The organism is Acerihabitans arboris (assembly GCF_010131535.1).
In the GTDB taxonomy this organism is placed as follows: Bacteria; Pseudomonadota; Gammaproteobacteria; order Enterobacterales; family Enterobacteriaceae; genus Acerihabitans; species Acerihabitans arboris.
The window spans coordinates 172491-230161 of record NZ_WUBS01000009.1 but is presented as its reverse complement, the minus strand read 5'-3'; the positions used below and the strand labels follow the sequence as shown (position 1 = coordinate 230161).

The 57671-nt window shown below is 58.0% G+C and carries 51 protein-coding genes and 1 pseudogene (1 of these 52 only partly in view); 20 read left to right on the top strand and 32 right to left on the bottom strand.

Going from position 1 to position 57671, the window contains the following annotated elements; all coding sequences use genetic code 11:
• From GRH90_RS14290 to GRH90_RS14275, 4 genes and pseudogenes are all read right to left on the bottom strand, one after another.
• A protein-coding gene (locus GRH90_RS14290) for a hypothetical protein (protein ID WP_162366623.1) crosses the window boundary here: on the bottom strand, positions 1-459 show its 5' portion. 24 nt of this gene lie to the left of the window's left edge; the window shows 459 of its 483 coding nt (coding positions 1-459); it begins with the start codon at positions 457-459; its stop codon lies beyond the left edge, outside the window.
• 269 nt (positions 460-728) lie between these two features.
• Positions 729-1358 (bottom strand): annotated as a pseudogene (locus GRH90_RS14285) (beta-L-arabinofuranosidase domain-containing protein); the annotation flags it as partial.
• Positions 1359-1421: 63 nt separating this feature from the next.
• Positions 1422-2888, bottom strand: coding sequence for a succinylglutamate-semialdehyde dehydrogenase (gene astD / locus GRH90_RS14280; protein ID WP_162366621.1), 1467 nt, complete (start codon positions 2886-2888; stop codon positions 1422-1424).
• A gap of 249 nt (positions 2889-3137) precedes the next feature.
• Positions 3138-3758: a hypothetical protein gene (locus GRH90_RS14275; protein WP_162366620.1), complete on the bottom strand. Its 621-nt coding sequence runs from the start codon at positions 3756-3758 to the stop codon at positions 3138-3140.
• 435 nt (positions 3759-4193) lie between these two features.
• Here GRH90_RS14275 and GRH90_RS14270 point away from each other — a divergent pair, with 435 nt between their 5' ends.
• The gene (locus GRH90_RS14270; protein WP_162366619.1) at positions 4194-6026 is read left to right on the top strand and encodes a glycoside hydrolase family 15 protein; all 1833 of its coding nucleotides are present in this window, start codon (positions 4194-4196) and stop codon (positions 6024-6026) included.
• A 27-nt stretch (positions 6027-6053) separates the two neighbouring features.
• Here GRH90_RS14270 and lsrG read toward each other — a convergent pair whose 3' ends face one another.
• From lsrG to lsrA, 6 genes are read right to left on the bottom strand one after another with little or no spacing between them, the layout of a single operon-like run.
• Entirely contained in the window at positions 6054-6353 is a 300-nt protein-coding gene (gene lsrG, locus GRH90_RS14265; RefSeq protein ID WP_162366655.1) for a (4S)-4-hydroxy-5-phosphonooxypentane-2,3-dione isomerase, read from the bottom strand.
• Positions 6353-7246 carry a 3-hydroxy-5-phosphonooxypentane-2,4-dione thiolase gene (gene lsrF, locus GRH90_RS14260; RefSeq protein WP_162366618.1) on the bottom strand — a complete coding sequence of 298 codons (894 nt, stop codon included), beginning with the start codon at positions 7244-7246 and terminating at the stop codon, positions 6353-6355. The genes lsrG and lsrF overlap by 1 nt, the downstream gene beginning before the upstream one ends.
• 23 nt (positions 7247-7269) lie before the next feature.
• The gene (gene lsrB, locus GRH90_RS14255) at positions 7270-8295 is read right to left on the bottom strand and encodes an autoinducer 2 ABC transporter substrate-binding protein LsrB (RefSeq protein ID WP_178113153.1); all 1026 of its coding nucleotides are present in this window, start codon (positions 8293-8295) and stop codon (positions 7270-7272) included.
• Positions 8296-8325: 30 nt separating this feature from the next.
• On the bottom strand, positions 8326-9315 hold the full coding sequence (gene lsrD / locus GRH90_RS14250; protein WP_376766081.1) for an autoinducer 2 ABC transporter permease LsrD: 990 nt from the start codon (positions 9313-9315) through the stop codon (positions 8326-8328).
• A 14-nt stretch (positions 9316-9329) separates the two neighbouring features.
• The gene (gene lsrC / locus GRH90_RS14245) at positions 9330-10400 is read right to left on the bottom strand and encodes an autoinducer 2 ABC transporter permease LsrC (RefSeq protein WP_162366616.1); all 1071 of its coding nucleotides are present in this window, start codon (positions 10398-10400) and stop codon (positions 9330-9332) included.
• Positions 10393-11931: an autoinducer 2 ABC transporter ATP-binding protein LsrA gene (lsrA, locus tag GRH90_RS14240; RefSeq protein WP_246236063.1), complete on the bottom strand. Its 1539-nt coding sequence runs from the start codon at positions 11929-11931 to the stop codon at positions 10393-10395. Before lsrA ends, lsrC begins: the two co-directional genes overlap by 8 nt.
• Before the next feature lie 222 nt (positions 11932-12153).
• Here lsrA and lsrR point away from each other — a divergent pair, with 222 nt between their 5' ends.
• The 9 genes from lsrR (at position 12154) to GRH90_RS14195 (ending at position 20946) form a co-directional block, all read left to right on the top strand.
• Positions 12154-13119: a transcriptional regulator LsrR gene (gene lsrR, locus GRH90_RS14235; RefSeq protein WP_162366614.1), complete on the top strand. Its 966-nt coding sequence runs from the start codon at positions 12154-12156 to the stop codon at positions 13117-13119.
• Positions 13120-13170: 51 nt separating this feature from the next.
• The gene (gene lsrK, locus GRH90_RS14230) at positions 13171-14778 is read left to right on the top strand and encodes an autoinducer-2 kinase (protein ID WP_162366613.1); all 1608 of its coding nucleotides are present in this window, start codon (positions 13171-13173) and stop codon (positions 14776-14778) included.
• Positions 14779-15007: 229 nt separating this feature from the next.
• Complete coding sequence (locus GRH90_RS14225) at positions 15008-15751, top strand: Rpn family recombination-promoting nuclease/putative transposase (protein ID WP_281352760.1); 744 nt, start codon at positions 15008-15010, stop codon at positions 15749-15751.
• 1093 nt (positions 15752-16844) lie between these two features.
• Positions 16845-17762, top strand: a complete 918-nt coding sequence (gene panE, locus GRH90_RS14220) for a 2-dehydropantoate 2-reductase (protein ID WP_162366611.1) — start codon at positions 16845-16847, stop codon at positions 17760-17762.
• A gap of 27 nt (positions 17763-17789) precedes the next feature.
• A complete protein-coding gene (locus tag GRH90_RS14215) occupies positions 17790-18347 on the top strand; it encodes a MarR family winged helix-turn-helix transcriptional regulator (RefSeq protein WP_162366610.1) in 558 nt (185 codons plus the stop codon).
• Between the two features lie 42 nt (positions 18348-18389).
• Positions 18390-18959, top strand: coding sequence for a cytochrome b (locus tag GRH90_RS14210; protein ID WP_162366609.1), 570 nt, complete (start codon positions 18390-18392; stop codon positions 18957-18959).
• 40 nt (positions 18960-18999) lie between these two features.
• On the top strand, positions 19000-19545 hold the full coding sequence (locus tag GRH90_RS14205; protein WP_162366608.1) for a tetratricopeptide repeat protein: 546 nt from the start codon (positions 19000-19002) through the stop codon (positions 19543-19545).
• Positions 19546-19633: 88 nt separating this feature from the next.
• Complete coding sequence (locus GRH90_RS14200; protein WP_162366607.1) at positions 19634-20158, top strand: RNA polymerase sigma factor; 525 nt, start codon at positions 19634-19636, stop codon at positions 20156-20158.
• Entirely contained in the window at positions 20155-20946 is a 792-nt protein-coding gene (locus tag GRH90_RS14195) for an anti-sigma factor (protein ID WP_162366606.1), read from the top strand. The genes GRH90_RS14200 and GRH90_RS14195 overlap by 4 nt, the downstream gene beginning before the upstream one ends.
• Positions 20947-21005: 59 nt before the next feature.
• Here GRH90_RS14195 and GRH90_RS14190 read toward each other — a convergent pair whose 3' ends face one another.
• Together GRH90_RS14190 and gntU are read right to left on the bottom strand one after the other, a co-directional pair.
• On the bottom strand, positions 21006-21677 hold the full coding sequence (locus GRH90_RS14190; protein WP_162366605.1) for a TetR/AcrR family transcriptional regulator: 672 nt from the start codon (positions 21675-21677) through the stop codon (positions 21006-21008).
• A 496-nt stretch (positions 21678-22173) separates the two neighbouring features.
• Positions 22174-23511, bottom strand: coding sequence for a gluconate transporter (gntU, locus tag GRH90_RS14185; RefSeq protein ID WP_162366604.1), 1338 nt, complete (start codon positions 23509-23511; stop codon positions 22174-22176).
• Positions 23512-24441: 930 nt separating this feature from the next.
• On the opposite strand from gntU, the gene GRH90_RS14180 reads away from it, so the two are divergent.
• Together GRH90_RS14180 and GRH90_RS14175 are read left to right on the top strand one after the other, a co-directional pair.
• A complete protein-coding gene (locus GRH90_RS14180; RefSeq protein ID WP_162366603.1) occupies positions 24442-25371 on the top strand; it encodes a glycosyltransferase family 9 protein in 930 nt (309 codons plus the stop codon).
• On the top strand, positions 25361-25714 hold the full coding sequence (locus GRH90_RS14175) for a DUF1493 family protein (RefSeq protein WP_162366602.1): 354 nt from the start codon (positions 25361-25363) through the stop codon (positions 25712-25714). The genes GRH90_RS14180 and GRH90_RS14175 overlap by 11 nt, the downstream gene beginning before the upstream one ends.
• A 1-nt stretch (position 25715) precedes the next feature.
• On the opposite strand, the gene GRH90_RS14170 is transcribed toward GRH90_RS14175, so the two are convergent.
• The 3 genes from GRH90_RS14170 to cbpA all read right to left on the bottom strand — a co-directional run bounded on the left by GRH90_RS14170 (position 25716) and on the right by cbpA (position 28191).
• A complete protein-coding gene (locus tag GRH90_RS14170) occupies positions 25716-26738 on the bottom strand; it encodes a glycosyltransferase family 9 protein (protein ID WP_162366601.1) in 1023 nt (340 codons plus the stop codon).
• Positions 26739-26943: 205 nt separating this feature from the next.
• Complete coding sequence (locus tag GRH90_RS14165; RefSeq protein ID WP_162366600.1) at positions 26944-27246, bottom strand: chaperone modulator CbpM; 303 nt, start codon at positions 27244-27246, stop codon at positions 26944-26946.
• 6 nt (positions 27247-27252) lie between these two features.
• The gene (cbpA, locus tag GRH90_RS14160) at positions 27253-28191 is read right to left on the bottom strand and encodes a curved DNA-binding protein (protein WP_162366599.1); all 939 of its coding nucleotides are present in this window, start codon (positions 28189-28191) and stop codon (positions 27253-27255) included.
• Between the two features lie 341 nt (positions 28192-28532).
• On the opposite strand from cbpA, the gene GRH90_RS14155 reads away from it, so the two are divergent.
• Positions 28533-29963 carry a sugar porter family MFS transporter gene (locus GRH90_RS14155; protein ID WP_162366598.1) on the top strand — a complete coding sequence of 477 codons (1431 nt, stop codon included), beginning with the start codon at positions 28533-28535 and terminating at the stop codon, positions 29961-29963.
• A 140-nt stretch (positions 29964-30103) separates the two neighbouring features.
• Here the strand turns inward: GRH90_RS14155 and GRH90_RS14150 are convergent, their stop codons facing one another.
• From GRH90_RS14150 to GRH90_RS14125, 6 genes are all read right to left on the bottom strand, one after another.
• Positions 30104-31762 carry a S10 family peptidase gene (locus GRH90_RS14150; RefSeq protein ID WP_162366597.1) on the bottom strand — a complete coding sequence of 553 codons (1659 nt, stop codon included), beginning with the start codon at positions 31760-31762 and terminating at the stop codon, positions 30104-30106.
• Positions 31763-31880: 118 nt separating this feature from the next.
• Complete coding sequence (locus GRH90_RS14145; protein WP_218586247.1) at positions 31881-32804, bottom strand: carbohydrate ABC transporter permease; 924 nt, start codon at positions 32802-32804, stop codon at positions 31881-31883.
• 3 nt (positions 32805-32807) lie between these two features.
• Positions 32808-34040: an ABC transporter substrate-binding protein gene (locus GRH90_RS14140; RefSeq protein WP_218586246.1), complete on the bottom strand. Its 1233-nt coding sequence runs from the start codon at positions 34038-34040 to the stop codon at positions 32808-32810.
• A 127-nt stretch (positions 34041-34167) separates the two neighbouring features.
• Positions 34168-34968 carry a carbohydrate ABC transporter permease gene (locus tag GRH90_RS14135; protein WP_162366595.1) on the bottom strand — a complete coding sequence of 267 codons (801 nt, stop codon included), beginning with the start codon at positions 34966-34968 and terminating at the stop codon, positions 34168-34170.
• Between the two features lie 19 nt (positions 34969-34987).
• Positions 34988-36112, bottom strand: coding sequence for an ABC transporter ATP-binding protein (locus GRH90_RS14130; protein WP_162366594.1), 1125 nt, complete (start codon positions 36110-36112; stop codon positions 34988-34990).
• Between the two features lie 149 nt (positions 36113-36261).
• A complete protein-coding gene (locus GRH90_RS14125) occupies positions 36262-37062 on the bottom strand; it encodes an SDR family NAD(P)-dependent oxidoreductase (RefSeq protein WP_162366593.1) in 801 nt (266 codons plus the stop codon).
• Between the two features lie 156 nt (positions 37063-37218).
• Between GRH90_RS14125 and GRH90_RS14120 the strand changes: the two genes are divergently transcribed.
• The 3 genes from GRH90_RS14120 to GRH90_RS14110 are packed head-to-tail and all read left to right on the top strand — an operon-like array spanning position 37219 to position 40473.
• The gene (locus GRH90_RS14120) at positions 37219-38070 is read left to right on the top strand and encodes a DeoR/GlpR family DNA-binding transcription regulator (RefSeq protein WP_162366592.1); all 852 of its coding nucleotides are present in this window, start codon (positions 37219-37221) and stop codon (positions 38068-38070) included.
• 49 nt (positions 38071-38119) lie between these two features.
• On the top strand, positions 38120-38920 hold the full coding sequence (locus tag GRH90_RS14115) for a BtpA/SgcQ family protein (RefSeq protein ID WP_162366591.1): 801 nt from the start codon (positions 38120-38122) through the stop codon (positions 38918-38920).
• A 38-nt stretch (positions 38921-38958) separates the two neighbouring features.
• Positions 38959-40473, top strand: coding sequence for an FGGY-family carbohydrate kinase (locus tag GRH90_RS14110; protein ID WP_162366590.1), 1515 nt, complete (start codon positions 38959-38961; stop codon positions 40471-40473).
• A 118-nt stretch (positions 40474-40591) separates the two neighbouring features.
• On the opposite strand, the gene GRH90_RS14105 is transcribed toward GRH90_RS14110, so the two are convergent.
• From GRH90_RS14105 to dalD, 5 genes are all read right to left on the bottom strand, one after another.
• The gene (locus GRH90_RS14105) at positions 40592-41530 is read right to left on the bottom strand and encodes an ABC transporter permease (protein ID WP_162366652.1); all 939 of its coding nucleotides are present in this window, start codon (positions 41528-41530) and stop codon (positions 40592-40594) included.
• Between the two features lie 55 nt (positions 41531-41585).
• On the bottom strand, positions 41586-43085 hold the full coding sequence (locus tag GRH90_RS14100; RefSeq protein ID WP_162366589.1) for a sugar ABC transporter ATP-binding protein: 1500 nt from the start codon (positions 43083-43085) through the stop codon (positions 41586-41588).
• A 46-nt stretch (positions 43086-43131) separates the two neighbouring features.
• Positions 43132-44091, bottom strand: a complete 960-nt coding sequence (locus GRH90_RS14095) for a substrate-binding domain-containing protein (RefSeq protein ID WP_162366588.1) — start codon at positions 44089-44091, stop codon at positions 43132-43134.
• A 115-nt stretch (positions 44092-44206) separates the two neighbouring features.
• Positions 44207-45676: a xylulokinase gene (gene xylB, locus GRH90_RS14090; RefSeq protein ID WP_162366587.1), complete on the bottom strand. Its 1470-nt coding sequence runs from the start codon at positions 45674-45676 to the stop codon at positions 44207-44209.
• 31 nt (positions 45677-45707) lie between these two features.
• Entirely contained in the window at positions 45708-47108 is a 1401-nt protein-coding gene (gene dalD / locus GRH90_RS14085) for a D-arabinitol 4-dehydrogenase (protein WP_162366586.1), read from the bottom strand.
• Between the two features lie 186 nt (positions 47109-47294).
• Here dalD and GRH90_RS14080 point away from each other — a divergent pair, with 186 nt between their 5' ends.
• Positions 47295-48254, top strand: coding sequence for a sugar-binding transcriptional regulator (locus tag GRH90_RS14080; RefSeq protein ID WP_162366585.1), 960 nt, complete (start codon positions 47295-47297; stop codon positions 48252-48254).
• On the opposite strand, the gene GRH90_RS14075 is transcribed toward GRH90_RS14080, so the two are convergent.
• Entirely contained in the window at positions 48224-49555 is a 1332-nt protein-coding gene (locus tag GRH90_RS14075) for a hypothetical protein (RefSeq protein ID WP_162366584.1), read from the bottom strand. The two genes, GRH90_RS14080 and GRH90_RS14075, sit on opposite strands and share 31 nt — an antisense overlap.
• Positions 49556-49691: 136 nt before the next feature.
• Between GRH90_RS14075 and GRH90_RS14070 the strand changes: the two genes are divergently transcribed.
• On the top strand, positions 49692-50207 hold the full coding sequence (locus GRH90_RS14070; RefSeq protein ID WP_162366583.1) for an aminotransferase class I/II-fold pyridoxal phosphate-dependent enzyme: 516 nt from the start codon (positions 49692-49694) through the stop codon (positions 50205-50207).
• Here GRH90_RS14070 and GRH90_RS14065 read toward each other — a convergent pair.
• Positions 50173-50382: a hypothetical protein gene (locus tag GRH90_RS14065; RefSeq protein ID WP_162366582.1), complete on the bottom strand. Its 210-nt coding sequence runs from the start codon at positions 50380-50382 to the stop codon at positions 50173-50175. The genes GRH90_RS14070 and GRH90_RS14065 overlap by 35 nt on opposite strands.
• Before the next feature lie 352 nt (positions 50383-50734).
• Between GRH90_RS14065 and GRH90_RS14060 the strand changes: the two genes are divergently transcribed.
• Together GRH90_RS14060 and GRH90_RS14055 are read left to right on the top strand one after the other, a co-directional pair.
• Entirely contained in the window at positions 50735-52105 is a 1371-nt protein-coding gene (locus GRH90_RS14060) for a pyridoxal-phosphate dependent enzyme (RefSeq protein ID WP_162366581.1), read from the top strand.
• Between the two features lie 13 nt (positions 52106-52118).
• Positions 52119-53270 (top strand): trans-sulfuration enzyme family protein, encoded by a 1152-nt coding sequence (locus tag GRH90_RS14055; RefSeq protein WP_162366580.1) that lies wholly within the window; start codon positions 52119-52121, stop codon positions 53268-53270.
• Between the two features lie 130 nt (positions 53271-53400).
• Here GRH90_RS14055 and GRH90_RS14050 read toward each other — a convergent pair whose 3' ends face one another.
• From GRH90_RS14050 to GRH90_RS14035, 4 genes are all read right to left on the bottom strand, one after another.
• Positions 53401-54438, bottom strand: a complete 1038-nt coding sequence (locus GRH90_RS14050; RefSeq protein WP_162366579.1) for an isopenicillin N synthase family dioxygenase — start codon at positions 54436-54438, stop codon at positions 53401-53403.
• Between the two features lie 286 nt (positions 54439-54724).
• Positions 54725-56023, bottom strand: coding sequence for a TRAP transporter large permease (locus GRH90_RS14045; RefSeq protein WP_162366578.1), 1299 nt, complete (start codon positions 56021-56023; stop codon positions 54725-54727).
• An 18-nt stretch (positions 56024-56041) separates the two neighbouring features.
• Positions 56042-56551 (bottom strand): TRAP transporter small permease, encoded by a 510-nt coding sequence (locus tag GRH90_RS14040; protein WP_162366577.1) that lies wholly within the window; start codon positions 56549-56551, stop codon positions 56042-56044.
• 63 nt (positions 56552-56614) lie between these two features.
• Entirely contained in the window at positions 56615-57592 is a 978-nt protein-coding gene (locus tag GRH90_RS14035) for a TRAP transporter substrate-binding protein (protein ID WP_162366576.1), read from the bottom strand.
• Positions 57593-57671: the final 79 nt, after the last annotated feature.

Below are 57671 nucleotides of genomic sequence, written 5' to 3'. Positions count from 1 at the left end.
CAGCTTTTTATGCTGCCGCAGGTAGTCGGCCGGCGGCGGTGAAATGACAACCGGGGCGATTTGTTTTTCGATAAAGGCGCAGAACTCCCGGTCGCCGGCAAAATGTTTTTCGGGCAGCGCACCGGTAAAATCCAATTCCACCGAGCAGGTCCTGCCCGCGAATTGGCTAAACTCCTCCTGCCAGATGCAGGTCATCATGGCGGTGGCGGTATGGGCAAGGTAAGTAGCGATCCCGTCATCCATTCCCGCGTCCAGGTAGGCCTGCTTGGTGGACTGGTAATATTCCATCCCCGTGACGTCGCCCGGAGCGGCGCAGACCGCCGCCGATCCCGGTAACCTATCCTTTGGCCCCGGGGGCGTTGCCGCATCCGCCGCCGGGGCGCGCGGCGACGGCGCGCAGGCGCCGAGAAACGCGCAAAGCGCCGCCACCGCCAAGCCTTTATTGATATTGATATCCATATCCCTACCTTATACTGAGCCGGGGTTTGCCTTCGCGGACAATGAACCCATTAATCCCGCAATCATATCAGCGATTATCGCCCTGGTCAGCGGCTAAAATACGCATATCCGTGAGCGGCCTGTCCAGTAGTTACTTTCCCGGCGGATCGTCCGGGCGTGTAGCGAGCCGGTGGAAGCGGGGCGCTATCTCCACGCCGGCGTCAGTCCCGGCCGGTTGCCGGTTCCGCCTCATCGACCCAGACACGCATTTCCCCTTCCCCGCGGTTCGCGCCGTTGTCGGCCTGCTCCAGGCAATAAACCAGCGGCCCGCGCTGTAGCGCCAACTTGCCACGGTTATGACGCACCAGCGGATTACTGCGCACGCGCCGTACCGGCATCGGCAGGATTAGCCGGATGCCATCCCCGGATAACCATTGGCGGCAAACATAGAGATAACCCTGGCGCGCATCCAGGGTCAACGGCTCGCCGTTCAGGGTGACCACATGGGCGGGACACCAGGCCGGGAGCCGCAGCGCCACTGTCGCCTTCACCGGCGCTTCGCAACAGACCTCCAGATCGATAACCTCATCCCGGGGATAATTGCCGTCCTGGCGCAGCGTCAGGGTGTGTTCGCCGATCGCTACCTGAACCTCGCTGCCGATATACAGGTTAACAAACAGCGTATCGTCGGTTCCGGTATAAATATAATGACCCAGGGATCCCAGGATGCGCGCGATGTTCGGCGGGCAGCAGGCGCAGCCGAACCACTGCTGGCGCACCGTTTTGACATGATCGTAGATATGGTTGCATTTGATGGCGGCGGGATTGACCTCCAGCGGGTTGACATAAAAAAAGTGCTTGCCGTCCAGGGCCATGCCCGCCAGGACGGTATTATACAGCGCGCGTTCCATGACGTCGGCAGATCGGTTTCACTCCGCTGGAATATAAAAACGCTACTGCAAGGAACATGTCAGCTCCGATATTTAACCGGGAAATGACAGTCCCGGCGCCAGCTGATCCGGCAAGGTCAGGCGTTCGCTCTCCAGCGACGCCATCGGCCAGGCACAATAATCCGCCGCGTAAAAAGCGCTGGGCCGGTGGTTGCCGGAAGCGCCTATGCCGCCGAAAGGCGCGCTGCTGGCGGCGCCGGTCAGCGGTTTATTCCAGTTAACGATACCGGCGCGGGCTTCAAGCAACAACTGGTCGAAATGATGGCGATGGGGGGAAATCAGTCCCATGGCCAGCCCGAAACGGGTGTGGTTGGCAATATGGATGGCCTGGTCAAAATCGTCATAACGGATAACGCTTAACAAAGGACCGAAATATTCCTCATCCGGCGCGTCAGGCACGGCGGTGATATCGATAATTCCCGGCGTCAGCAGGCTGCTGTCCGCCCGCGGTTGACGCAAGGCCAGCAAGGCTTTGCCTCCCGCGGCCAACAGTTGCTCCTGCGCCACGATGAGACCGGCGGCGGCCTGCAGGCTTATCACGCCGCCCATAAACGGCGGCGGCTGGCTATCCCAGGCCCCGATGCGCAAGGCGGCGCTTACCGCCACCAGGCGGCGCAGCAGCGCGTCCCCCGCCGCCCCGCGCCTGACCAGCAGCCGCCGGGCGCAGGTACAGCGCTGGCCGGCGGAGATAAAGGCCGAATGGATAATAATGTTTACCGCCGCATCCACGTCGTCCGCCTGTTCGACAATCAGGGCGTTATTGCCGCCCATTTCCAGCGCCAGCATTTTCTCGGGCCGGCCGGCCAGTTGCCGGTGCAGCTGATAACCGGTATTGGCGCTGCCGGTAAACAACAGCCCGTCGGTTTCATTGGATTGCGCCAGCGCCATGCCGGTCTGCCGGCCGCCCTGCACCAGGTTAATCACGCCGGCGGGCAATCCGGCCTCTTGCCACAGGCGCAGGGTCAGTTCCGCGGTCATCGGCGTCAGTTCGCTGGGTTTAAATACCAGGGTATTACCCGCCAGCAGCGCTGGGACCATATGGCCGTTGGGCAAATGTCCCGGAAAGTTATACGGACCGAACACCGCCAGCACGCCGTGCGGCCGATGGCGCAAACTGGCCTGGCCGTCGCCCATGGTAGCTGAGCTGTCGCCGGTACGGGCCTGGTAAGCCGTCAGGGAAACGGCGACCTTATTGATCATGGCCTGAACTTCGGTCTGGCTTTCCCACAGGGGCTTGCTGGTCTCGCGGGCAATAACGGTCGCCAGTTCTGTTTTATGCTGTTCAAGCACGCCGGCAAACGCCCGCAACAGCTCTACGCGCCCGGCCAAAGGAAGCCTGGCCCAGGAGGGAAACGCGGCGCGGGCGGCCCGGCATGCCTCCTCGACCTGTAGCGCGTTCGCCTCGTTACCCTGCCATAATAGCGCTCCGCCGACCGGGCAAACTTTGGTAAAATGATCGCCCTTGCCGCTGCGCCAGCTACCGTTAATAAAGTGGGTCATGATTCTGTCTCCGTGGCAACAATGACGCCCGGTGCCGTTACACCGGGCCGTAAACAACGTATCTGATGCGTTGCCGCTACTATTCCATAAAACCGGCGGCAACAACGGGATAACCCCCACTCATTTTATTAATATCGCTATAAGAAAAATTAATAACAAGCCCGTCGATAAAGTGCAACCGGCCGGAGTTCGCGATCCGCATAACACCTCTCACCAGGATGGGGATCGCACAAGGAGGGGATGGCGCCGCTAGAAAAACACGCACCGCTTATGGCTGGAGTCAGTATTGGCAACCTTTGTTAATATCTTAACATTCCTGTTAATATATTGACGTTTCCGCGGCCAAATCACCCCGCTGGCCAGGATATTCCGATACGCCGCGTTATTGCTGATTTTTTCATTATCCAGCAACAAGCTATGCCCCACATAGAGATCTTCCGGCAAATCGGTTATATTGGTGCCCTGTATATTAAGATAATCACCGACGCAGAGATTATGTGGTAACTTTTTTATCGGCGTATTTTCAAGATCCAATCCGCCCTCAATCTCCAGGTTGTCCGGCAGTTCGCTGATTTGCGAGTTTTCCAGGAAGAGGCTACCCCCCACGTGGAGGTCATTTGGCAACCGCTTGATAGGCGTATTCTTTAAATCCAGGTCATCAAATACCTGCAGGCCAGCGGGGAGCGATTCAATATCGCAATATCTCATTATAAGCGAGTTAACAATTATCAGCTTTTGCGGAATATGCCTGATTCCCGTATGGGTTAAATTCAGGGCTCCAAAAATTATCGTATTTCCATCAGGCTTCTTAATGAACTCGATATTACTGTCAAAAAGAAACTCGTAGAAGCTGGGGCCGAATTTACACATGCTTCTTCTCCTGCACCGGCAAATGTCTGGTGTTATCGCGTTGGAATAGCCATGCATTAAAACATATTTATTATCGGGTAGAAAGCGCTCTGCCATCGAGATGATGTGATATAGGCCGATTGTGATATACCGGTGATTAACAACGCCGAATTTTTTGCATAAAATCAAATGCAGCCATAACATTGGCAGATAATTTCATATCAGAATTGAACAGTATGTTTATTCCCCACCATCAGTTTTCACCTTCCCAGCATCTTTATTGCGCACGGGCTAAAGCTTCACGTTGATACCCCATATTATCCCATAGACAATAATGGATAATTCCCTTCTGGCGCGACGGCGGGACAATCGATTCATCCGGCCAATTCCTGCGCTATAGTTAAGATTACAATGAATAAACATAGCGGCATAGCGCCTATTCAGGAAATCAGGAACATGGCTGACTTACCTAAGACCGACGCGATGCGACGCATTGGGGAACATGGCATTATCGGCGATTTGCAGACCTGCGCATTGGTCGCCCTTGACGCCAGCATCGACTATTTCTGCTGGCCCGATCTCGACAGTCCGTCGGTGTTCAGCGCTCTGCTGGACACCGACGCGGCGGGCATTTTCAGTCTGTCGCCGGACTGGCCGGACGCGCGCCGGCAGCAGTTGTACCTGCCGGACAGCAATATCCTGCAAACCCGTTGGCTGGACGATAACGGGCTGGCGGAGGTGACCGATTTCATGCCGATTTGCGACGACGGGGATCGGATGCCGCGTATTATCCGCCGTCTGGAAGTCCTGCAGGGCGAGGCCAGCTTTACGCTGCGCTGCGCGCCGGTGCATGATTATGCCCGCGCCGCTACCCGCGCCCGCCTTAAGCGGGGGATGGTGGATTTTACCGCTCCCGGCCAGCCCACCCTGCGCCTGGCGGCCAGCATTCCCTTGCATACCGCCTCGGGCAGCGCCGCCGTGGCCCGCTTTGTGCTGAAAGCCGGCGAACAGGCGGAATTTATTTTCGGCAGCGCCCGTGATCCACGGTTAGACCTGGACAATACCCAGGCTTGTTACGAGGCCACGCTGCGCTATTGGCGCCGCTGGTGCGCCACCAGCAGTTATAAGGGCCGCTGGCGTGAAATGGTTAGCCGCTCGGCGCTGGCGCTTAAGCTGCTGACTTCCTGGAAACACGGTTCCATCGCCGCCGCCGCCACCTTCGGCCTGCCTGAGCATCTGGGCGGCGAGCGCAACTGGGACTATCGCGCCTCCTGGATCCGCGACGCCTCGTTCACCGTCTACGCCCTGATGCGCCTGGGTTATGTCGAGGAAGCGGGCGCCTTTACCAAATGGGTCGGGCGTTGCATGGAAAACAGCCAGTTCGAGCCGGACAAGCTGCAGGTTATGTATCGGCTGGACAGCGGGACCGAGCTACCCGAGGAAAGCCTGCCGAACCTGTCCGGTTACGCCGGCTCAGCGCCGGTGCGCATCGGTAACGAAGCCTACCGGCAGCTCCAGCTGGATATCTATGGGGAACTGATGGATGCCATCTACCTGGCGAATAAATACGGCGAGGCGATTTCACACCGTGGCTGGCAGCATATCGTCAAGATGATCGACCATGTTTGCGAGTGCTGGAACCAGACCGACGCCGGAATCTGGGAAATGCGCGGTAAACCTCAGCACTTCCTGCACTCTCGGCTGATGTGCTGGGTGGCAATCGATCGCGCGCTGCGCCTGGGGATGAAACGTTCGCTCCCCATGCCCTACGATCGCTGGGATCGGGCGCGCACCGATATTCGCGAGGATATCTGGACCCATTTCTGGAACCCGGAGTTGGGCCATTTTACGTCCACGCGCCACGGCCGCGACCTGGATGCGTCCATGCTGTTGATGCCGCTGTTTCGTTTTGTCGGCGCCACCGACCCCGACTGGATCGCCACCCTTGACGCCATCAAGGCTAACCTGGTCCAGGACGGGCTGGTAAGGCGCTATAATCATGAAAATACCCCCGCCGATACGTTGTCCGGCAGTGAGGGCGCCTTTGCCGCGTGCTCATTCTGGTATGTGGAGTGCCTGGCGCGCGCGGGCCGGCTGGAGGAAGCGCATTTCGAATTCGAAAAACTGCTCAGCTATGCCAATCCGCTCGGCCTGTTTGCCGAAGAGTTCGACCAGCGGGGCTACCCGCTGGGCAACACGCCGCAGGCGCTGACCCACCTGGCATTGATCAGCGCCGCGTATTTCCTCGATCGCAAGCTCAGCGGCACGGAACCGCTGTGGCAACCCTGACGGCCCTTGCCGCTCATGACATGAAGATCATGTCGGCTCGGGCAGCAGGCCGATAAAGGCGGTCTTCTTGCGCGGTCCGGTCATCAGGGGTTCCAGCTGCTCGACGCAGCGCAGGTAGTGGGCGGTTTTTTTATGCGCCGCCACCGCCTGTTCATCGCGATAGGCCTCGTAAATGTAAAACCGGCTGGCCACCTGTTCGTCCCGCAGCACGTCAAAACGTAAATTACCCGGCTCCTGTACCGAACCGAGGTGATTTTGCCGGAAAACCGCCAGGAATTCATCGACCTTGTCGGGTTTTACATTGATCTCCACCAGCGTCACGTGCATCACTGTCCTCCTTGCGCCGCGTGTTGTTCGCTCTGGAACAGCTCGTAGGCGCGTTCCGCGTTTTCGCCCCGATGCACTACCGCCTGCACCGCTTTAAGCATGGCCACCGGCGCGGCGGACTGGAAAATATTACGCCCCATGTCCACCCCGGAAGCACCCTGGTCGATGGCGCGATAGCACATCTCCAGCGCGTCGCGCTCGGGCAGCTTTTTACCGCCGGCAATCACGATGGGTACCGGGCAACCGGCCGCCACGCGTTCAAAACCAGTATCGGTATAGTAGGTTTTGATTACCTGCGCGCCGATCTCGGCGGCGATGCGCGTCGCCAGCGAAAAATAGCGCTGGTCCCGCGCCATATCCTTGCCCACTCCGGTGACCGCCATGGTCGGCATGCCATAGCGCGTGCCCTGGTCCACCAGCTGGATAATATTTTTTATCGACTGATGCTCGTATTCGCTGCCAATATAAACCTGCGCCGCCATCGCCGCCACGTTCAGGCGCAGCGCATCCTCGATGGACACCGCCACCGCTTCGTTCGACAGTTCGCCGAGGATGGAGTTGGCGCCGGACGCCCTCAGCACCACCGGTTTGTTAACCGCCGGCGGCACCACGCTACGCAGGATGCCGCGGGTGCACATCAGCACGTCGGTATGGGCGAACAGCGGCGCAATATGCAGATCGATACGCTCCAGGCCGGTGGTCGGCCCCTGGAAATAGCCGTGATCAAACGCCAGCATCACCGTGCGGCCGGACCCGGGATTAAAAATCCGCGCCAGCCGCGACTGCATGCCCCAGTCTAGCGCTCCGCTGCCCTTGAGGAAAAACGGCGTATTACGCTGTTCAACGCCAACGCCGAAATCCTTACCGTCCTTGATATCGTCCAAATCTGCCATAATCACTCCTCCTCCACAGGCGGTTAAAAGTCATATTTGTCTATATTGTCCTTATTGAACTGCACGCGTTCCGGCAGCAGGACGATGCCGTTGTTCTTGGCTTCATATTGATATCCCTGCACGCTATTGGCGGAGACTTCCACCTCGCCCACCTGCGGTATGGCCAGCTTATCGCCGACATTCATGTCGCCTTTGCGCAGCATTTCATGGGCCACGTACACCGCAATCTTGCCCTGCTGTACCACATCCCACAGGCCGAAGGTCTTTACCGTGCCGCGCTGAACATAAGGACGCATGACGTTAGGCGTGCTGAAGCCGACGATAGCCACGCCCTTGCGTCCAAGATTTTCCGCCGCCTGGGCGGCAGCGGGCAGCGCGTTGGCGTCCGGCGCGATAATCGCATCCAGATCCGGGTAGGCTTTCAGGATGCCTTCGGCGGTTTGCAGGGATTTGGTGGCGTCGTTATAACCAAACTGGGTAGTGACGATAGTCCAGCCCGGATGGTCGGCGCTGATTTTGGCCTTCGCTTCTTTCACCCATTGATTTTGATCGGTCACGGTCGGGCTGGAGTAGAAAAACGCCACCTTGGCCTGCTCCTTGGCGACCTGTTTGGCCGCCATGTCCACCAGCAGCGCGCCGAGCTGTTTGGGCGTGCCCTGGTTGATATAGACCGAACGGCATTCCGGCTTGGTATCCGAATCCCAGGTCAGTACCTTCACCCCGCGCGCCATCGCCCGTTTCAGCGCCGGGCACAGTCCATCGGGCGACACCGCCGATACGATGATGGCGTTATAACCCTGGTTGACGAAGTTATTGATCAACTGCACCTGCCCTGAGACGCTGGGCTCGGTCGGGCCATCGTAGGTGACGTCGATGCCCAGTTCCTTGCCGGCCGCCAGCGCGCCGTTGCCGCCGCTGGTAAAAAAGCCCACGCCCACCAGTTTAGGGATAAAGGCTATGCGCTCGGCGGCCTGTGCGGTCGCCAGGCCCGCCGTCGCCAGGCAAAACGCGCCCGCCATTGCCAGGTTGCGCCAGATGTTGTTATCCATGTTCGACTCCATTGATCTCAGAGATATTCATTAGGGAACCCGCGGACGCAGCCGGCGAGTCAGGAAGCGGATTAATATTTCCCGGTGCAGGCTGGCGGAGCGGCCGATTACCACCAGGATCAACAGCGCGCCGGACAGGGCGCTGGAAACCTGGTTGGCTACCCCCGCCATCTGTAGCCCTTGTTGTAAAAAGCCCACCAGCAGGGTCGCCAGGGCGGTGCCGAGGATCGAGCCGGAACCGCCGTAGATATTGGCCCCGCCTAGCACCGCGGCGGTTATCGCCGGCATCAGCAGCGCTCCGCCCAGATCGGAGCGGGCGGAGCCGAAATAGGACGCCAGCAGCACCGCGGCCACCGCCGACGCCAGCCCGGTCAAGCCATATACCGCGCACAGCGTCCGTCCGACCGGTACCGCGCTGTAGCGCGCCACGCGCGCGTTCTGGCCGATCACAAAGCAGTTGCGGCCAAGGCGCATGCGATGCATCAGCAGCCAGAACCCCGCCAGCGTTAGCAGGAACAGCAGCAACGGCATCGGCAGGCCGCCCGGCGCCAGATTGGCGAAATCGCTAAAGGCGGCGGGGAAACCGCCGATGCCTTCAAAACCGGTGGCGCCCGCCAGTCCCGACAACAGCAGGGCGCTGCCGCCGAACAGGTACAGCGTGCCAAGGGTTATCACCAGCGGATTCACGCCGGTGTAAAGGATCAGCCCGGCGTTCAGCAGGCCGCAGGCCAGCCCGAGCAGCAGGGTCAAAGGAATGGCCAGCGCCATCGGCACCCCGCCCTGGAACAATACCCCGAGCGCGATGGCGCATAGCCCGACGGTGGCGGCAAAAGAAATATCGATTCCCCCGCTGACGATAACCATGGTCAGCGGCAGGGCGACGATGCCGATGGCAATAAAATCACTGGTGCTGAACAGCAGCATATTCAGATCCAGCATGCGCGGATTCAGCGCGCCGAACAGCAGGATCTCGGCCAGCAGCAGCAGTACCAGCGCGCCTTCCCAACCATAATTTTTCATTTTCATCCGGTTCATCAGGCCACCCCGCTGTTCTTTTTATGGGCGCCGGGCGACGCCGGCCGCGTGCCGTTGCCGGGCCGTTTTTTAGCATCTTTGGCCTTCGCCGGCGCAGGCATGAAGCGGGCGTATTTCTGGCGGCGGCGGTTAAGCTCCAGCGCCCGGCGCAGCCGGCCGTCAAAGATCAGCACGCCGAGCAACACCAGGCCGGCGATAAAATCGTTCCACCATGCCGGCAGGCGCAACAGCACCAGCACGCTGTCGATTTGCGTCAGGAAATAAGCGCCGAGAATGGCCCCGAACACCGTGCCGGTGCCGCCCAGCAGGCTGATGCCCCCCAGCACGCAGGCGGCAATGGCTTTCATTTCCAGCCCGCTGCCGGTCTGGTTGGGGACAAAACCTATTTGCGACGCAAAGACGATCCCGGCCAGCGCCGCCATCAGGCCATTGACGGCAAAAGCGGTGATACGAATGGCGTTGACCGGCACCCCCAGCTGGCGCGCGCCCTGCAGGTTGTCCCCCACCGCATAGAAACTGCGGCCGAACGCGCTGCGCGAGCATAGCCAGAACAACCCGGCCAGCAGCAGCATGATCAGCCAGCCGATAGGCGAGATGCCTAACCAGGAGGGACTGGATAAGGCCTTTAATCCGGACGGCAGGCCCTCGATCCATTTGCCGCCGGTCAGCAACAGCATCAGGCCGCGGTATAACCCCAGGGTACCGAGCGTGGCGACAATGGCAGGGATACGACACCAGGCCACCAGCACGCCGTTAAACAGCCCCGCCACCAGCCCGACCAGTAGGGTGAACAAAATGGCGGTCGTCAACATCCAGCCGGCATTCAGCAGCAATCCCAGCGTAACCGCGCACAGCCCGGCAACCGATCCCACCGACACGTCGATATTGCGCGTTAACATCACCAGCGCGGCCCCCATCGCCAGCAGCATCAGGATTTGGGCGCTGCTGAAGATCATCGACAGCGTCTGGAACCCGATATAGCTGCGATCGAGGGCGCCCAGCAGCACAAACAGCGCCAGGATGGCCAGCAAGGCGGTAAATTCCCGGTTATTTTGCAACAGCCTAAGCATCGGCGGCCTCCGTACCCGGGGCAGGGGAACCAAACGCCATGCGCATCATCTGTTCAACGTTGGCTTGCCCACCCGGCATGGGCGCGCCGAGTTGCCCCTGATGCATGACAAATACCCGATCCGCCAGCAGGGTTATCTCCTCCGGATCGGAGGAAATCAGCAGCAGCGCGACATTTTGCGCCACCACCCCGCGCAGCAGCTGATAAATATCGGCGCGCGCCGACACATCGACACCGCGGGTCGGCTCGTCGACAATCAAAAGACGGGGCTGCGCTTCCAGGCACTTGGCAATCAGCAACTTTTGCTGGTTGCCGCCGGAAAGGGTACGCGCCGGCCGATCGGGGTCGGCATATTTGATGCCCAGCGCGCGACGATAACGTTCCAGGGTGGCTTTTTCCCTGCGTGGATGAAGCCACCAGTCGCGACGACCGGCGGACAGCGCATCGGTATTCCAGTACAGCGGCGCATCCAGGTAGAGCCCGGATGACTGCCGATCCTCCGGCAGGTATACCAGCCCGGCCTCCAGCCGCTGGGCCAGCGTCAGCGCGCCGATATCGCGCCCCTCGAACCGCAGCTGTCCGCCGCGCAGCGGGCGCAGTCCGTACAACGTTTCCGCCAGTTCGGTTCTCCCGGCGCCCACGACGCCGGCCAGGCCGACGATTTCCCCGGCATTGACGCTAAACGAAACCTCCTTAAATCCCTCGCCGGTCAACTTCAGGGCGTCCAATACCGGCCCGCGCGCAGCGAAGGTATTGCGCTGGCCCGGTAATTCAAGCCACATTTTCTGCGCTATGGGCAGTCCGTCCGTCCGCGCGATCGGGGCGATCGCCTGGATAAGCGCGTCGGTATCATACTGGCCGATGGCGCCGCTGAGGGTGATGACGCCGTCGCGCATGACGCTGACGACATCCGCCAGGGCGTGGACCTCGGGCAGCTTATGGGAAATAAACACTACCCCGACGCCCTGCCCGGCCAGATCGCGTACCTGCTGGAACAGGCGCTGGGTTTCAGCCGGGGTCAGGGATGCCGTGGGCTCGTCGAGGATCAGGATGCGCGCATCACGCATCAGGCCGCGCAGGATCTCCACCAACTGCTGATCCGCCACCTCCAGCGTACCTGCCGGGGCCTGCAGCGGCAGATCGCAGCCCAGGCGGCGTAACAGTTCCTGCAGTTTTTGGCTATCGGCCTGATGGCGCGGCAGGCGGAACAGGATATTCTCCTTTACCGTCATATTGGGAAACAGCATGGGCTCCTGCGGCACCAGGTAAATCCCCAGGTGATGCGCCCGGGCCGGCGTCAGCGATGGGCAGGGTTCGCCCATGATTTGCAGGGCGCCGCTGTCTGGCGTCACTACGCCGGCGATGATTTTCATCAACGTCGACTTACCCGCGCCATTGCCGCCGAGCAACGCATGAATTTGTCCCGGCAGCAGGGCAAAGGTGATATTTTTTAATACCGCCACGCCGGAGTAATACTTGCTGACGTTCCGAACGCTAAGCAGCGGCACGTTGGACATCGGGGTTTGTAGCATCATACCGCCTCGGCCAAATGTGAACAAATGAATTTTAATTTCAAAACTGTTCATAATCCTAGTTTGACCGTTATAATAAAACCGCCAGATCGATCACATTTTACTCATGCCAATTTTATCGACTGACGTAGCCACCAGGGTAATGACGATTTTGTCGTGCGCATCACAATTCGTCATTGTTGTTAAGTGAACAATTGATTTAAAATTTAATAAGTGTTCTATATGAAGAAAAATAACCCGGATAATTTCAACCCAGCGGACAGCAGCATGGCCGAGCAGGAACTGTTAGCGCGTATAGCGTGGTTTTATTACCACGACGGCATGACCCAGGGAGAAATCGGCGAGCAGTTGGGACTGACCCGCCTCAAGGTTTCCCGCCTGCTGGAAAAAGGCCGCCAGTCGGGGGTGATCCGCGTACAGATAAACTCCCGTTACGAGGGGTGCCTGGAGCTGGAAAACCAATTGCTCGAACGCTTCGATTTGCGGCATGCGCGGGTGCTGCCGGCCTTGCCGCAGCGGGATATGAGCCAGCGTATCGGCATCGGCGCCGCCCAGGAGATCATGAAGCAACTGCAGCCGCAGCAGCTGCTGGCGGTGGGTTTTGGCGAAACGGCCATGAGCACGCTGCAGCATCTGAGCGGATTTATTACTTCCCAGCAGATCAGGCTGGTGACCCTTTCCGGCGGGGTCGGTCCCTATATGACCGGCATTGGCCAACTGGACGCCGCCTGCAGCGTCAGCATCATCCCGGCGCCGCTGCGCGCCTCCTCGGAAAGCGTGGCGGGAATTTTTCGCCGGGAGCGCAGCGTGCAGGATGTAATGTTGACCGCCTGCGCCGCGGATCTCGCGGTGGTCGGCATCGGTTCGCTCAGCCAGAAGCGCGAGGCGACCATAATGCGTTCCGGTTATATCAGCGAGGGTGAACAACTCTTGTTCGGCCGCAAGGGCGCGGTGGGCGATATCCTGGGTTATTTTATGCAACGTAACGGCGAACTGACGGAGTCCATGCCCATCCATCAGGAGCTGATCGGCGTATCGCTGCGGGATTTGGATAATATTCCACAGGTGATCGGCGTGGCGGGCGGCGTGGAAAAAGCCGAGGCCATCCTGGCGGCGCTGGCTGGCAAGCATATCAACGCCCTGGTGACCGAAGAGAGCACGGTGAGGGCGATGCTGAACCTACTTTAGCCAAGGCGACGCCATAACGCGCCCCGGCGCGACTAAAACAGAGATCAAACCATGACTACACTCTGTAACCCTACGCAAAACCCCGCCGCTTCCGGCGGGGATTATCTGTTGGCGCTGGATGCCGGTACCGGCAGCGTCCGGGCGGTGATTTTCGATACCGAAGGCAATCAAATAGCGGTTGGCCAGGCGGAATGGCAGCATTTATCCGATCCCGCCATTCCCGGTTCCATGGACTTTGACTTGGATAATAACTGGCGGTTAGCCTGCGGATGCATCCGCCAGGCATTGCAACGCGCCGGGCTTGCGCCCCAGGCAATCCGGGCGGTGGCCGCCTGCTCCATGCGTGAAGGCATCGTGCTCTACGATCGCCATGGCAAGCCTATCTGGGCCTGCGCCAATGTCGATGCCCGCGCCAGCCGCGAGGTAGCCGAACTGAAGGAACTGCATGATTATTGTTTTGAGCGCGAGGTGTATGAATGTTCCGGGCAAACGCTGGCGTTAAGCGCCATGCCGCGCCTGCTGTGGCTGGCGCATCACCGGCCGGATGTCTATCGTCGCGCGGCGACGCTGACCATGATCAGCGACTGGCTGGCCTATATGCTGTGCGGCGAATTAGCGGTAGACCCGTCGAACGCCGGCACCACCGGCATGCTTAGCCTGGCCAGCCGCGACTGGCAACGCAGCCTGCTGGATATGGCCGGGCTGCGCGCCGATATGCTCTCGCCGGTGCGGGAGACGGGCACGGTACTGGGCGAAGTGACGCGGGTCGCTGCGCACGCCAGCGGGCTGGCGGCCGGTACGCCGGTGGTGATGGGCGGCGGCGATGTGCAGCTCGGCAGCCTGGGTTTAGGCATCGTGCGCGCGGGGCAAACCGCGGTGCTCGGCGGCACCTTCTGGCAGCAGGTTGTCAACCTGCCCGCGCCGATGACCGACCCGGATATGAATATCCGCATCAATCCCCATGTGATTGCCGGTATGGCGCAGGCCGAGTCCATCAGCTTTTTCACCGGTCTCACCATGCGCTGGTTTCGCGACGCCTTTTGCAGCGAGGAAAAATCCATCGCCGAGCGCATGGGCGTGGACACCTATAACCTGCTCGAAGAGATGGCCGCCCGCGTGCCGGTGGGATCCTATGGCGTAATGCCGATATTCTCGGATGCCATGCACTTCAAGTCCTGGTATCACGCCGCCCCTTCGTTTATCAATCTCTCCATCGATCCCGATCGGTGCAACAAACAGACGCTGTTCCGCGCCCTGGAGGAAAACGCGGCGATTGTTTCCGCCTGCAATCTCGAGCAGATCGCCCGTTTTTCAGGCGTGCAGGCCCCCGCGCTGGTGTTTGCCGGCGGTGGTTCCAAGGGCAAGTTATGGTGCCAAATCCTCAGCGACGTTACCGGCCTGGCGGTCAAGGTACCGGAGGTAAAAGAGGCCACCGCGCTGGGCTGCGCCATTGCCGCCGGCGTGGGCGCTGGCATCTATCCCACGCTTGCCGAGACCGGCGAGCGCCTGGTGCGCTGGCAGCGTGAATACCAGCCGAATACGGAAAACCATCAGCACTACCAGGAGATGAAAACCAACTGGCAGGCGGTATACGCCGATCAGCTGGGCCTGGTGGATCACGGCCTGACCACGTCGATGTGGAAGGCGCCGGGGCTATAAGGCGGGGACGCGTGATAGCCGTTACTGGCGACGTTGCCGGGATAGGCAAAAAACCGGCAGCCCAAGGATTGGCACTGTGGCCTTTTAATCGCCAATCCGTTTATCGCAGATAGGTATTTATATAAAACTCATGAATAAAGCGCTGAAAATTAATTGCGATTTTTTAGGATTCTATTAGTTGTTTCGATATTTACTTCAATGAAAGCTTTCTTTTATACTCACGCCATGGTTGAACGCACAGGCAAGGCACTACGGTAAACCAAGGACGGTTTATTCTATCCCGGCCTGTTTTTCTGAGCATCAACGCCTTATTCCTATGGATAAACTGATGGCCTTCAGGCTTATGCGCTACAGCGTGGCGGCGATGCAGTACCATCTTGAGCAGGGTCATAAACATGTGCCGTTAGTCATACCGCTGCTGTTTTACCACGGGAGGAAAGGCCCTTATCCTTATTCGACCCGTTGGCTGGATTGTTTTGCCGACCCTGAAACGGCTGAATCAGTATATTTCAATCCCTTTTCTCTGGTGGATGTCACGGTTATCTCTGACGAGACGCTTCTCGGGCACCGGCGGATAGCCTTAATGGAAATGGTGCAAAAACATATATTTGTGCGGAATTGGATGGATAAGGTGTGCGATATCGCTGCTTTGATGCAAAATTGGCCCATTACTAAAGCTCAGTTCAACAGCTTTGTCTATTATATCGATCACACAGGAAAGCGCTCGATCAAAACTCAGCTTTTTCTAACAACATTAGCGCGGCAAGCGCCGCGTTATAAGGGGAATATAATGACTCTGGTAGAACAATTGGAACGTAAAGGTATGAGGAAAGGTTTCAGGAAAGGTAAGGAGGTAGCTCGCACGCTTTTGGCAAAGGGCGTGGAACGTACGATTATCGCGGCCACCACCGGATTTTCGGAAAAAAAGCTCACCGCGTTCGAGGTTACAGGTGCAACCGATGCCACGTTATAAGGAGAAAAATAACCTGCGAAACATAAAGGGAACAGATAGGCAGGTACAAACGTATAACCCGTAGCGCGCCTGGCGTTGAACCCTAAGCCTGGAGAAAAGCAAGGGAAAAGGCTGGCGAATGGGTTGCCAGGAAACCCGGGGCGAAATAGCTGAACGGCTATTGGCTGCAGGCTTGCAGCCATCCCCTATCGCATTCATCACCTGCCTTTCCAAGATTTTTTTAGTCGAATGTCCTAACCGAGAGGCCCTCTTGATTACAGGTAAGGAAGCGTGGATATCTGATTTGCCGGTAATGGCGGCATTACCCACACCACACCATATTTTCAAAATATAAAGGCTAATTATTAGTACCAGGTAGCTTTTATTATAATATCGTTAACACTAATTGAATAGGTAGCGCAATTTTAATTTATTATATCTTCCATTTTTATTTATTCAGGCATTTACATTGCTATGATTTTTCATTTATACTGCCGCTGTTGTCGAGTAGAGTGCCAGTCACTCAACAGGGATGACAACGGTACGCCGCGCTATTATAAGTAGCGCGGCGTTTCCTTACCGGGTGGCGCCACAGACTTGTCATGGTGGCAATAACTACAGCGCCTTTATTGATACGATTGATTAAATTTTATAACATTTATAATTATTATAAAAAAGCATAGCCTTAAGCTAAATATCAAACGTTAATGACATCCAGGCATCAACCGGTCGTAAAAATGAATGGGATGTTATTAAGTTTAATAACGATTGAATAATATCATATAAAATTTTAATGGGTTCATGCGTTTTACCAAAATCCAACACCTTAAATCCACGGTTGTTTTCAGTTGATAACGTACGGCTCCACATTCTCTTTATTATCATGAGTTCAACCCAAATAATAAACAGGGACGTTTAATTTTTTTTAGCTGCCATAACGCCAGTCGGTAAAAATTTTGAGGGCCGTCTTCAGAGATATCGCCCGTGACAATGACCGCCTCAGCCCGCTCTGGTAATGGCGGGGCAGATAACCCGCTTGACTATTAGTTGCATACTCACCTATTTTATCAAGATGGCCTGGTTTTTCACTCATCAAGAATAAAAGGAAAACGTTATGCGGATTTTAGTCGTTGGCGCAGGCGCCACCGGAGGTTATTTTGGCGCGCGGTTGTCGCTTGCCGGACGGAACGTCACCTTTTTGGTGCGCGGTAAGCGTGCCGATGCGTTACGTCACAACGGACTGCATTTGATCACGCCCGGCGGCGAGATTTCGTTGCAACCGCAGTTGATAACCACCGGAGAAATAGACCAGCCGTATGACGTTATCCTGTTAACCGTGAAAGCCTTTGGCCTTGAATCGGCGCTTAGCGACATAACCCCCGCAGTAGGCCCGGACACCATCATCATGCCGATACTTAACGGCATGAAACACCTGGAGATCCTGACCACCCGTTTTGGCAAGCAGGCGGTCATTGGCGGACTGTGCAAAATAGCCGCCACCCTTGATGAGCAAGGCCGGGTCGTGCAGCTCAGCCATCTGCATGAATTAACCTACGGCGAACCGGACGGCTCGATAACCGATCGTATCAGCCGGCTCGACGCCCTGTTCAAGGATGCGGGCTTTACCGCCCGGCTATCAACCTCGATTATCAACGAGATGTGGGAAAAATGGCTGCTGCTGGCAAGCCTGGGCGCCATTACCTGCCTGATGCGCGGCAATATCGGCCAGGTGGCCGCGGCCCCCGGCGGCGAGCTGTTCGCCCGTTCGGTGATAAACGAAATACTGGCGGTGGTCACATCGGCGGGCTATCGCCGACGTGAAGACTATATCGCCGACACCACCGCCTTATTGACCCAACAGGACTCGGCCCAGACCTCTTCAATGTTTCGGGATCTGAACCAGGGTTTCCAGGTGGAAGCCGAGCAGGTGCTTGGCGATCTCGTGGCGCTGGGACAGCGCGCGGGACTGACTACCCCCCTGCTCTGCGCCGCTTATACCCATCTGGCGGTCTACCAGCGCAGCCGGGACTGAACCGCCGCCATCGGCCGGGAGAATAACATGTGCGCAGCCAAAAAATCGCCGAGGCTGGACGAAATTCCGGTTAAGGGGAGCGGCCTGGCGGGCGAGACCAACCAACCCGCGGTATGCCATGCTACGGCCTTACGTAAGGCCACCCGGCGAATGTCCCAGCTTTACGATGCGGCGCTGGCGCCCATAGGGCTGCGCTCCACGCAGCGCTCTATTCTCCGGCAAATCAACAACGCCGGCGAGCTCAGCATGAGCGAACTGGCGGAAGCGCTGGTATTGGATCGTTCGGCGTTGAACCACAACCTTAAGCCCCTCGAGCGGGACGGCCTGCTGACGGTGGCGGTCGCGCAGGAAGACAAACGCGGCCGGGTTGTCAGGCTGACGCAGGCCGGCCACGATAAACTCCAGGCATCGCATAGCCTGTGGCAGGACGCCCAGAGGCGCTTTGAGTCCATTATTCCATCCTCCCAGGTCGCGACGTTGACCGCCACGCTTGCGCTTATAGCGTCACCGGAGTTTACCGATAAATTTACCGGCACGGCGGGGAAAATAATTTCTCGAAAAAAAGCGAATAAGTTCGCCCGGTGAGGTGTTTACCCTGTATTCAACCAGGCCATCCAGGATACAGGCATGCCAACCACTTCCATCATTCCGCAAAAATCGAACTCACAGCGTTATGATAAATTTACCATCATGCTGCATTGGGCAACGGCGCTGATGGTTATTTTTCTTTTTGCCAGCTCGCAGATATGGGAACAACTGGAGCGCGGCACGCCATGGAGAAAAGGGCTTCAGTCACTGCATATCTCTTTCGGCATCATGCTCGCGGCCATTATTATCACCCGTCTTATCTGGCGCGGCACGGCCGGTAAACGATTACCCGCCGCCTCGTCGTCTGTATGGATGCACCGCGTGGCCAAGCTGACCCATTGGGCGTTATATCTGCTGCTGATCGGGCAGGTTACCCTTGGTTTCCTTTTCCGCTGGGCGCAGGGCGAGCCCTTTATGTTCTTTGGACTGTTTCCTATACCGGATATTTTCGGCGTCGACCCGATGCTGCGGCGCACGTTCGGCATGCTGCATTTTTACACGGCGTGGACAATTATTATCCTCGCCGGCCTGCATGCCTGCGCGGCGCTGTTCCACCATTATGTACTACGCGACAATACGCTAAGAAGAATGATCCCGCCGGCAAAATAACGCCTTCTATCTCCATCCCTTAACCACCGGAGTGAAAACCATGCCTTACTCAATCGTTTTGCTGATATCAAAAAAACGCATCTTGCCGGTGGCGGTAGGCGCCTTGCTGCTGCTATCCGGCGTGGCACACGCCATGGGCGACAGTTCGACCACCACGCCGACCTGCCCCAAGGGACAAATCTACGATTCCCGCACCAAAAGCTGTATGGTGGATAAAGGGAGCAAGATTTCCGATACCGATCGTACCCAGTATGCCTATTCCCTGGCCAAAGCCGGACGTTATGACGAGGCGTTAGGGGTGTTGAATACCCTCAGGCAGCCCAACACCGCCAAGGCCTGGAACTATCGCGGTTATGCCACGCGCAAGCTGGGGCGCACCGACGAGGGTATCGGTTATTACCAGAAATCCATTGCCCTGGATCCGCATTACGCCCAGGTGCGCGAATATCTAGGCGAAGCCTATATGATCAAGGGACGCCCGGACCTGGCCAGGGAACAGCTGGCCACGATAAAGACCTTGTGCGGCACCAGTTGCGAAGAGTATCGGGATCTGTCCGCTGCCATTAACGGTCATCCCGAGTCATAACGCGCGCCGGCGGCATGTACATGCCGGGTTTGGTCCAATAATCCCATGCACTTGATAAGGTACTGAATCCGGTCGGGAGATCGCTGTCGTGAAAGCAGATGAGATCAGAGGCGAACTGGGGCACCATCTGGCGCGTCTTTGGCGCTACGGCATGGTGTTATCGCGTAAACATGATATTGCCGATGATTTGGTGCAGGCGACCTGCGTGCGCGCGCTGGAACGCGCCGGGCAGTTTGCCGCCGGGACCACGCTGGATCGCTGGCTGTTCACGATTTTGCATTCGATTTGGGTCAATGAGATCAGGTCGCGCTTAATTCGCCAGGGCCAGGGATTTGTCGACATCGACGCTACGGAAGGCCAGGCCGATAGCCGCGACTCCGTTGACGATATTTGGGCGAACCAGATTATGGCGCGCGTCAACCGGTTGCCGGAGGCCCAACGAAATGCGGTGTTCCTGGTGTACGTGGAAGGTTTTACCTATCAGGAAGCGGCGCAAACCTTATCCGTGCCCATCGGCACCATCATGAGCCGGCTGGCGACAGCCCGGCAACGGCTGGCAAAAGATGCCGCCATCGCTTCCGGCCGGACCCTGGCAGAGGGGGATTTCCAATGACTCAATATCGCCCGGCCCCGCCGTTTTCCGATGAAATGCTGGTGGCTTACCTGGATGATGAATTAAGCGTGGAACAACGCCATCTGCTAGGGGAACAGCTCAGCCTGGACCCGCAGCTGGCGGCGCGCCTGGCCTATCTGGATCGCGCCAGCCTGCCTTTCGGCGCGGCTTACGCCGGTATGCTGGAGCAAGCGCCGGTAGCGCGGTTACAGGCAGGGCTGGAGGCGTTGGACCCCGGAAACCCACTGCCGGCATCGGGGTATAAAGGCGTAAGCCGCCGTCACCTTATCGCGGCGGCGGTGGCCTGCCTGGCGGTGGGTGGCCTGGCCGGACGCCTGTCGGCGGGCCTGGGAGAGAGCGAAACGCCTGACGACAACTGGCGCGGGCTGGTGGCGCAATATATGTCGCTTTATACCAATGAAACCTTTGCCGACATGCCCGATTCCGCCGCGCTGCAACAACGGCAATTGCAGAATATCAGCGCCGAACTGGGCCTTACGCTTGAACCTGCACGTATTAACCTACCCGGCGCCGAGCTGAAGTTTGCCCGTATGTTGCGTTACGACAGCCTGCCCATAGCGCAGATTGCCTACCTGGATGAACGCCATGGTCCCCTGGCGTTTTGTATTACGCCCGCCGCCGGCGCTGGCGACCGCAGCGCGCAAAGCGAAGTCCGGCGCGAAATGAACGTGGTGTATTGGACCGCGCAACATCACCACTTCATGCTGATTGGTCATAATCCGGCGGCGGAAATGCGGGCGTTGGCGCAAAAATTGATGATGGGATAAGGATTGGCCCAGGCGACGGGTCGTCTCCTGGGCGCGGCACAATGGCGTTGGCCGGCGGCTCAGGCCTCGAGGGCGGCAATCAGCGTAAAATCGGCGCCGACACGGATCAGCTCCGGCCATACGGTCATCATGGTGGAGACGATCGTATCCAAATCTTCATGGGTGGCGCCGTCCCGGGCCTGGACCGACATGCCCTGCAGCGTACAGGCCAGATATTTTGCCAGCGCCGCGATATTGGTCTGCGTGGGAAGCTCGCCCTGGGACTGCCGCACCTGGAGGAATTCGCGCAGGGTATTTTCCTGCAAATGGTGGCGCGTGCGCAGCAGTTCGGCGACATCCTCGGACGACGCGGATAAAGCCGCGGAGGTACAGATGATAAAACAACCCGAAGGCAGACTCTTATCGGTAAAGGTGGCCGCCGCGGCGCGGAAAAAACGTTCTACCGCCTCGGTAATGGTGCTGCCGGGGCGCGTCAGCAAGGCCTTGCCTTTTTCGGCAAACTTGCTGACGTAACGTTCCACCGCCGCGCGGAATAAACCTTCTTTATTGCCGAACTCGGCATAGAGCGTCGGCGCCTTGGCGCCGGTGGCGTCGACCAGATCGGCCATCGAGGTGGCTTCATAGCCATGCCGCCAGAACATTTCCAGCGCCTTGTCCAAAGCGATATCGCGGTCAAACTGCTTAGGACGTCCGCGACCTTTCTTCAGACATGCCGCTTGTTCAATGCTCATGACATCCTCTCTAACCTGAATGGGTGATCGAATATAATTAACGGCCATTATAAAAAATCCTTACCCCCCTGTCGAGGCCGTTTTCAGATTTTACCCAGATCATCGTAACCTGAACCCGATATCCTGAGAATAGATAAGGATTCAAAAAAATATCGTCAGAGTTCGATTAAATTAAGTCATCAGACAATTTATTTTTACAGACGCCCGTCTCTGATGCACGGGCAGGAGTGCAGTTTAATTCGCGTTTAGACCTGGACGTTGGACGTGGGTTAAGCAGGATCTCATTACGACGGCGGTAACGGTGGCGGGATGGCAATCAATGGCTTTAACGCCAGCGCGGGTCAGCGCTTTTGCCTAATCTCTCCCGCCGTCGGCATTCCTGCCGGCGGCGGTGCTGGTTTCTTACCTTAACAACGCTATCCCCACCCGCCTGTGCCGTGGTCAACAGCCGCTTCCAGCGCTGTAGCCCATGGGGCAACAGCAGCGCGTGAACATATTACAGCACGGCGAAGGCAATCATGCCGACCACCGCGCCGGTGGTGCCGAGGATGGTTTCCATGACGGTCCAGGTCTTTAACGTTTGCAGCTCGGTGGCGCCGGTTAACTTGCCAAACAGCCAGAAGCCGGCATCGTTGACATGGCTGCAGACGATCGAGCCGCCGCCGATGCACACCGACAGCGCGGCCATCTGCGCGCCGTTGAATCCCAGCGGGGCGACCACCGGCATGATGAGCCCGACGGTGGTCAGGCAAGCGACGGTGGCCGAACCCTGGATAATGCGGATAGCCGCGGCCAGGACAAAACAGGCCACGGCAATCGGCAGGCCGGTGCCGATCAGGGCATTGCCCAGCGCCGGGCCTACGCCGGAGTCCACCAGCACCTGCTTGAATACCCCGCCGGCGCCGGTCACCAGTAGGATAATGCCCGCCGGCTGCAGTGCCGCCGAGCAGATGTTCATTACCTTATCCTTGCTCATGCCCTGGCGATAGGCCAGGCCGTAGATGGCTACCAGGCAGGCGAGCAGTATGGCGATAAACGGATGTCCCACCAGCTCCATCCAGCGATATAGGGTCCCGCCCTGTTCCACAAAACGCACGCCGATGGTTTTCAGCCCCACCAGGATCAGCGGAAACAGCACCAGCGAGACGCTAAAGCCAAACGAAGGCAGCGCATCGGTTTTTAATTCCGGCTCGGCAATATCCGCCGGCACCGGGATGGTGACATATTTGCTGATAAAGCTGCCGAACACCGGCCCAGCCAACAGCATGCCGGGGATCGCCGCCAGCAGGCCGATGGCGATCATCCAACCGAAGTCGGCGTGCATCTGCGAGGCAAGCAGCATCGGGGTCGGGCCCGGCAATAAAAATGCCGCCGCGGCCGCGACGCCGGCGAACAAGGGCACCAGCAGTTTGACCAGATTGCCGTCGGTACGACGGGCAACGGCAAACACCACGCCGATCAACAACATCACCGCCACCTCAAAAAACAGCGGCAACGCGCAGATCAGTCCCACGATCCCCATGGCCAAAAAGGCGCGGCTCTCACCAAAGCACCTGACCATTTTACCGGCGATTTGGTCCAGCGCGCCGGTTTCATGCAACACCTTGCCGAACATGGACCCCAAGGCGACGACGATGGCCAGGAAACCCAGGGTGCCGCCCATGCCCGCCTGCATGGTATCGGCAATTTTTTCAAGCGGCATACCGGAAAAAATACCGGTGCCCACGGAGACCAGCAGCAGCGCGACAAAAGCATGCATGCGGGCTTTCATTACCAGGAATAGCAGGATAAGCACCGAACCGATGGCGGTGATAATTAATGTCAACGTACTCATAGCCTATGATCCACCACGCTGTAATCAGCAACCGGCAAGACACCGGCCCTGGGGATATTTATTTTTTGTTCGAACACCTGATGACTCCCATTGCAAAAAAACGTCATGCACTGTCCCCGCGGTGAACACTACGTTAATTTCCGGGCGGCCTTTTGGTGACCAAACAGCGCAAAAAATATGTTACCGGTAACAATAGTCCTGCCAACGTATTTAAAAGGCAAGAAATTAGAAGTAGGTCACATTAAAAGTGTGATAGACCTCCAAAAAATGGAGTTATCTCACGTTTTTTTGTAATGATTGCCTAGGTCAACCTGCGGATAATCGCCGTTATGATCGGCATGGAGGGAAACCGGGTGAATCAGGGGGCAAAGCGTGAATTCCCTTCGGGTAAATCAACTGTTAATGGAAATATTATTGCATGATAATTAAAAGCTCTAATTAATTTTTATTACAACTGTTGTTCGATGTGAAAAATTATTGAACTTACCCGGATAAAAGGTATCAAACAACCCGCCTAGGTGGGCATAGAGATGAGTCATCAGTTTGGACAACATATTAAATTAATTAATTTAACTTAGGGATGAGAATAGCATAGCCTAACATCCTGATTTATGATTTCAACCATGAACACTTACGCATTTAACGATATTCTGCCAATAACTTCGCATATTTTTCGGAGACAATATGTTATTATCCTTTCATTCCCCTGATTAACCACAATTTGTCATGAAAAGAAATAAAACAAGCATAATCAATAAGATATTGACTTTTTACGCTTTTTTAAGCGGCTATAAAAGGGGCCGTTTGGAAAACTGCAGCAATGATGGCATTAGTTGTATTGTCATCTATTCCACTACCGCACTAGGCGATTTAATACTTAATACCCCTGCAATCCTTGCGCTCAGGAAAAAATTCCCCCAAGCCAGATTAGTGCTGGTCTCCAGTCCGAAGAATAAAGGATTGGTCCAGGGCAGCGCGTTGTTTGATGACATTTTGTACTGGAACAATAAGTTCAATAATATTATCTATTTTATTTATAAATTACGGCGCCTGCGTCCGCAGACGGCGGTTATTCTTCACTCCTATTTTCCTTATGATATCTTAAGCGTCGTCTTGTCCGGATGCCGCTATATCTTCCGCGATCACTACGGTAGCGAGAGCCAGGCGCTCAACCCTTGGCTCACCGCCTTCTCATCCAAGTTCGAGGGACATACCGTGCAACGCAAGCTTAATCTGCTGCAACCGCTGGGATGTGATACGACGGCGGTACGAATGGAGATTCCGGTGGCCATCCCGCCCGGGCAAAAGCCCGCGGATAAAATTCGCATCGGTTTCCAGCTCGGCGCCTCGCGCGACTTCAGGCGCTGGCCGCCGGAGAGCTTTGCGTCGTTAGCCGACAAGCTCATGGATAATCATGCCGCCCTGGACGTCGTGCTGATCGGCGGCAAGAACGAGTTGGCGCTGGTCGATGACCTTATGGCGCGGATATCCCCCCGTCACCGGCCCCGGGTCGTTTCACTGGTGGGCAAAACCAGCCTGATGGAGCTTGCCTCGGCAATAACCACTTTTGACACGCTGGTTACCGGCGACACCGGACCGTTGCATCTGGCCATTGCGCAGCAGGTCAGGACGGTGAGCCTGTTTGTCACCGCTAATCCGTTATACACCGGTCCTAACCAGGACCTGCATTTGCACCATGTCTTTTATAAGCCGCTGCAAAGCCTGTCGCCCGAATTGGCCGCCAGCCCATTCCCGATGGCCGCCATCACCGTTGATGAAGTCTTTACCGCGGTGCAGCAGAGTTACCGCCGCGGGCAAGACGACGCGCTGGCGCCAGGCAATTATCATTATGGAACCTGATTTGCAACAGCAGGTGTTCGATTTCATCGCCCCCTTCCGCCTGCCCGATATCTGGGGACGGCGCAAACCCCTGTGCCTGGCCTTTTCCGTGCGCGATGATCTGGGTTTATCACCCGATGAATTCGATCATCTGATGAACGACTTTTTTTTACTTTTCCAGGTAGACGCCTGCCACTACGACCACCTGGCCTATTTCCCTGAAGACAGCAGCCCGATGCCGATAAAAATCATGCGGCAGCTGGGCCGGTGCATCGGGTCAAGCGCGCCGCCCGCGCCGCGGCCATTGACCATTGAACTGTTGGTCACGGCGGCTCGCGCGGGCAGGTGGCCGCAACGGGATTGAACTAACCGGCCTGCCGCGCGCCGGGCTTTAGTTGACGCAACGCTTCATGTACCTGCCGGGGCGAAATAGACGCCACGTTAGAATCCCCTGCCTGTAAAACGCTATGCGGCACCTGCCAGGGCGCCCAGCACACCGGGTCGCTGTCGCCGAACAGCGCGATAATCCCTTTGCCTAATCCGGCGGCGATATGCATCGCCCCGCCATCGCTGGTGACCACGCTGTCGCACAGCTGCATGGCCGCCATCAGCGTATCCAATGAATGCGTGGCTATGGGGGTCAGGCAGGGTAAATCACAGGCGGCCGCGATCCGCGCGGCCAGGTCGTCGTCACCCGGATGGGTGGGATTATCCGCCGCGCCTGGCGACCAGAGCAGGATGATCCGGCAAGGGCCGGCCGCGGCGATTAGCCTGGCCAACGCGACAAAATTTGCCTCGGGCCAGCGCTGCAATATCCGGCGGGCGCTGATTTGCAATCCGATGACCGGCTGGTCGGCGTCAATGCCATAACGCTCCGACAGCGCCGCGACCGCGGCCGGATCGGCGCTAAGCACCAACGGGCCGGCAGGCGAGCGGATCCCCAGCGGCGCCAGCATGCGGTGAAAGCGCCGGACCAGATGTTCCCGGGTCCCGTCGGGTGGGGTCACCAAATCGCTAATCGCCGGATGGGAACGATCGCCCAGGGCCAGGATCCTGCCGGCCCCCGACAGAGGGCCCCACTTTAGTACGCGCGGATCCCAGCGGCTTTTGGCCATCAACGCGATATCGTAGTGGGTGCGCCGGATATGCCACATGATGTTCAGGCGGCGCAGGATAATGCCGATACGGGATTCCCCCGCTGCGCGATGGTGGATTTTCTGGTAGACATAGACCTTGCTGATATCAGGATTACGGGCCAGCACGCCGGCGTTGTAGCTGTTCGCCAGGACGTCGACCCGATAGCCGCCTTCTTTGGCCAGCGCGCTGATAAGGGGAGTGGTTAACAATGTATCCCCGATATTATCCCGACATACCACCAAGGCTCTCATGGACCTGCTCCGCTGATAAATGAACAGATAGGGCAAAACCCCACCGGGCCAGGCAAACAGGGCCTCGACCGGTTATATGACACCGGCAAGCCGAACATGTTCAGCCTGAAATCAGCAAGAAAATATAAAGCGTGGCAGGGTAATCAGCATCGGCCCTGGGCCAGGGCCGGAAAAGAAGGGATAACCGACGGGATGCCCGGAAAAATCACTTGATAAGAAAACGGTCCAAACGCTGATGCAAACGGCTATTTTCCGTTTTCAACCGCGATATTTCGTCAAGCAGGCTCACCGCCAGGGCGATGCCCGCCCAGTCCAGCTCCAAATCCTGGCGCAGGCGCTGCGCCCGCTTAAGCTCCCGCAATGCCGCGGGTTCGAAACGCCAGTCGTCGGCTGAATTATCCTGCGGCGCAATAATGCCCAACGCGACCACTTCTAACAATTCGTCCTGGGAAATACTGGCAGACTGGCAAATTTCCGTGATTTCCAGGGTCACCCTAACATCGGTCATGGCTGTTTACTCCCATTCCGCACGAGGATTAAACGCATATTGCGCGGCGAGCTGCGTCCACAGGTCACGGGCACGATCGTCGGCCTGTTGCGGCATCACCACTTTAATTAAGGCATATAAATCACCGGTCCCCTGCTTGTTTACCAGTCCCTTGCCCCTGATACGCAGCTGCTGGCCGGTCTGGCTGTTGGCCGGCACGGTGAGGGTTATCTTGCCGGAAAGCGTCGGCACCGTGACTTTTGCGCCCAACGCCGCCTCCCAGGGTGCCAGCGGCAGGGTCACCAGCAGGTTGTTGCCGTCAATGTCGAACAGCGGATGCGGGGCGATACGGATGATCAGGTAAAGATCGCCATTGGGGCCGCCGTTACTGCCCGCCGGGCCTTGTCCTTTGATACGGATGCGATCGCCGTCGCTGACGCCGGCGGGCACTTTTACCTTCAGCGTTTTGCTGACCGGCTGCCCCTGGCGGCCGCGCTCGACCGGCGCGGACAGTTGATAACTGATGGTGCGCTGATGCTCCTCAAGGGTTTCCTCCAGGAATACCGCCACTTCGATTTCGGCATCCTGGCCGCGCCGGGGCGCGCGGGCGCGCTGCCCGCCGTTGGCCTGCGCGCCGAAGACCGATTCAAAGAAATCGGAATAATCACGCTGCTGGAAATCGCCTTGCGCACCGGCAGCGGCGCGCCCGTTGGGCTGCCATCCGGGAGGCGCTTCGAAACGACCGCCCTGGCCATATTTACGCAGGTCATCGTACTCGGCGCGACGGGCGCTGTCCTTCAGCACCTCATAGGCTTCGGCAACTTCTTTGAATTTGGCTTCGGCGCTGGATTCGGTGCTGACGTCGGGATGATATTTACGCGCCAGTCGGCGATAAGCGGTTTTAATCGTTTTAACATCGGCCGTGGGATCGACACCCAATGCGGCATAATAATCTTTAAAGTCCATACAGCCCTACCGCCATATTTTATGTGATGAATCGCGGGTTTTGAACCAACCGCTGACGGAAATATCTGCAATTTTATTAACTTTAGCACTTCGGCCGGTGCATTAAAAGTCTGTGCCACCGAGCGCGCCGAGCGGAAAATCAGCTGCCAATCGCTAAGCTTTAATGTCCATTGGATAGGGATTAACCAGCTGATAATTGTGATGCACCTATCACAAAAACTCATTAAGTAGCAGAAAAGTCTATATCTTTAGCTGACCGGGCCTCACGGTGAGTGACGATAAGCTCCATGTTAAACGCCTGTCCGGCTGACCGCCGTTATTATGCCTTTATGGAGACGACCATGTCACAATCTGGTGAATACCCATCCCCAGCCGCCGCTACCGGATCCCTATTAGCCGGTAATGCGCGTTTTATGAATACCTTTATCTCTTTCGCCGCCGCCATGGCCGGCCTGCTGTTCGGGCTGGATATCGGCGTGATTGCCGGCGCCCTGCCGTTGATTACCGAGCATTTTTCCCTGAGCAGCCAGCTGCAGGAATGGATAGTCAGCAGCATGATGCTGGGCGCGGCGCTCGGCGCGCTGGCCAACGGCTGGTTCTCTTCCCGCCTGGGACGTAAATACAGCCTGATGATTGGCGCCGTGCTGTTTATCCTCGGGTCCCTTGGCTCGGCGCTGGCCCAGTCGGCGGAAATATTGCTGCTATGGCGGGTGCTGCTGGGTTTTGCCATCGGCATCGCCTCCTACACCGCACCGCTATATTTATCCGAAATGGCCACCGAATCCGTCCGCGGCAAGCTGATCGCCATGTATCAGCTCATGGTGACCCTGGGCATATTGTTGGCTTTTTTGTCCGATACCGCCTTTAGCTATAGCGGCAACTGGCGCGCGATGCTCGGCGTGCTGTGCATCCCGGCGATAATCCTGCTGGCAGCGGTGTTTTTCCTGCCCAACAGCCCGCGCTGGCTGGCCTCCAAGGGCCGGCACATCGAGGCGGAACAGGTGCTGCGGATGCTGCGCGACACCTCGGAAAAGGCGCGGCAGGAGCTTAACGATATCCGTGAAAGCCTGAAGCTCAAGCAAAACGGCTGGGGGTTGTTTAAATCCAATAGCAACGTGCGGCGGGCGGTATTCCTCGGCATGCTGCTGCAGGCGATGCAGCAGTTTACCGGTATGAATATCATCATGTATTACGCGCCGAAAATATTCAGCCTGGCGGGATTCACCTCCACCCGTCAGCAAATGATCGCCACGGTCATTGTCGGCCTGACCTTTGTGCTGGCGACGTTTATCGCCATCGGCATGGTGGATAAGGCCGGGCGCAAACCGGCGCTGAAAATCGGCTTTAGCGTCATTGCCGTCGGCACGCTGATGCTGGGCGTTTGCCTGCAGATGATCGATCGCGGCAACCATTCCGCCGGCATCTCCTATCTGTCGGTGGGCATGACCATGATGTGCATCGCCGGTTACGCCATGAGCGCCGCGCCGGTGGTATGGATTTTATGTTCCGAAATCCAGCCGCTGAAAAGCCGCGACTTCGGCATCACCTGCTCCACCACCACCAACTGGGTGGCCAATATGATTATCGGCGCCACCTTCCTGACCCTGATGGGCCATATCGGCGCCGCCGCCACGTTCTGGCTCTACAGCGCGCTCAACGTGGCGTTTGTAATGGTAACCTTTATCCTGATCCCGGAAACCAAAAATATCTCGCTGGAAAAAATCGAGCACAACCTGATGGCGGGAAAAAAGCTGCGGCATATCGGCCAATAACGGCTCACGTATCGACGCCATTAACCCTTGCCGGCGGCGAACGGTCGATTAAGCGCCGGCAGCGCCGCTTCGCCGGATAGTTTCAGCACCATGTCTTGCCCTATGTTCAACCGCGCCCTATGGGCGCCGCAATGGGCCGCTTAAGAGATTGCCGTTTTACGCTGTTGCAACGCGCGAATGCGGCTTATCGCCGCAGGGTCGCCGGTCGCCTGGCGGTACATGGCGGTCAGGTCGTTTTTTAACGTGGCGCGCGCCTCGCCGTTCAGGTAGATCATATGGCCGGAAGGATAGAATTTAACGGCCAGGTTCTGACGGATAGACGATGAGAGCAGCGGCATCGCCTCCAGGTCGAGCATCGTCTGGTAAAACGGCGTCACAAAATCGTAGATACCGTTAGCCGATAATACCTTGAGGTCGACATTCAGGCTCATGGTTGCCGCCAGATCGCCCGCCGTATAGAGGATCGGCGCTCCCTTGTCATTGACGCCTTTTTCAGCGCCGGTGGGATCGGTATGGTGAAAATCCCAATATTGGAAAGCCCGTTCGTTCAGATCGGTAAAGGCGGAATTGGACGTGAATTTAAGCCCCTCGTTAAGGTAGCTGTTCCACATGGCCGTATAAGCGCCGTTAACCGCCGTCATCGAGGGGTCGTTGCCGCCGGAATTGGGATCGATATCGGCGGCGATGCCGGTATTAACCGCCGTCACCCTGCCGTCATACGAGCCGAGCGCCAACCCCCTGGACTGGAGCAGGGTTACCAGGAAGAGCGAGTTACCCCGGCTGTTGCTGGCGCCGACGTCGAGGCTCCAGCCAAGCAGCGTTTTTTCATCAATACCGGTATATTCGGCAAGCGTTGCCAGGATAGCGTGATCTACCTGGGGAAAACGGGCCAGCGCCCCGGCGTAATGCCGGCTGGAAAAGTCGGCCGCCTGCCGCGAAAAAGCGAAGGGTTCGGCCGGACGGGGAGATATCTTCAGCCGGTTGTGATACCAGGCATCGCAGGCGCAGGTGGGTAATAAGCCTACCGGATTACCGGCCCGGGCATAATCCAGGATCGAGGATTGCAGCGTGACGCCGTTCAAATCAACGCCGTCTTCATGCAATACATACGAGAGCACCGCGCTGCGCGCGGTGCCATAAGACTCCCCGAACAGAAACTTGGGTGAATTCCAGCGGTCGTTGGCGGTCAGGTAACGTTTGATAAATTGGGCCAGCGAGCGGGCGTCCTGGTCGACCCCCCAAAAATCCCGGTTCCGTCGCGGCGCGACGGCCGCCGAGTAACCGGTGCCAACCGGATTGATAAACACCAGATCGCTTATATCCAGCAGGCTATCGGGATTATCCTCAAGGGTATAAGGCGCGGGCGGCGTAAAGTCTGGCATCGCGGTTTTGATACGCTTGGGCGCAAAAGAGCCCAACAGCACATACACCGATGACGACCCCGGACCGCCGTTGTAGAAAAAGGTCACCGGCCGGCTCTCGTGCGTCGCGCCGTCAAGCGTAAACGCGACGTAAAAGATTTTTGCCTCCGGCAGTGAACTGCCGGAATCGACCGCCACCAGATGGCCGGCCGCGGCGGTGTAATCCAGGGTTTTACCACCGATCTCCATGGTATGGTGGGTAATGGCGGCGTTCTCGGAAGTATCGGTCACCCCGTCGTCAGGGCCGTTGCCATATGCCACGGGATCGAAAAACGGCCGGTCCGCCGCTGTCGCGACAGGTTTATCATTCGTTGGTTTCCCGGCATCCTGTCTGCCGTCGCCGTTGTTACCCTTTGGATTGTGTTTGCTGCCAGCCATTATCTCCTCCCGCTACCTTCAGCCCCGCTGCGCCTGGCGATCGTCCCGGCCCCTGGCGGCGCTGCCGCCCGGTGTACCGGGTTGAGACCTAACCTTTAGTATAGATGCTCAGGGAGTGTTAACGGCGCCGCTCCAGCATGGCGAAAAAGACCACCGTCATGGCGAGCACGATCAGCAGCAATACCAGCGCTGCGGCCGACCCCTCGTTAATCGACAGGCCGAGGAAGGCCCTGCGGTAGGCAAAAAAGCTCAGTACTTCGGTGGCGGTGCCGGGGCCGCCGCGGGTCAGCACATAGGGCAGATCATAGGTGCGCAGCTCATTGATAAGCTGGATGACCACGGCGATGGCCGCCACCGGGCGCAGCATCGGCAGGGTAATATACCAAAATTGCTGCCATTGCCGGGCGCCGTCCATTTCGGCGGCCTCGTAAGGTTCACGCGGCAGCGCGGCAAGACCGGCCGCCAGGATCAGCACGACAAAAGACATTTGCTGCCAGACATCAATAAACGCCATGCTCCAGAACGCCAGGGTCGGATTACCCAGCCAGTCCATGCGCGGCAGTCCCCAGGATTCGAACATATGGTTGATGATGCCCAGGTTGGGCTGCAGCAGCATGCGCCAGATCAGCGCGACGCATACCGGCGACATCGCCATCGGAATGGTCAGCAATGCGAAATAAAGCGGCCTGGTCTTTACCACCCGGTTAAGCATCAGGGCAATGCCCAGCCCCGCCAAAAACTCGCCGGCGACGGTAATCAGTGAATATTTAATGGTCAGCCAGGCCGCCGCCCAGAACGCTGCATCGTTCAGCACGGCGACAAAGTTGTCGATGCCGGCAAAAGGCGCCAGGGCCGGCCGCATCAGGGTAAAGGAGGAGAACGCCAGCGCGACGGCATACAGCACGGGGAAACCCAGCACGATGGCCAACGCGGTCAAGCCTGGCGAGGCAAACGCCCAGCCGGTCAGGCGAAACCGGTCAAACCCGGCGCGGCCGGGTTTTGTCTGCCGCAGGGAAGCCGCGGAGGTTTTAGATAGCATCATCCATTACTTCTTCATCAACTTTTCAAGCTGGGCGGCGGATTCCGCCAACGCCCCGTCGACGGTGCCGTTGCCGCCGGCCACCTGGGAAAGCTGGGTGCCGAGCACGTCCTCATACTGGGCGGAATAGGTAAAGATAGGGAAAGATTTGCCGCTGGCGACCACCTGCTGGGCGGTCTGGTAGTACGGGAATTTAGCCAGCACCGCCGGGTCCTGGTAGACATCGGCGCGCACCGGCGCATGCCCCTGCAGCGCGCGCTCGGTTTCGGTTTTCTTACTTTGCGCCCATTGGATAAAGGTCCAGGCGGCCTGTTTTTCCTCAGGTGAAACATTATGCGGAATGCCCCAGCCCCAGCCGCCGCTTTCACCATGGCCGCCCGGCATGGTCGTCAGCGCCAGCTTGCCCGCCACATTCGGGCAAGCCTGCCGGTTGTCCAGCTGCGGCAGCATCCACCAATAGGTGATCATGCTGAAGGCCTTGCCGCTGCACATCAGGCGCATGGTATCGTCGAGGGTGGCGGAAAGCGCGCCAGCCTGGGCCCCATGCTGGATAGCGTCGACATATAAGGCCAGGGCCTTTTTACCCGCCGGGCTATTGAGCGCCACCTTATTATCCTGGTCCAGGTAATCGCCGCCGGCGGCAAACAGATAGTTAGAGAATTCCATACTGTTAGGATCACCTCGTTGCCCTTGCATGGCCGCTCCGGCAATGCCCTGTTTTTCTTTGATATATTTAATTAACGCGACATAGTCTTCAAGCGTCTGCGGCGGCACCAACGCCTTATTGGCGCCGGCCTGGTATTGCTGTTGCACTGTTTTATCCGCCAGGATATCAGTGCGATATATCAGCCCCATGGAATAGTTATACATCGGCAAGATAAATAACTTATCTTTGTCGTGGTTGAGCAATGAAACGGTGGAGGGGATAAACGCCGACGTATCAAAGCTGTCTTTTTTAATAAGCGGGGTGAGATCGGTCAACCATTGTGCGGCGGGAAATTCGCCGGCCCATAGAAAATCCACTTCCAGCAAATTATAATAACTTTGTGGGGCAATTAATTGCGCTACCAGCTTATCATGCATGTCGCCATAGCCGATCTTTTCAAACTCAACCTTGATACCGCTCTCTTTTTCAAACTGCGGCAGCATTTGCTCGATAATATGAGTCTCCGGGACATCTTCCATCAGGGCACGCAATACGACTTCTTTTGCCTGCGCTCCCATAACGGCGGACAACATAACCAAACCTGATAAAAATAATATTTTTTTCTTTATTAACATGGCCGGCTCCTGTTTCGTCGGATTGACGGATTTTCTCTGGTGAAAAAAACAATGGGTCGTGCTGTTTAACTATTCAACGCTCATATTATTTAACGCTGCCGAACGTCAGGCCTTTAACGATAAAACGCTGGATAAAATGCGACGCGATAATCAGCGGCAAAATGGCCAGCACTACGCCCGCCGACACTTTACCAATCTGGACGCCGTTGGACGTTTGCAGCGCGGCCAGCGCCACCGGGATAGTCGAGGTTTGCGGCCCGCTCAGCACCAGGGCGAAGAGAAACTCGTTCCATGAAAGAATAAATCCCAACACCGCGGCGGCGGCCAGGCCCGGCAGTGAAACCGGCAGCACCACATGGCGGAAGGCGCCCCAGGCGGTGGCGCCATCGGTCATGGCCGCCCATTCCAGGTCGACCGGTATGCCCTCGAAAAAACCCATCAGGATCCAGGTCAGGAACGGCAGGTTCAACGCGGCGTATACCAACGTCAATCCGACCAGCGAGTTGGTCAGCCCGAGCGTGCGCAACAGGGCAAAGGCCGGCAGCACCAGCGCCACCGCCGGCAGCATTTGGGTCGCCAGCATAACAAACCGCGCCGCCCGTCCGCCGGTCCTGAAGCGGGCAAACGCATAACCGGTGGCGGCGGCAAACGGCATCGCCAGGATCACCGAACACATAGAGACAATCAGGCTATTGCGGTAATGAACCAGAAAATGGTTTTTCTCCAGCAGTCCCCGGTAGTTTTCCCATGACCAGCCTGGAAACAGATCGGTGCTGTAGGCCATCGACTCGGGCACCAGGCTGGTGCGCAGCGCCCACAGCGGCGGCAATATCACCAACAGGCAGGAAAAAATCAGTCCAAGATGCAGTGCAATTTTGCGTAACATACCATGCCCTCGGTGTGGCCTAGCTGGCGAGTGGAGGCGAGGCCCGGCGCGGCAGGACATCCCCGGTCAGGCTATCAAACAGATGCAGCGGGTCGGGGTCCATATAGAGGGTAATGGTACTCCCTGTCGACGGCAGGGTATGCCGGTCCAGTCGCACCACGAACCGGATATCGGCAATGGTGCCGATGACGATGTTCTCCGCCCCCAGGGCTTCCACGGCCGTCACCTTGAACATGACCGGCTGCCAGTTGGCGTTAAGCTGCCGCGCATGGAAATCTTCCGGCCGGATGCCCAGGGTCACCGGCTGCCCGTCATAGCGCCGGTAATCCACCTGCGCGTAATCCGCTACCCGCAGGCGGCAGGTGTCGTTCAGCTCAAGCGAGACCCCGTTGGCCCACACGCGCGCCACGCAGGGGATCAGGTTGATGGGCGGCGAGGATAGAAAGCGCGCCACGAAGGTATTGGCCGGATTGGCGTAGACCTCCAGCGGCGTGCCGCTTTGCACCAGGTATCCGTCGCGCATGATGCAGATGCGATCGCCCATGGTCATCGCCTCGATCTGGTCATGGGTCACATACACCATCGTTTTGCCCAGCCTGCGGTGCAGTTTTATCAGTTCGGTGCGCATTTCGGCGCGCAGTTGCGCATCCAGGTTGGATAAGGGCTCATCCAGCAAAAACGCCTGCGGTTCACGGACGATGGCGCGCCCAAGCGCCACCCGCTGCCGCTGGCCGCCGGACAGGGCGCCCGGCTTGCGGTGCAGGAGCTGGTCCAGTCCCAGCATGGCGGCGGTTTCGGCGACCTTTTGCCGGATAACGCCGGTTGCGGTACCGCGCATTTTCAGGCCGAAACCCATGTTTTCCGCCACCGTCATATGGGGGTAAAGCGCATAGCTTTGAAATACCACCGCAATGTTGCGATCGCGGGGCGCCACGTGGTTTACATTTTGGCCGTTGATGCGCAGTTCCCCGGAGGTAATGCTTTCCAGGCCGGCAATCATGCGCAGGGTCGTGGATTTACCGCAGCCGGAGGGACCGAGAAAGATCACAAACTCACCATCGCGGATCTTCAGGTCGACGTCACGTACGCTGTATTGGTTGTTTTGATAGATCTTGGAAACCTGCCGCAGTTCGATAGAAGCCATGGTATTTCTCCTCTCCGACGCTAACGCAAAACCGGCCACATCAGGGCAAACGGTTGCTTTTGCCGGTGACTGACGCTGGCCGGCTGCCTCCCGGGTCCCGAAGGTGTGTTGTTCGCATTTTATTATAATGTTTCTTTTTGTTGTATTTATCAGCCGGTATAAACGCCACCGGTCACATTGATTCCCTGGCCGGTCATGAAGCGTGCGGCGTCCGAGCACAAAAACGCCACCACGTCGGCGACATCACCGGGGGTTTCCAGACGCCCCAACGGCGTCTGCGCGATATAGTCCCCGATGACCCGTTCCGGCTCGACGGATCGCAGCTCCGCTTCCCATTCCACCTCCCGCGACTGCATCCCGGTCTTGACAAATCCGGGACACACGGCGTTAACCCGAATGCCATGTGCCGCCAGTTCACGGGCCAGCGCCTGGGTCCAGCCCAGCACCGCAAATTTGCTGGCGGAGTAGTGCGCCAGCAGCGGCGCGCCGACTTTCGCCGCCAGGGAAGCGGTATTGACTATCACCCCCCGGCCCTGGCCGACAAACTGGCGGGCGGCGATCTGATTGGTCAGGAATACCCCGCGCGCATTGACGTCAAAATTAAAATCCCACTCTTCATCGGTGAGTTTTAACGCATGCTGCATAGTAGAAACCCCGGCGTTGGCCGCTAAAATCTGAAAACTGCCAAAAACCTCGTTTACGCGGGCGAACCCGGCGGTCACCGACGCGCGGGAGCATACGTCAAGATGAAAACCAAACGTCTCGCCGCCCAATTCCTCCGCGGTGCGTTTCGCCTTTACCTCATCGATATCACCAATGGCGACGCGCACCCGCTGCGCGGTAAGCGCGCGGGCGATGGCCCGGCCGATGCCGGTGGCGCCGCCCGTGACTATAGCGGCCTTGCCGGCCAGATCGTGATACTGATAGGGACTGGCGATATCATGGCTCATGTTGCTGCTCCTCTAAATTATCTACTATTATCTACAACAAAATATCTAACAAATCAAAACATAAATATGTTTGATAAAAAAATAATTCTCCGTATTATGTGAAAATATTGTTTGATTAGAGGCAAACACGAACATTAAGATGCAATGGATGTCAGCATGAACACGAATAAAGAACAGCTTGCGGCCTATGACGCTAAACCGGAACGCCCCAGGCTTCTGGCGCAAGACCGTCATTTACATATCATCGAGGCCCTGGTGCAGCAGGGATCCGTTTCGGTTACCGCCATCGCCGCCGAACTGGACGTTTCCGATATGACCATTAGGCGCGATCTCCTTGAGCTGGAGTCGGAAGGAAAACTGGTGCGGATCCACGGAGGGGCGGTGCTGCCTGATAACGATGCGCCGGTGGCGATGGATCGCGAAGAACCCAGTTTCGACGCCCGCCTGATAAAACATTGCGAGGCAAAAGCCCGCATTGCGGCGGTGGCGGCGGACATCGCCTGCGGTTACCGGACCGTGGCGCTGGATGTCGGCACCACCACCTATTTGGTGGCGGAAAAACTGCTGGAGCGCCAGCGGATGAAAATTTTCACCAACAGCGTGCGCATTGCCCATCGCATGAGCAGCGGGGCGCCGGACATTTATCTCGCGGGCGGGCATATGCGCGGCGATGAGATGGCCATGGGCGGCCCTGCCGCCATCGCCCAGTTTGAACAGCTATGGTTTGATGTCGCCTTTATCGGGGTTTCCGGCATTACCGCCGGCGGCATTTACGACTACTCCTTTGAGGATGTGGACCTGAAACGGCTTTACCTGAATCGATCGGGTTATACCGTGGTGCTGTGCGATTCATCTAAATTCCAACGTATGTCGCTGGTGAATATCGCCCCGCTGGAGGGGGTGGACATGCTGATTACCGAGAGCTCGCCGCCACCGGCAATTGCCCTGGCGCTCGAGGCGGCCAGGATTAAGGTGGTCATCGCTCCGCCTTTATCCGCAGGCTGCTGATACGTGGACCGGGAATACCGGTTGCCGATAACTTCGTCTGGAGTGTCCTATGATTTTTGATTTTTTTGGTAATAAGGCCAAAGCGGTTATTGCCATGGCGCATATTGGCGCGCTGCCGGGGTCCCCGCTCTACGATGCGGACGGCGGCATTGATAAGCTGATCGCCGACGTGCTGGCCGATGTGGAGAAACTACAGGCGGGTGGCGTGGACGCCATTATGTTCGGCAATGAAAACGACCGGCCTTATGTGTTTAACGCGGCATTGGAAGGCGTCGCCGCCATGTCTGCGGTGGTGCAGGCCCTCAAGCCCGCGCTGAAGGTGCCCTTCGGCGTGAATTACCTGTGGGATCCGCAAGCCAGCGTCGCTATCGGCGCCGTCACCGGCGCCAGCTTCGTCCGGGAAATTTTTACCGGCGTGTTCGCCTCCGACATGGGTATTTGGCAGCCCGACTGCGCCACCGCGTCCCGGCTACGCCATAACCTGGGCCGGGACGATATGAAGCTGCTGTTTAATATCAACGCCGAATTCGCCCATTCCCTGGACAGCCGCCCGATTGAGCTGCGCGCGCGCAGCGCGGTGTTTTCCTCCCTGGCCGACGCCATCCTGGTCTCCGGCCAGATAACCGGCGAGGCGGCGGATAAATCCCATCTGCGTAAAGTCTGCGAAGCGGTTGCCGACGTGCCCGTATTCGCCAATACCGGCACCACCATCGATAACGTGCGCGACGTGTTAAGCATGGCCAGCGGCGTGGTTATCGGCACGCATTTCAAGGTGGACGGCTATACCTGGAACGCGGTGGACGGCGATCGGGTCAAGCGTTTTATGGATGTGGTGGAAAGCCTGCGTTAATCAACTGACATCGCGACGGCGGTCCGACAGGAGGGCGCATGAACTGCTTGCTGGGTATTGATATTGGCACCACATCCACCATCGGCATGCTGATCCGGCCCCCGGATCAGGTAGTGGGCCTGGTTTCCCGTCCGGTGCGGCTCTCCTCGCCGCAGCCCGGATGGACCGAGGAAGATCCCGAACAATGGTGGCATAACGTCGGCGAAATTTGCCGCGAGCTGCTGGCGGCGAGCGGCGTAACCAACACCGATATCGCCGGCATCGGCATCACCGGCATGCTACCGGCCGTGGTGCTGCTGGATGAAGAAGATCGGCTGCTGCGCCCCAGCATCCAGCAAAGCGACGGCCGCTGCGGCCGGGAAGTGGCCGAACTGCGCGCCGAACAGGACGAGCAGGCGTTTATCCGGCGCAGCGGCAACGGCATCAACCAGCAATTGGTCGCCGCCAAGATCCGCTGGATCGAACGCCATGAACCCGCTATCTATCAACGGATCGCCACGGTATTCGGCTCCTATGACTTCATCAACTGGCGCCTGACCGGCGAAAAGGCCATCGAGCAGAACTGGGCGCTGGAGGCGGGTTTTGTCAATATTGCCACCCATCGGCTTGATGACGAACAGATTGCCCTGGCGCATCTGCCAAGATTTTCGGTGCCGCGCCTGGTACGCTCCCATGGCATCCTGGGCGGGGTATCGCCGGCGGCGGCGCGTCTGACCGGCCTGGCGGCGGGCACGCCGGTTATCGGCGGCGCGGCGGATTTTATTGCCTCCGCGCTGGGCGCCGGGGTCACCCGGGAGGGCGACGTGTTGCTGAAATTCGGCGGGTCGGTGGATATACTAACCGCCACCGCCACGGTCAACCCGGATGCGCGCCTTTTTCTTGATTACCATCTGGTGCCGGGTATGTATATGCCGAACGGCTGTATGTCCACCGGCGGCTCGGGACTTAACTGGTTTGTGGAAAATTTTGCCGGCCAGCACCGGGCGGCGGCGGCGCAGGCCGGCCTTTCACTGCATCAATATCTCGATAGCCTGGCGCAGCGGAAACCGCCTGGGGCCGGGGGCGTGATATGCCTGCCCTATTTCCTGGGCGAAAAAACGCCGCTGCACGATCCGGCGGCGCGCGGCGTGTTGTTCGGCCTGACGCTGTCCCACGACGCGGGCCATATCTGGCGCGCATTATTGGAAGCCTACGCCTTTGCCATCAGGCACCATATCGACACGCTGCACGATATCGGATATCCCACCCGCCGTTATATCGTCTCCGACGGCGGCTCCGGCAGCCGGCTGTGGATGCAGATTGTCGCCGACGTGCTCGGCGAGCCGCTGCAGCGCCTGGAGGGACATCCCGGTTCTTGCCTGGGCGCCGCCTGGACCGCCGCCATCGGCGTGGGTTTAAGCGACGACTGGAACGGCGCCAGCCGGTTTGTGCGTTTCGGCGAGGTTATCCGGCCCGATGCGGCGACACGGGATTTTTACCATCAACAATATCCGCGTTTTCGCGAACTTTACCGCCGGTGCCGTCCATTGACCGACGCTGCGCGGACGCGCTGACTTCAGGCGAACGCGGACGCGCGCAGGTGCGTCGCGTACGCCCGTATCAAGCGCTGATTTGCCCGCCCGCACCACCTGGCCGCGGTTTAGCCGTTTGTCCCGCCGCCTTGACGTGGTGTTATGCCCGCGCCCGCGATTTAAAGCTTTCCAGCATCACGGCGATGATAATGATCGCGCCTTTGACCACCTGCTGGTTATAGCCGGAGATATTCATCAGGTTCATCAGGTTGGAGATGATGCTGAGGATCAGCACGCCGATAATGGTATTGACCACCGTGCCGCGTCCGCCCGCCAGGCTGGCGCCGCCCACCACCACCGCCGCGATCACATCCAGCTCGAAGCCGATGGACATCACCGGCGAACCCACGCCGGTACGGGTGGAGGCCAGCACGCCCGCCAGGCCGCAGGCCAGGCCGCTTAAGGCATAGACGGCAAATTTGTACCAGTCGACCCGCACACCGGCAAAACGGGTGGCCGTCTCGTTGGAACCAATGGAAATCACCAGCCGGCCGAACACCGTATACTGATAGACAAAATGCGCAATGATGGCAAAAGCGATAAAGACATATACCGGCAGCGGCAGTCCCAATAAATAGCCGGTGCCGAAATTCACATAGGACACATCGTCGATAAATATCGGCTGCCCCTTGGCGGCAATCAGCGCCAGGCCGCGCGCAATGGTCATCATGGCCAGCGTGGCGATAAACGGGGCAATATTAAAAAAGGTCACCAGGCACCCGGCGGCGGCCCCCACCAGCGTGGCGATGCCCGCGCCCGCCACGATAGCCGGCATCACGCCGATTTCCGGGATCAGCAGCGCCACCGCCACCGAAACCAGGGCCATAATCGACCCCACGGATAAATCAATGCCGCCGGTCAGGATAACAAACAGCATCCCTATCGCCGCAAGACCCAGCGGCACGCTTTGCCTGAGCACATTGGTAATATTTTCCGGGCTGTAAAAGCGATCGGATAAAAAATTGGCCACAATCAACATCACGAAAAATACCAGTAACGTTGAGTTATTGGAGAAAAATTTCAGTACTTTGGCCCGCATGGCAAAGCCCGTCGTTTTAGTGGGATTGTTTACCGTTTCCATAATTTTTCCTCATCTACACTAAAGCACGTTTAGGTATGGCGAATCTCATGATGTTTTCCTCGGTAATCTGATCGCCCTGCAATTCTTTGGTTATCGATCCTTCGCTCATCACATACACCCGATGGGAGAGGGAGATAACCTCGATCATTTCCGACGAGATAACGATAATGGCGTAGCCTTTTTGGGCCAGTTCATGAATGACGTTGTAAATCTCCACCTTGGCGCCGACGTCGACGCCGCGGGTGGGCTCATCCAGGATCAGCAGATCGCACTCCGTGGCCAGCCATTTGGCGATAACCACCTTTTGCTGATTGCCCCCGCTCAGGCTGGAAATCGGGTCTTCAATGGACCCCAATTTAATCGCCAGCCGTTGTCTTGACTGTTCGCTGAACGTCCGCTCACTGCGATAATTAATAATGCCAAACCTATGACAAACGCGTTTCAGACTGGATAAGGTCATATTCTCCCGAATCGGGCGGGTTAAAATCGCGCCCTGCTCTTTCCTGCTTTCCGGCACCAGGCCTATGCCCTGGCGCATGGCGTCGGCCGGGTGGCGAATGCTGATTTCCCTGCCGTTTTTAACCACCCGGCCCGCGGTCATGCGGTCCAGGCCAAACAGACAGCGGGATATTTCCGTACGGCCGGAGCCGACCAATCCCGCCAGGCCGACGATTTCCCCTTTTTTCGCGGTCAGGCTGATATCCTTCAACAGCGATTTGGTGGACATGCCGTACACTTCAAGCACCGTCTCGTCCTGCGGGATATTTTTGGCCGGATACAGGTTTTCAAATTTACGCCCCACCATGCTGGAGATAATGTCGTCCTCCGTGCAGGTCTTGGGGTCCAGATCGGTCACCGTCTCGCCATCCTTGATGACCGTAATGGCGTCGGCGATGGCAAATATTTCATCCAGGCGATGTGAGATATAAAGGATGGTAACGCCCTGGCCTTTTAGTAATTTCAGCTGGCTGAATAAAATATCGATTTCCCGGTTCGACAATACCGCCGAGGGTTCGTCCAGGATCAATATCTTGACGTCCCGGGCCAGGGATTTGGCAATTTCCACCATCTGCTGGTAGGCCACGCTCAGCGTGCCCAGGCGCGCGGTGGGTGGAATATGGAATCCCAGGTTGGATAATACCCGGCCGGCTTTCTGGTTCATTTTTTTCCAGTTGACCAGTTGACCGCCAAAACCCAGGTCGCCGAGGAAAATATTCTCCGCCACGGTGAGATCCGGCGCCAGCGCCAGCTCTTGGTAAATAATACCGATATTATTTTCACGGCTCTGTTTTGGCGTGGTGAAATGGACCTCTTTACCGTTGATATGGATAGTGCCGCTATCCTTGATATAAATGCCCGACAGTATTTTCATCAAGGTCGATTTGCCCGCGCCGTTTTCACCGACGATGGCATGGATGCTTCCCTTCCTCACCTTTAAATCAATACTCTTTAGCGCATGGACTCCGCCAAAGCTTTTTTTTACCTTTTCGATAACGACTGCATACTGGTCCATGAACATACCTCATATCAGCCCCCCTTGCGGCAAGGGGGGGAAGACGTTAGAAAAGCGATTTAGCATCGTAGACTTGTTTCACGTTATCTTTGGTGATGAGGACGGTCGGGGTGTAAACATAGTCCGGGAAGTCTTTGTTGCCGGCCTGGTATTTGGCGATAACATCCAGCACGGTATTGGTCAGCGTATTGGGGTTATTGGCCGCCGTCGCCTGCAGGTCGCCGCGTTCGATGGCTTCCAGCCCTTTCTTGTAACCATCATGGGCAAACACTTTCACGTCCTGGAGTTTATTGGCGCCTTTTAGCGACAGAATGGCACCGAGCGCCATATCGTCCATTTCGCTGTAGACGCAGTTGATCTTATTGCCCTGGGCGACAATGATATCCTCCATGGCCTTTAGTCCGCCCTGCTGATCCCAGTTGCCCCAGCCCTGGCTGACGATGGTCAGGTTGGTTTGGTTATATTTACGCAATTGGGCTTCCATGACGCCGCGAATAAAATTGGTGCGACGCGCCTCGCCCACCAGGTTGCCCTGGTTGCCGCTGATAATGACGCAGTTCATCGGCTTATTGCCAAACTGATCCACCGCGAATTCGCCGATGGCGATATTATTCTTGGCGTTATTGGCCTGTACTCGGGTAATGACCGGCGCATCCAGTGAAATATCACTGTCGAGAATCACGGTGGGGATGTTGGCGCGTTTGGCGATTTGCGTGATACGCATGCCGGCTTCGGGATCCTGCGGATTAAGCACCAGATAATTAATACCTTGCGAAATCATATCTTCAACGTCGGAAATCTGTTTATTCAAATCGCCGCGCGCATCGGTGGTAATCAATTCATAACCGCGTTCCTTGGCATGGATTTTCATATACTCGGTCAGGCCGTTGAAAAAGGCACCATTGAGGGTTCGGTTGGCAAAACCGACTTTGATCTTATCTTCGGCATGGGCCGATACCGCCACCGTGGCAACGGCCAGCAAAAGACCCGCTAATACTTTTTTCATCGATGTCCTTCCTTCTGTTTGATTACGTTAGGGTAAAGGTAACGTCTTTTTTATTCTGTTCAGCAACTGTGGATGGGCGGTACGCCAAACGCGGCAGCGCGTTTGGCGTACCGGATTAAAGCGCCGGTTTCCTGGCCTCTACCTGCTGGCGATAGAACAACCGGAAGAGGGCCAAACGCTGTTGTAATTGCTGCGCGCGATCGGCGCCGGCGGTAAAACGGGTATGGATCGCCGGTTTGCGGCAAACTTCGTCCTCCCTGCCGCCCACCGCCAGCCAGCCCAGCCGCGCCGCGCCCAGGGCACCGCCGGCCGCGCCGTCCCGGTGGGTCACCACCGGAATATCGACCACGTCGGCTATCAGCTGCGCCCACCAGGGGCTGCGGGCGCCACCGCCAATCAGCGAAAATTGCTCAATATGGCTACCGGCCTGTTTCATCACCTCCAGGCCGTCGTCTAGACCGAACGCCACGCCTTCCAGCACCGCGTAGCCGAGCGCGGCGCGCTCCGTGGAATGGGTCAGGCCATGAAACGATCCGCTGGCCACCGGATCGTTATGCGGCGTGCGCTCGCCGGACAGGTAAGGCAGGAAAATCGGCGCGCGCCGCTGTTCCTCAAGGCTCAGCGCGGCCACCTCCGCCAACAGGGTGGGTTCGTCGGTATGCAGGATCTGGCATAACCATCTCAGGGCGCTGGCCGCGGTGAGCATCACGCTCATCTGGTGCCAGCGGCCCGGCAGGGCGTGGCAAAACGCATGCACCGCCGACTGCGGGTTGGGGCGGAATTTCTCGTTCACGGCAAAAATCACCCCGGACGTTCCCAGGGAGATAAAGGCGTCGCCGGTGTTCACCGCGCCGATGCCCACGGCGCTGGCCGCATTGTCGCCGCCGCCGCCGGCGATAACCACGGATGACGACAATCCCCATTCACGGGCAACATCCGCCTTCAGGGCGGCTGACGGCGCGGAGCCTTCCACCAGCCCGGGCATATGATCGCGGGTCAGCCCGCAGGCGCCGAGCAAGGAATCCGACCAGTCGCGCTTCGCCACGTCCAGCCATAGCGTGCCCGCCGCGTCGGACATATCCGAGACCTTTTCGCCGCTCATCATCAGACGCAGGTAATCTTTCGGTAACAATACGGTCTTGACGCAGGCAAAGATCGCCGGCTCGTGTTTCGCCACCCATAACAGCTTGGGCGCGGTAAAGCCCGGCATCGCCAGGTTGCCCGCGACCTGATGCAGCTCCGGCGCCAGTTGTGTCAGCAGTTCGCACTCGTCCGCGCTGCGGGTGTCGTTCCAGAGAATGGCCGGCCTGAGCACGTTATCCTGGGCGTCGAGCAATACCGCGCCGTGCATTTGGCCGGACAGGCCAATAGCGCGGATCCCCGCCCATAAATCCGCGTGCCTGGCGCGCAGGCGACCGACTGCCCGGTTAGTAGCCGTCCACCATTGGCCGGGATCCTGTTCGGACCATTGCGGATGTGGGCGCTGCACCGTCAGCGGCTCGCCCTCACTGGCCACAAGCCGTCCCGCATCGTCAATAATGACGACTTTGATTTCCGAGGTGCCTAAATCAAGACCGAGATACATATTCGCTCCCCTTCGTTATTGGGTGGTGGAATTACTGTGCGGTGACCCGCGGGGCCTTGGCCAGGACCCAGGCGTCCAGCCGGGTGATGGTCTCGCGCAATAATTTTTCAAAATCCTTGTCGCTGGCCAGCGGTCCGAACAGTTTGGCGTCACGGGCATAAAGCGCGACGGGATCGGCCGATTTGAACATGGCATGCGTGGCCGCCGCGTCCAAAATGCCGTCCTGGTAGTCGTAAGGCAGTTCGCCGTCATGCCAGCGGCGCATAAAGATAAAGAACAGCGCCGGCAGTACGGCGGTGGCCTTGGGCTGCTGGCCCCGGCGATAACACTCAATCAGGGTCGGGGTAATCATGCCGGGGATTTTGGAGAACCCGTCGGCGGCAACCCGTTGATTGGTATCGCGGATATAGGGATTGCTAAAGCGGTCCAGCACCACATCGCGATATTGGGCCAGATCGAGCGGACTTGGCATCAGCGAGGGAATGACATCCTGCGTCACATAGTCGTGGGCCATGCGGCGAATATCGTCGGTGCCGGTGCTTTCATGAATATAAGACTGGCCGATAAGCGTGCCCGCCCAGGCGATGCAGCTGTGGCTGGCGTTGAGGATGCGGATTTTCGCCTCTTCATAAGGCACCACGGACCCGACCATCTCGACGCCGACGTTTTCCAGCGCAGGGCGGCCGGCAATAAAGTTATCTTCCACTACCCATTGGATAAAGGACTCGCCCATCACCGGCGCGCGATCGTCCATGCCCAGTTTTTCCTTGACGCGTCCGGCGATATCGGCGGCGGGGCGCGGCGTGATACGATCGACCATGGTGTTCGGCGTGGTGGTGTTGGTTTTGAACCAGGCCAGCAGATCGCGCTCGCCGCGCAGGGTCAGGAATTCGGTCAGCCCGTCGCGGAACCGTTCGCCGTTGTGGCGCACGTTGTCGCAGCTGAGTAGGGTAACGCCGCCGGTATCCTGGCTGCGGCGGGTTTGCAGGATGCGCGCGATGGTGCCGTATATGGTACGCGCGCCGCCCTTCAGGTCGGCCTGCAGATCCGCATTAGACTGATCCAGCCTAAAATGGGTATCAAGGTAATAACCGCCTTCGGTCACGGTAAAGGAGATAACGCGGGTTTCCTCATCCGCGCCCTGCCCGACCAGCGCGGAAAGCGGCTCGTCCCAGGGGATGATTTTGCGGATGGAGGTGATTTTTTCATAGCTGCGCTCCCCGGCGGGCGTCACGGTTTCCAGTGCATATTCCCCTTTTTGAGCCGCCAGGATATCCAGCAGTTGATTGGCGTCGTCGCGGATATTACCGAGGGCAATCGACCAACGCCTGTCGCCCTGTACCAACAAACGGTGCAGATACCAGGCCTGGTGCGCGCGATGAAATGAGCCTGCGCCGATATGCATCCAGGTAAAGTGTTTTGAAGTGGTCATAATGTATATTACCTCGCGAAAGGGAGATGAGCATAAGCTCACAAAATGAGTAATTGCCTAGATAGAGAGATTAATCGAATAATAGCCCACCTAATGAGCTTTAGCTCACATTTCGCAAATGATCGATTTACGCCCTCGTTAAATAATGGGTATAGTTCCACCACTGCCAAAAGCTGAGTATGATCAATGGGTAAAATTGACAGGAAACTAGATCAGGCCGCCCGGGCCGCGTGGATGTACTACGTGGCGGGCAAAACGCAGCATGAGATTGCCGATGTGCTGGGGGTATCGCGCCAGGCGGCCCAGCGCCTGGTGGCCCTGGCCTCGGAAAACGGACTGGTGCGGGTAAATATCACCCATCCGGTGGCGGAGTGCACGGCGCTGTCACAGCGGCTGGCCCACCGCTTCGGCCTGTCGGTCTGCCTGGTGGTGCCCTCGGCCGGCATGGATACCGCCAGTATCAACAGCATGATTGCGGTGGCCGGCGCGGAGGTGATGATGCAATTTCTCGATCAGCCGCAGCCCAGGACCATCGCGGTAGGCTCCGGCCGGGCGCTGCGCGCCACCATAAATGAAATGGCGCAAATCGATCGCCCGCAGCACAGCTGCGTGTCGCTTATCGGCGCCATCGCCTCGGACGGCTCCTGTACCCGCTACGACGTGCCGCTGTGGATGGCGGAAAAAACCCAGGGCAAGTATTTTATCCTGCCGGCGCCGCTGTTCGCCGATAACCTGACGGATAAAGAGCTGTGGTGTAACCACCGCATCTATCGCATGGTAACGGATAAGGCGGCGCAGGCGGATGTGACCTTTATCGGCATCGGCCAGATGAACTACCTTTGCCCGCTGCATAAAGACGGTTTTATCACCACCGAAGAGGTCAACCGGCTGGCGCAGGCAGGGGTGGTGGCCGAAATCGTCGGTCACTTTATCGGCGAGAACGGCCAACGGGTGGCAAGCGAGATGGACGATCGCCTGACCAGCGTCTCCATCCATTCACGCCCCGAAAAACCGGTAATCGCCTTTGCCGGCGGCCGGGAAAAGTTCCAGGCCATCAAGGCGGTGCTGAGCGGCGGCTGGATTAACGGGCTGGTGACGGACGAGGACACCGCCGTTCACCTGCTGGCCAGCGACGCCGCGGCATAGTTCAGTCCCTCGGTTAGCAGGAGCGGGGCGAGACGGTTGCCCACGCCGCACACCAGATTGCCAAAGGACAGGTTCCGCCTGGCGGCGTCGGCGGTTCGCCGCGTCCGGGCGAATCCCCTGCTCAGACGTGTATTGAGGTCATTACGGACATCGCGTAGCGCTGAGCCTAGGGGTAGGGTATTTATGGCGATTGCCGTACCGACGATGATGGCACAGGATGCCGCCGCCACCGCTTCCGCGGGCCCCGCCGAGGGTTCTTCCTTTTTCTGCCATGGCAAGTATTTATCAAGTATAGAACCGTTATAACGCGTTTCCATATTGCGCGTTATTTGCGGCCAAAAAGAACCAAAGAACACCGCATCGATAAAGCGCCCTACCCGCGCCCCAAACAGGGTGCCGGACACGGCGCCGTCACCGATCTTGCCAAGGTCTTTTTCGGCCCCGCCCAACCGGAACAAGACCACGCCGCCGATAGCCGTGCCTAAGGCGGCGGCGAATTGTTTAGCCCGGTTGGCCGCTCCCCCCGCCAGCGTATCCACCCTGGCAATAGCGCCGCCGGCCGACTGGCTGATTTTAATGGCTTTCAGATAGGAGTTGCCCCCTATCCCAAACCGGCCAATCAGGGCGCCAGCGTCTCCGGCGACGCCGGCGCCGCTCTCGCTGCCGCCGTTCAGCAATACCTCGGTGCTGGCCAGCAAGGCGCAGGCGGCTTCTTTGGTTTTATCGGATTTATCTTCGGTCATTTTGAACGCGGCCCGCACAAAATAGTGGGATAAGCCTTTGGCACACACACATGCCAGCGCGCCAACGCAAAACCCGACCGCCACGACGATAAGCCAGGGTCCCAATGCCGCCCCGGCCAGTAATGCCACCGACGAAAACAGCGTGGCTACGGCCATGGCCAGCCCCACCGCCTTTACTACCTTGGCCAGGTTTTCCCGCTTCAGTAACGACCCGATACCATAGGGTCGCCTTGTGACTGATCCGGCGGGATTAACCTGTATGACGGCCGCCGTGATAGTATTTTCCGCCGGGGAGGGAAAGGTTGCAGCCTGCTGTTCCGTCCCGGCCATGTCCCGCAGGCCGGCCGGCGCGCGATGCGCAAGACGCCGGCTGGCGAATGGAAAGCCCGGCGCGTCAATATTGCCCGCACACCGTCGCGCGGCGATGTCGCCCTGTACCCGGGGCGTATTACCGATCCGGGCAATCTGCGGCCCCATATTGCCCGGCGTTGCCGCCGCGTTGGATCTATCGGCGTTAAGGTGCTCATGATTGCTATTGGTTATTGCGTTTATGGTCATGGCGGGTCCTCCCCCAGGTTAACGGGCTTAGAATAGCGGCAAGCCACCGGCAATACATTCAAATTTCGATGATTTTAAAATTATTCTCAAAGAACTATGATCGCCGCCGGCCATGGTGGTGGCGCCGATCGGCCCAATGAGCTTATTGCAAACCGAGGGTGCCAGGGAATATGCGGTGGCAACCTATACCCGGTCGAAAACCTTTAACATGGCCGGCTGGCGCTTTGGCTTCGCCGTCGGCAACGCCTCGATCACCAGCGCGTTCAACCGGCTGCATATTCACAGCTACAGCAGCGTATACGGCGCCATACGGGATGCGGCCGAAACGGCGCTGGCGCTGCCCGCGCGGGACATTAACGCCATAAACCTGCTTTATCAGCAGCGGCGGGCCACGCTGGCCTACCATTTGGATCGCATCGGGTGGCGGGCCAGTGCCCACGCCCGGTCGTTTTTTGTCTGGCTGAGGGTACCGGATGGATATGACTCGCAAGGTTTTACCCACCTGCTGCTGGAACAGGCGCAGGTATTGGCGGCGCCGGGAACGGGATTCGGCCCGGCGGGCGAGGGTTATATCAGGATCAGCCTGACCAGTGATGAAGGCCTGCTGAATGAAGCAATCAACCGCATTGGCGCCCTGGAGCTGTTTCAGTAGCCTGCGCCGCATCCCCGGCGGGTTCATGAGGGCCATGCAGCGCCGCAAGGAAAAGCTCTTCCTCTTCTTCATCATCCAGTTCGCCGTACATCATATGTAAAAACTCTACGGCGAATTCCTGATCATCGCCCAGCATCTCGATGATGGCGCGATCGTCATTACGTGGTTTACGCATCTTTATCCCTCGCTATGAATCTATCCGATCCCCGAGATCATAGTTCATAACACGCCCATATTTCAGTACGGCGTCAACTTATGCCTATTTCGTTTAAGCTAGCGCACTTTTTGCTTATAGCGGCGCTATTTCACCGCTGCGGCGGTCCGGTTGCGGGCGCTGAGGCCAGCACCGGCGCGGAGGGGATTTTATTTATCTTTCCTTACCGCTATACGGCCGTACATCCCGACGGCCAAACAGACTAATATATTCCATAAATGCATATGCAGTAGTTATTTGTTCTTTAAAATACGGATTAAATCAGTCCTATTATCCACGGAAATCATCGCCGGCACGTTAAAGGAAATTTCCCATGCCTCTACCCGATTCCGTTCTCGACCTGATAGGCCATACCCCGATGCTGGAACTGAAACACCTCGATAGCGGCGTTTGCCGGCTGTTTCTGAAACTGGAAAACCAAAACCCGGCGGGATCGATTAAAGATCGCGTGGCGCTGTCCATGATCGAACAGGCGGAACGCCAGGGCTCCCTGGCGCCCGGCGGCACCATTATCGAGGCCACGGCGGGCAATACCGGCCTGGGACTGGCGCTGGTGGCCGCGCAAAAAGGCTATCGGTTGATCCTGGTGGTGCCGGATAAAATGAGCCGCGAGAAAATCTTCCATCTGCGGGCGCTGGGGGCGAAAGTGCGGCTAACCCGCTCCGATGTGGGCAAGGGGCATCCCGACTATTACCAGGACTATGCCCGCCGGCTGGCCCAGGAAACACCGGGCGCCCTTTACATTGATCAGTTTAACAATCCTGCCAATCCCCTGGCGCATTACCAGGGCACCGCGCCCGAGCTGTGGCGGCAGATGGAGCGGGATATCGACGCCATCGTGGTCGGCGTCGGGTCCGGCGGCACCCTGGGCGGGCTGCGCCGCTTCTTTAATGAAGTTTCGCCAAAAACCGAGTTTATCCTCGCCGATCCGGCGGGGTCGATCCTGGCGGACGTAGTGGAGCACGGTACCCTGTCCGAGGCCGGAAGCTGGCTGGTGGAAGGCATTGGCGAGGACTTCGTGCCGCCGCTCAGCCAGGTTGAACAGCTGAACCAGGCGTTTCGCGTGACCGACGGCGAAGCGTTTGCCGCCGCCCGTACCCTGCTGCATAAAGAGGGCATACTGGCCGGATCGTCCACCGGCACCCTGCTGACGGCGGCGCTGCGCTACTGCCGCGCACAGCGCACGCCTAAACGGGTGGTGACCTTTGCCTGCGACAGCGGCAACAAATATCTCTCCAAAATGTTTAACGACGATTGGCTACGCCAGCAGGGTTTGCTGGCGCGTCCCGCCACCGGCGATCTACGTGATTTTATCGCCTTTCGCCATGACGAAGGCGCCACCGTGTCCGCCTTGCCGAATGATACCCTGGCCACCGCCCACGCCCGTATGCGCCTGTACGATATTTCCCAACTGCCGGTGCTGGAAAACGGCCGCCTGGTGGGGCTTATAGACGAGTGGGATATCCTGGCGCAGGTGCGGGCCGATGCCCAAAGGTTCGCCCTGGCGGTCGACGCCGCCATGACGCGCGACGTCATTACCCTGCCGAAGGAAGCCGACGAGGCGACGCTGCTGGGCACCTTTGCGCAGGGCCATGTGGCGGTGGTGATGGATGGAGAACATTTCCTGGGATTGATTACCCGCGCCGATGTGCTGAACACCTGGCGCAATCGCATACACTCATAATAAGGATAATATCATGACCCATATTGCCACCCTGGCCGTGCACAGCGGTTATACCCCGGACGCCACCGGCGCGGTGATGCCGCCGATTTACGCCACCTCCACCTTTGCGCAAACCGCGCCGGGCGAACACAGCGGCTACGAATATTCGCGCAGCGGCAATCCTACCCGCCACGCGCTCGAGCAGGCCATCGCCCAGCTCGAGCAAGGCGCGCGGGGATTTGCCTTTGCCTCCGGGCTGGCGGCCTGTTCGACGGTGCTGGAGCTGCTCGATCATGGCAGCCATCTGGTGGCGGTGGACGACGTTTACGGCGGCACCTACCGGCTGCTGGAAAACGTGCGCGCCCGCAGCGCCGGCCTGCGCGTCAGTTGGGTCAAGCCGCAGGATCCGGCGGCACTGGAGCGCGCCATTCAGCCCGACACCAAAATGATTTGGGTGGAAACGCCGACCAATCCGCTGCTTAAGCTGGCCGATTTAGAGGCCATTGCCGGCATCGCCCGCCGCCATAACCTGCTAAGCGTAGCGGACAATACCTTTGCCTCGCCGGTATTGCAACAGCCGCTGACGCTGGGTTTCGATATCGTCGTGCACTCGGCGACCAAATACATTAACGGCCACTCGGACGTGGTGGCCGGACTGGCGGTGGTGGGAGATAATCCCGCGCTGGCGGAGCAATTGGCCTATTTGCAAAACGCCATCGGCGGCGTGCTTGACCCGTTCAGCAGTTTTTTAACCCTGCGCGGCATCCGTACCCTGGCGCTGCGCATCGCCCGCCACAGTGAGAACGCGCAGCGTATTGCCGAATGGCTTGAAGCACAGCCGCAGGTTGAGGCGGTGTATTATCCCGGCCTGCCGGGTCATCCGCAGCACGAGCTGGCGCGGCGCCAGATGCGCGGCGCGGGCGGCATGATTTCCATCCGCCTGCGCGGCGATGACGAGCAGGCGGCCAAGCGCTTTATCCAGCGGCTTACCCTGTTCACCCTGGCGGAAAGCCTGGGCGGCGTTGAAAGCCTGATTAGCCAGCCCTTCACCATGACCCATGCCTCCATTCCGCTGGAGCAGCGCCTGGCCAACGGCATTACGCCGCAGCTGGTGCGGCTATCGGTGGGAATCGAGGACGCGGGCGATCTGATTAACGATCTGGCCCGGGGGCTGGCGGCATTATAGCGATATAGGGGTTTAACCGATGGGCGCGGGGCAGGAAAAACGCCCACGCCCGCCGCTGATGACCCAGCCGGCGAACTTTGGCTTATCGCCGGGACCGGGACCGGGGAGGATCCGCCGCTGCTTTTTGCCATTAGACGTTAATTTCGCTGCTGGCACGCAGGATATCGGGGTAATAACGCTCCGCCACATCGGGATGGGAACGCAGCCGTCCTTTTAAATAATTCCAGCCGACATCGTGCAGCAGCGGGTTACGCGGGTCGCTGGCGGGGCCGCGCGCCTGGTCGGCCAGCGCGGCCGGCAGTTCAAACAGCGGCACCACCGCGTCCAGCCGGGCGCCGAGAAAAAAGGCGATGGACAGCCGGTCTTCGCCCGCCGGCGGCGATACCACCCGATGCACCGTGGCGCACAGGTAACCATTGGTGGCCAGCTCCAGCAGCTCGCCGATATTCACCACAAAGGTACCGGCAACCGGCGCGGCGTCCACCCAACGGTCTTCCTCCACCGCCACCTGCAAGCCTTTTTGCCGATCCTGCAGCAGGAAGCTGAGGAACCCGGAGTCTTTATGGGCGCCGACTCCCTGGTCGCTGCCGGTCTGGTTGCGCCCGGGATAGCGGATAAGCTTGATATGTTCGTTGGGTTTGTCGCCATACAGGGTATCGAACGCGTCCGTGCGCAGGGACAGTGCTTCAGCGAAGGCGCGCAGCAGGCGCAGGGACATATCGGTCATCTCGGCCTGCCAGCGTAATAACGCCGGTTTTAAGTCGGGCAGTCCCTGCGGCCACTGGTTAGGCCCTTGCAATCGGGTCCATGCCGGCGTCTCATCGGTCTGCGCCAGCGGCGCGCGCTCAGCGCCAATATCGAACTGTTCGCGCCAGTCGGGCTGGCCTCGGGTCAGCTCCGACGCGGCGCGGTTGTAGCCGCGAAAATGCGGGGAATTGATCATCGCCACCGCCTGCTTTTGCGCGTCGGGCAGCGCAAAAAACCCGCGCGACAATTGTTGCACCCGGGCAAGCAATTGCTCATCCACGCCATGGCCGGTCAGGTAAAAAAAACCAATATCCCGCGCCGCCAGGCGCAGCTCGGTTAAAAAGGCGGCTCGTTCAGCCGGGCCGTGCTCAAGCCTGGACAGATCGAGCAGAGGTAACGCGGTGGTGACGGTGGTACTCATAGGTTGCTCCGTTGATCATGAAGGATTCCCGGTAGGAGATAACAAGGCGCGCAACGGGTCTGGCAACAACAGTATTCAGACATCATTTCCTCCTGGCGCTGGAACACCGCAACATGACAACAACAGGCAACAAAAAAAAGCGGTTTCATTAACGATGAGCTAAAAAACTAACATCATCTTTAATGAACCGCCCAATATTGATCGGTTCTAAGTTATTACCGGCGCTGCTAAGAAAAAACGCATTAGCTTGCGCAAAAAAAGGCTATTCCGCGCCGGCTCGAGCCGTTCAGCCGTTGCCGTTATAGACGCCGGTGACGGCGGGCAGCCAGAGAGAGATAATCGGCACATAGGTAATAATCAGCAGCACGATAAACAGCACACAGTAAAATGGCAGCATCGCCTTCACCACCGCCTCCATTTTCTGCTGGCTGACCGCGCTGGCGACGAACAGAACGGTGCCCACCGGCGGGGTAATCAATCCGATGCCCAGGTTGACCAGCATAATCATGCCGAAGTGTACCGGGTCGATACCCAGCGAGGTAGTGACCGGCAGCAGCACCGGCGTCAGGATCAATATTAACGGCGCCATATCCATCAGGCAGCCGACAATCAGCAGCATGATATTAATGCACATCAGGATAATGTATTTATTTTCTGAAATGCTGAGGAAAAAATCGGTAATAATCTGCGGCAGCTGCATAAAGGTCATCACCGAGCCAAAGGCGGCGGCAAAGGCAATCAGCACCATGACGATGGTGACGGTTTTAATGGTGCGGAACAGCAGCAGGTGCAGATCGCGCCATCTGAATTCGCGGTAAATAAACATGGTGACAAAAAAGGCCCAGATACAGGCAATGGCCGCGGATTCGGCGGCGGTGAAAATACCGGACAAAATCCCACCTAGGATAATAACGATGGTAAACAGGCCCCAGAAGGCGTCAAAAAATATCTTTACCGCCCGGCGAAACGGGATCATTTCGCCTTTGGGATAATTGCGCTTGCGCGCAAAACCGATACACATAATCACCAGGCATAGTCCCAGCATTAAACCGGGGAAAATACCCGCCATAAACATCGCGGAGATAGTTACGGTGCCGCCGGTGGCCAGCGAATAAATCACCGAGTTATGGCTGGGCGGGGTTAATACCGCCTGCACCGAACCGCTGGCGGTCACCGCCGCGGCAAAGTCGCGGGGGTAACCCTGCGCTTCCATTTGCGGGATCATGACCGAGCCGATTGAGGCGGTATCCGCCAGCGACGAGCCTGAAATGGCGCCAAAAAAGGTTGATGCCACGATATTCACCAGCGACAGGCCGCCGCGGATAAAACCGACAAAAATATAGGCGAAATTCACCATCCGCCTGGCTATTCCCCCTTCGGCCATAATGGCGCCCGCCAGGATAAAGAACGGAATGGTCAGCAGGGAAAACTTATTAATGCCGTTGGTCAACTGGATGACGATGGCCTCCAGCGGTAAATCAATCCACCACGCGCCGATAAAAGCGCTTAATCCCACGGCAAAGGCCACGGGAAAGCCAAGGGCCAGAAGCACCACCAGGCTGCCTATCAAGATTAACGCATCCATAGCACCGCTCCGCTTTTATTAATGGGAATTGCCCAGCATGACCAGGGGACGATGTTCTTGCGGCCCGGAGATCATGCGTTCGATGACAAACAGCATCGCCAGGAACGAGCCAACAGGGATCGGCAGGTACATTTCGCCATAGGAAAAACCGGGCAGCGAGGCCATCATCTGGTCCCACATGGCGGCGCACAGGCTGGTGCTGTACCAGATCATGATCAGGCAGATAACGCACATCAGGATATCGCAGGCCAGCTCGCAGATACGCTGTCCGGTGGGAGACAGCCGGTCGGTCATGATCGATACGGAGATATGGGTATTGGCGCGATAGCCCACCGGCGCGCCGATAAAGGTAAAGATAATCATGCAGACAATGGCCACCGGCTCCGGCCAGGAGAGTGCGTTATCAAACAGGTAACGCGCAAATATACCGATGGGGATCACCGTAACCATAATCATCAGCGCAATGCTGGCGACAAGTAAACAGATCGCGTACAGCCCGTCCATTAACCGGGAATAAGAATCAGACATAATCGTCCACCTGATAAGTTGCAGGCGACGGGAAGATATGCCCGTCGCGGGGAGGGATAAGGTTTAATTCACATCGGCGATGCGTTTCATTAACTCTTCATGGCCTTTGCCAAATCGATCCCTCACCGGCTGCGTCGCCTTGACGAAATAATCATGATCAATATTCTGGAAGGTGACCCCGGCGGCTTTCATTTTATCCAGCGACTGTTGATTGTAGGCGGCCCATAATTGCCGCTCGTCCATTTGCGCTTCTTTGCCTAATTTCAGCATAGTCTGCTGATCTTCGGCGGATAATTTATGCCAAACCACCGATGAAACCAGGATCATTTCCGGCTGGATAAAATGACCGGTCAGGGTGTAATACTTAGCCACCGGGATATAGTTATGGGCAACAAAGGTCGGCGGATTATTTTCCGTACCGTCCACCACTCCGGTCTGCATGGCGCTGAATACTTCACTTACCCCCATGGCGACCGGGTTGGCGCCCATGGCTTTTAACGTCGCCAGCGAGATCTGGCTGTTCTGCACGCGAATTTTCATGCCGTGCAGATCTTCCGGTTTCACCACCGGTTTTTTGGTGATCATATTGCGCACCCCCGCGTCGGTCCAGCCGAGGAACACCATTTTGGCCTGGGGATCCGCGCTCACCTTGGCGGCGATTTCCTGTCCCACCGTCCCGTCCAGCACCTTATGCATATGGTCTTCATCGCGGAAGACATACGGCAGGGTTAACACGCTGGTCTCCGGGGCAATGGTGGTCATCGGCGCCAGCGAGACGCGTATCATATCCACCGCGCCGATTTGCACCTGCTGCAGCGTTTGCTCCTCGTCGCCCAGCACCCCGCCGGAATAGACCTTCATCTCCAGGCGTCCATCGGTGGCCTGCTTGAGTTTTTCACCCATATGCTGCAACGCCACCACGGTGGGATAGCCATCGGGCTGCACCTCGGCGACCTTGAGCACTTTGGCCGTGGCTATGGGGGCAGACAACGCGGTCGCCAGGGTTATCGATAGTGCAATCAACAGTTTTTTCGTTTTCATTATTTTAACTCCGGACGGGTTCAGCGGTTAATTACACCCGGGACGGGCGGGCGGCTCGCCATAGGGGCGCTAAAGAGAG

Bases quoted from the DNA above. Each gene is read 5' to 3' on its own strand.
- gntU (WP_162366604.1), bottom strand. From the start codon at position 23,511: ATGAGTACGTTGACATTAATTATCACCGCCATCGGTTCGGTGCTTATC.
- GRH90_RS14150 (WP_162366597.1), bottom strand. From the start codon at position 31,762: ATGGCTGGCAGCAAACACAATCCAAAGGGTAACAACGGCGACGGCAGA.
- GRH90_RS14045 (WP_162366578.1), bottom strand. From the start codon at position 56,023: ATGGATGCGTTAATCTTGATAGGCAGCCTGGTGGTGCTTCTGGCCCTT.
- GRH90_RS14120 (WP_162366592.1), top strand. From the start codon at position 37,219: ATGAACACGAATAAAGAACAGCTTGCGGCCTATGACGCTAAACCGGAA.
- lsrG (WP_162366655.1), bottom strand. From the start codon at position 6,353: ATGCACGTGACGCTGGTGGAGATCAATGTAAAACCCGACAAGGTCGAT.
- GRH90_RS14165 (WP_162366600.1), bottom strand. From the start codon at position 27,246: ATGACCGATGTTAGGGTGACCCTGGAAATCACGGAAATTTGCCAGTCT.
- GRH90_RS14095 (WP_162366588.1), bottom strand. From the start codon at position 44,091: ATGAAAAAAGTATTAGCGGGTCTTTTGCTGGCCGTTGCCACGGTGGCG.
- GRH90_RS14270 (WP_162366619.1), top strand. From the start codon at position 4,194: ATGGCTGACTTACCTAAGACCGACGCGATGCGACGCATTGGGGAACAT.
- GRH90_RS14130 (WP_162366594.1), bottom strand. From the start codon at position 36,112: ATGGCTTCTATCGAACTGCGGCAGGTTTCCAAGATCTATCAAAACAAC.
- GRH90_RS14210 (WP_162366609.1), top strand. From the start codon at position 18,390: ATGCCAACCACTTCCATCATTCCGCAAAAATCGAACTCACAGCGTTAT.
- GRH90_RS14060 (WP_162366581.1), top strand. From the start codon at position 50,735: ATGCCTCTACCCGATTCCGTTCTCGACCTGATAGGCCATACCCCGATG.
- dalD (WP_162366586.1), bottom strand. From the start codon at position 47,108: ATGACCACTTCAAAACACTTTACCTGGATGCATATCGGCGCAGGCTCA.
- GRH90_RS14035 (WP_162366576.1), bottom strand. From the start codon at position 57,592: ATGAAAACGAAAAAACTGTTGATTGCACTATCGATAACCCTGGCGACC.
- astD (WP_162366621.1), bottom strand. From the start codon at position 2,888: ATGACCCACTTTATTAACGGTAGCTGGCGCAGCGGCAAGGGCGATCAT.
- GRH90_RS14195 (WP_162366606.1), top strand. From the start codon at position 20,155: ATGACTCAATATCGCCCGGCCCCGCCGTTTTCCGATGAAATGCTGGTG.
- GRH90_RS14040 (WP_162366577.1), bottom strand. From the start codon at position 56,551: ATGTCTGATTCTTATTCCCGGTTAATGGACGGGCTGTACGCGATCTGT.
- lsrA (WP_246236063.1), bottom strand. From the start codon at position 11,931: ATGCTACAAACCCCGATGTCCAACGTGCCGCTGCTTAGCGTTCGGAAC.
- panE (WP_162366611.1), top strand. From the start codon at position 16,845: ATGCGGATTTTAGTCGTTGGCGCAGGCGCCACCGGAGGTTATTTTGGC.
- lsrR (WP_162366614.1), top strand. From the start codon at position 12,154: ATGAAGAAAAATAACCCGGATAATTTCAACCCAGCGGACAGCAGCATG.
- GRH90_RS14135 (WP_162366595.1), bottom strand. From the start codon at position 34,968: ATGTTACGCAAAATTGCACTGCATCTTGGACTGATTTTTTCCTGCCTG.
- GRH90_RS14105 (WP_162366652.1), bottom strand. From the start codon at position 41,530: ATGCGGGCCAAAGTACTGAAATTTTTCTCCAATAACTCAACGTTACTG.
- GRH90_RS14110 (WP_162366590.1), top strand. From the start codon at position 38,959: ATGAACTGCTTGCTGGGTATTGATATTGGCACCACATCCACCATCGGC.
- GRH90_RS14140 (WP_218586246.1), bottom strand. From the start codon at position 34,040: ATGTTGTCCGCCGTTATGGGAGCGCAGGCAAAAGAAGTCGTATTGCGT.
- lsrK (WP_162366613.1), top strand. From the start codon at position 13,171: ATGACTACACTCTGTAACCCTACGCAAAACCCCGCCGCTTCCGGCGGG.
- GRH90_RS14145 (WP_218586247.1), bottom strand. From the start codon at position 32,804: ATGATGCTATCTAAAACCTCCGCGGCTTCCCTGCGGCAGACAAAACCC.
- GRH90_RS14175 (WP_162366602.1), top strand. From the start codon at position 25,361: ATGGAACCTGATTTGCAACAGCAGGTGTTCGATTTCATCGCCCCCTTC.
- xylB (WP_162366587.1), bottom strand. From the start codon at position 45,676: ATGTATCTCGGTCTTGATTTAGGCACCTCGGAAATCAAAGTCGTCATT.
- GRH90_RS14100 (WP_162366589.1), bottom strand. From the start codon at position 43,085: ATGGACCAGTATGCAGTCGTTATCGAAAAGGTAAAAAAAAGCTTTGGC.
- GRH90_RS14215 (WP_162366610.1), top strand. From the start codon at position 17,790: ATGTGCGCAGCCAAAAAATCGCCGAGGCTGGACGAAATTCCGGTTAAG.
- GRH90_RS14170 (WP_162366601.1), bottom strand. From the start codon at position 26,738: ATGAGAGCCTTGGTGGTATGTCGGGATAATATCGGGGATACATTGTTA.
- GRH90_RS14115 (WP_162366591.1), top strand. From the start codon at position 38,120: ATGATTTTTGATTTTTTTGGTAATAAGGCCAAAGCGGTTATTGCCATG.
- GRH90_RS14070 (WP_162366583.1), top strand. From the start codon at position 49,692: ATGAGCTTATTGCAAACCGAGGGTGCCAGGGAATATGCGGTGGCAACC.
- GRH90_RS14190 (WP_162366605.1), bottom strand. From the start codon at position 21,677: ATGAGCATTGAACAAGCGGCATGTCTGAAGAAAGGTCGCGGACGTCCT.
- lsrB (WP_178113153.1), bottom strand. From the start codon at position 8,295: ATGGATAACAACATCTGGCGCAACCTGGCAATGGCGGGCGCGTTTTGC.
- cbpA (WP_162366599.1), bottom strand. From the start codon at position 28,191: ATGGACTTTAAAGATTATTATGCCGCATTGGGTGTCGATCCCACGGCC.
- GRH90_RS14055 (WP_162366580.1), top strand. From the start codon at position 52,119: ATGACCCATATTGCCACCCTGGCCGTGCACAGCGGTTATACCCCGGAC.
- GRH90_RS14050 (WP_162366579.1), bottom strand. From the start codon at position 54,438: ATGAGTACCACCGTCACCACCGCGTTACCTCTGCTCGATCTGTCCAGG.
- GRH90_RS14065 (WP_162366582.1), bottom strand. From the start codon at position 50,382: ATGCGTAAACCACGTAATGACGATCGCGCCATCATCGAGATGCTGGGC.
- lsrD (WP_376766081.1), bottom strand. From the start codon at position 9,315: ATGAAAAATTATGGTTGGGAAGGCGCGCTGGTACTGCTGCTGCTGGCC.
- lsrF (WP_162366618.1), bottom strand. From the start codon at position 7,246: ATGGCAGATTTGGACGATATCAAGGACGGTAAGGATTTCGGCGTTGGC.
- GRH90_RS14205 (WP_162366608.1), top strand. From the start codon at position 19,000: ATGCCTTACTCAATCGTTTTGCTGATATCAAAAAAACGCATCTTGCCG.
- GRH90_RS14075 (WP_162366584.1), bottom strand. From the start codon at position 49,555: ATGACCATAAACGCAATAACCAATAGCAATCATGAGCACCTTAACGCC.
- GRH90_RS14125 (WP_162366593.1), bottom strand. From the start codon at position 37,062: ATGAGCCATGATATCGCCAGTCCCTATCAGTATCACGATCTGGCCGGC.
- GRH90_RS14275 (WP_162366620.1), bottom strand. From the start codon at position 3,758: ATGTGTAAATTCGGCCCCAGCTTCTACGAGTTTCTTTTTGACAGTAAT.
- GRH90_RS14080 (WP_162366585.1), top strand. From the start codon at position 47,295: ATGGGTAAAATTGACAGGAAACTAGATCAGGCCGCCCGGGCCGCGTGG.
- GRH90_RS14155 (WP_162366598.1), top strand. From the start codon at position 28,533: ATGTCACAATCTGGTGAATACCCATCCCCAGCCGCCGCTACCGGATCC.
- lsrC (WP_162366616.1), bottom strand. From the start codon at position 10,400: ATGCTTAGGCTGTTGCAAAATAACCGGGAATTTACCGCCTTGCTGGCC.